Source organism: Methylorubrum podarium (genome assembly GCF_040270385.1).
Classification (GTDB): Bacteria; Pseudomonadota; Alphaproteobacteria; order Rhizobiales; family Beijerinckiaceae; genus Methylobacterium; species Methylobacterium podarium.
The window spans coordinates 1-57,671 of the sequence record NZ_JBELQE010000101.1 but is presented as its reverse complement, the minus strand read 5'-3'; the positions used below and the strand labels follow the sequence as shown (position 1 = coordinate 57,671).

44 protein-coding genes and 4 pseudogenes (1 of these 48 running past the window's edge) are annotated in these 57,671 nt (G+C 67.8%); 27 read left to right on the top strand and 21 right to left on the bottom strand.

Translation table 11 applies throughout. The features are described 5' to 3' along the window. Window positions 1-2,034, bottom strand: the 5' portion of a protein-coding gene (locus ABS772_RS19805; RefSeq protein WP_003596798.1) for a recombinase family protein. It extends 555 nt beyond the left edge of the window; only the first 2,034 of its 2,589 coding nucleotides appear in the window; its start codon is at window positions 2,032-2,034; the stop codon falls past the left edge of the window. Window positions 2,035-3,743: 1,709 nt separating this feature from the next. Here ABS772_RS19805 and ABS772_RS19800 point away from each other — a divergent pair. Then, window positions 3,744-3,875, top strand: coding sequence for a hypothetical protein (locus ABS772_RS19800; RefSeq protein WP_276518062.1), 132 nt, complete (start codon window positions 3,744-3,746; stop codon window positions 3,873-3,875). A gap of 90 nt (window positions 3,876-3,965) precedes the next feature. On the opposite strand, the gene ABS772_RS19795 is transcribed toward ABS772_RS19800, so the two are convergent. From ABS772_RS19795 to ABS772_RS19755, 9 genes and pseudogenes are all read right to left on the bottom strand, one after another. Further along, on the bottom strand, window positions 3,966-4,214 hold the full coding sequence (locus ABS772_RS19795) for a hypothetical protein (RefSeq protein WP_003596801.1): 249 nt from the start codon (window positions 4,212-4,214) through the stop codon (window positions 3,966-3,968). A gap of 66 nt (window positions 4,215-4,280) precedes the next feature. Continuing rightward, window positions 4,281-5,363, bottom strand: a pseudogene (locus ABS772_RS19790) (IS630 family transposase). Window positions 5,364-7,392: 2,029 nt separating this feature from the next. Continuing rightward, window positions 7,393-7,872, bottom strand: a pseudogene (locus ABS772_RS19785) (hypothetical protein); the annotation flags it as partial. Between the two features lie 221 nt (window positions 7,873-8,093). Then, window positions 8,094-8,978 carry a 3'-5' exonuclease gene (locus ABS772_RS19780; RefSeq protein ID WP_350396474.1) on the bottom strand — a complete coding sequence of 295 codons (885 nt, stop codon included), beginning with the start codon at window positions 8,976-8,978 and terminating at the stop codon, window positions 8,094-8,096. 144 nt (window positions 8,979-9,122) lie between these two features. Continuing rightward, the gene (locus ABS772_RS19775; protein WP_003596813.1) at window positions 9,123-11,204 is read right to left on the bottom strand and encodes an AAA family ATPase; all 2,082 of its coding nucleotides are present in this window, start codon (window positions 11,202-11,204) and stop codon (window positions 9,123-9,125) included. Between the two features lie 48 nt (window positions 11,205-11,252). Beyond that, window positions 11,253-11,768, bottom strand: coding sequence for a hypothetical protein (locus ABS772_RS19770; RefSeq protein WP_238257619.1), 516 nt, complete (start codon window positions 11,766-11,768; stop codon window positions 11,253-11,255). A gap of 350 nt (window positions 11,769-12,118) precedes the next feature. Then, window positions 12,119-13,078 carry a metallophosphoesterase family protein gene (locus tag ABS772_RS19765; protein ID WP_003596815.1) on the bottom strand — a complete coding sequence of 320 codons (960 nt, stop codon included), beginning with the start codon at window positions 13,076-13,078 and terminating at the stop codon, window positions 12,119-12,121. Between the two features lie 244 nt (window positions 13,079-13,322). Further along, window positions 13,323-14,597 (bottom strand): metallophosphoesterase, encoded by a 1,275-nt coding sequence (locus tag ABS772_RS19760; protein ID WP_003596816.1) that lies wholly within the window; start codon window positions 14,595-14,597, stop codon window positions 13,323-13,325. Between the two features lie 133 nt (window positions 14,598-14,730). After that, complete coding sequence (locus ABS772_RS19755) at window positions 14,731-15,708, bottom strand: DUF6634 family protein (protein ID WP_003596818.1); 978 nt, start codon at window positions 15,706-15,708, stop codon at window positions 14,731-14,733. Here ABS772_RS19755 and ABS772_RS19750 point away from each other — a divergent pair. Then, entirely contained in the window at window positions 15,701-16,252 is a 552-nt protein-coding gene (locus ABS772_RS19750; protein ID WP_238229976.1) for a helix-turn-helix transcriptional regulator, read from the top strand. The two genes, ABS772_RS19755 and ABS772_RS19750, sit on opposite strands and share 8 nt — an antisense overlap. A 68-nt stretch (window positions 16,253-16,320) precedes the next feature. On the opposite strand, the pseudogene ABS772_RS19745 reads toward ABS772_RS19750, so the two are convergent. From ABS772_RS19745 to ABS772_RS19735, 3 genes and pseudogenes are all read right to left on the bottom strand, one after another. Next, window positions 16,321-16,787, bottom strand: a pseudogene (locus ABS772_RS19745) (VIT1/CCC1 transporter family protein). Between the two features lie 163 nt (window positions 16,788-16,950). Further along, window positions 16,951-17,379: a MerR family transcriptional regulator gene (locus ABS772_RS19740; protein ID WP_026105497.1), complete on the bottom strand. Its 429-nt coding sequence runs from the start codon at window positions 17,377-17,379 to the stop codon at window positions 16,951-16,953. A gap of 225 nt (window positions 17,380-17,604) precedes the next feature. After that, entirely contained in the window at window positions 17,605-19,743 is a 2,139-nt protein-coding gene (locus ABS772_RS19735) for a heavy metal translocating P-type ATPase (protein ID WP_003596824.1), read from the bottom strand. 64 nt (window positions 19,744-19,807) lie between these two features. Here ABS772_RS19735 and ABS772_RS19730 point away from each other — a divergent pair, with 64 nt between their 5' ends. From ABS772_RS19730 to ABS772_RS19720, 3 genes are all read left to right on the top strand, one after another. Then, window positions 19,808-20,230 carry a MerR family transcriptional regulator gene (locus ABS772_RS19730; protein WP_003596825.1) on the top strand — a complete coding sequence of 141 codons (423 nt, stop codon included), beginning with the start codon at window positions 19,808-19,810 and terminating at the stop codon, window positions 20,228-20,230. Window positions 20,231-20,367: 137 nt separating this feature from the next. Further along, a complete protein-coding gene (locus ABS772_RS19725; RefSeq protein ID WP_003596826.1) occupies window positions 20,368-21,324 on the top strand; it encodes a cation diffusion facilitator family transporter in 957 nt (318 codons plus the stop codon). A gap of 7 nt (window positions 21,325-21,331) precedes the next feature. After that, a complete protein-coding gene (locus tag ABS772_RS19720) occupies window positions 21,332-22,018 on the top strand; it encodes a ZIP family metal transporter (protein ID WP_003596827.1) in 687 nt (228 codons plus the stop codon). A gap of 59 nt (window positions 22,019-22,077) precedes the next feature. On the opposite strand, the gene ABS772_RS19715 is transcribed toward ABS772_RS19720, so the two are convergent. Continuing rightward, window positions 22,078-22,482: a flagellar basal body rod C-terminal domain-containing protein gene (locus ABS772_RS19715; protein WP_003596828.1), complete on the bottom strand. Its 405-nt coding sequence runs from the start codon at window positions 22,480-22,482 to the stop codon at window positions 22,078-22,080. A gap of 525 nt (window positions 22,483-23,007) precedes the next feature. Between ABS772_RS19715 and ABS772_RS19710 the strand changes: the two genes are divergently transcribed. Both ABS772_RS19710 and ABS772_RS19705 read left to right on the top strand, forming a co-directional pair. Next, on the top strand, window positions 23,008-23,754 hold the full coding sequence (locus tag ABS772_RS19710) for a response regulator transcription factor (protein ID WP_017484348.1): 747 nt from the start codon (window positions 23,008-23,010) through the stop codon (window positions 23,752-23,754). Further along, on the top strand, window positions 23,751-25,082 hold the full coding sequence (locus ABS772_RS19705; protein ID WP_003596830.1) for an ATP-binding protein: 1,332 nt from the start codon (window positions 23,751-23,753) through the stop codon (window positions 25,080-25,082). Before ABS772_RS19710 ends, ABS772_RS19705 begins: the two co-directional genes overlap by 4 nt. A gap of 8 nt (window positions 25,083-25,090) precedes the next feature. On the opposite strand, the gene ABS772_RS19700 is transcribed toward ABS772_RS19705, so the two are convergent. Then, window positions 25,091-25,786 carry a YoaK family protein gene (locus ABS772_RS19700; RefSeq protein ID WP_012455875.1) on the bottom strand — a complete coding sequence of 232 codons (696 nt, stop codon included), beginning with the start codon at window positions 25,784-25,786 and terminating at the stop codon, window positions 25,091-25,093. 278 nt (window positions 25,787-26,064) lie between these two features. Between ABS772_RS19700 and ABS772_RS19695 the strand changes: the two genes are divergently transcribed. Then, window positions 26,065-26,328, top strand: coding sequence for a hypothetical protein (locus tag ABS772_RS19695; protein WP_003596834.1), 264 nt, complete (start codon window positions 26,065-26,067; stop codon window positions 26,326-26,328). Between the two features lie 223 nt (window positions 26,329-26,551). Here ABS772_RS19695 and ABS772_RS19690 read toward each other — a convergent pair whose 3' ends face one another. Beyond that, a complete protein-coding gene (locus tag ABS772_RS19690) occupies window positions 26,552-27,046 on the bottom strand; it encodes a hypothetical protein (RefSeq protein WP_244471485.1) in 495 nt (164 codons plus the stop codon). 387 nt (window positions 27,047-27,433) lie between these two features. Between ABS772_RS19690 and ABS772_RS19685 the strand changes: the two genes are divergently transcribed. Genes ABS772_RS19685 through ABS772_RS19665 form a run of 5 tightly spaced genes read left to right on the top strand, consistent with a single transcriptional unit; the run spans window position 27,434 to window position 33,980 of the window. Further along, window positions 27,434-28,807, top strand: a complete 1,374-nt coding sequence (locus ABS772_RS19685; protein WP_003596839.1) for an efflux RND transporter periplasmic adaptor subunit — start codon at window positions 27,434-27,436, stop codon at window positions 28,805-28,807. Window positions 28,808-28,818: 11 nt separating this feature from the next. Further along, complete coding sequence (locus tag ABS772_RS19680) at window positions 28,819-32,067, top strand: efflux RND transporter permease subunit (protein WP_003596840.1); 3,249 nt, start codon at window positions 28,819-28,821, stop codon at window positions 32,065-32,067. 5 nt (window positions 32,068-32,072) lie between these two features. Then, the gene (locus ABS772_RS19675; RefSeq protein ID WP_003596841.1) at window positions 32,073-32,426 is read left to right on the top strand and encodes a hypothetical protein; all 354 of its coding nucleotides are present in this window, start codon (window positions 32,073-32,075) and stop codon (window positions 32,424-32,426) included. Window positions 32,427-32,453: 27 nt separating this feature from the next. Then, the gene (locus tag ABS772_RS19670; RefSeq protein WP_003596842.1) at window positions 32,454-32,996 is read left to right on the top strand and encodes a hypothetical protein; all 543 of its coding nucleotides are present in this window, start codon (window positions 32,454-32,456) and stop codon (window positions 32,994-32,996) included. Between the two features lie 42 nt (window positions 32,997-33,038). Then, entirely contained in the window at window positions 33,039-33,980 is a 942-nt protein-coding gene (locus ABS772_RS19665) for a cation diffusion facilitator family transporter (RefSeq protein WP_003596846.1), read from the top strand. A gap of 249 nt (window positions 33,981-34,229) precedes the next feature. Here the strand turns inward: ABS772_RS19665 and ABS772_RS19660 are convergent, their stop codons facing one another. From ABS772_RS19660 to ABS772_RS19650, 3 genes are read right to left on the bottom strand one after another with little or no spacing between them, the layout of a single operon-like run. Next, complete coding sequence (locus ABS772_RS19660) at window positions 34,230-34,595, bottom strand: hypothetical protein (RefSeq protein ID WP_003596849.1); 366 nt, start codon at window positions 34,593-34,595, stop codon at window positions 34,230-34,232. Window positions 34,596-34,627: 32 nt separating this feature from the next. Next, entirely contained in the window at window positions 34,628-37,855 is a 3,228-nt protein-coding gene (locus ABS772_RS19655; RefSeq protein WP_003596851.1) for an efflux RND transporter permease subunit, read from the bottom strand. Window positions 37,856-37,867: 12 nt separating this feature from the next. Beyond that, window positions 37,868-39,595 carry an efflux RND transporter periplasmic adaptor subunit gene (locus ABS772_RS19650; RefSeq protein ID WP_003596852.1) on the bottom strand — a complete coding sequence of 576 codons (1,728 nt, stop codon included), beginning with the start codon at window positions 39,593-39,595 and terminating at the stop codon, window positions 37,868-37,870. An 892-nt stretch (window positions 39,596-40,487) separates the two neighbouring features. On the opposite strand from ABS772_RS19650, the gene ABS772_RS19645 reads away from it, so the two are divergent. From ABS772_RS19645 to ABS772_RS19585, 14 genes and pseudogenes are all read left to right on the top strand, one after another. Beyond that, window positions 40,488-41,984, top strand: coding sequence for a DUF2235 domain-containing protein (locus ABS772_RS19645; protein ID WP_003596853.1), 1,497 nt, complete (start codon window positions 40,488-40,490; stop codon window positions 41,982-41,984). Between the two features lie 66 nt (window positions 41,985-42,050). Further along, window positions 42,051-42,932 (top strand): AAA family ATPase, encoded by an 882-nt coding sequence (locus tag ABS772_RS19640; protein WP_003596854.1) that lies wholly within the window; start codon window positions 42,051-42,053, stop codon window positions 42,930-42,932. 111 nt (window positions 42,933-43,043) lie between these two features. After that, window positions 43,044-44,057, top strand: a complete 1,014-nt coding sequence (locus ABS772_RS19635) for an ATP-dependent nuclease (RefSeq protein ID WP_017484342.1) — start codon at window positions 43,044-43,046, stop codon at window positions 44,055-44,057. Window positions 44,058-44,141: 84 nt separating this feature from the next. Then, window positions 44,142-44,207 (top strand): annotated as a pseudogene (locus ABS772_RS26430) (hypothetical protein); the annotation flags it as partial. Between the two features lie 21 nt (window positions 44,208-44,228). Further along, window positions 44,229-44,510: a hypothetical protein gene (locus ABS772_RS19630; RefSeq protein ID WP_231343942.1), complete on the top strand. Its 282-nt coding sequence runs from the start codon at window positions 44,229-44,231 to the stop codon at window positions 44,508-44,510. A 302-nt stretch (window positions 44,511-44,812) separates the two neighbouring features. Further along, a complete protein-coding gene (locus ABS772_RS19625; protein WP_003596862.1) occupies window positions 44,813-45,034 on the top strand; it encodes a hypothetical protein in 222 nt (73 codons plus the stop codon). Between the two features lie 174 nt (window positions 45,035-45,208). Next, window positions 45,209-46,843 (top strand): Fic family protein, encoded by a 1,635-nt coding sequence (locus tag ABS772_RS19620; protein ID WP_003596864.1) that lies wholly within the window; start codon window positions 45,209-45,211, stop codon window positions 46,841-46,843. A gap of 526 nt (window positions 46,844-47,369) precedes the next feature. After that, window positions 47,370-48,029 (top strand): response regulator transcription factor, encoded by a 660-nt coding sequence (locus ABS772_RS19615; RefSeq protein ID WP_003596865.1) that lies wholly within the window; start codon window positions 47,370-47,372, stop codon window positions 48,027-48,029. Then, window positions 48,026-49,321, top strand: coding sequence for a sensor histidine kinase (locus ABS772_RS19610; RefSeq protein WP_003596867.1), 1,296 nt, complete (start codon window positions 48,026-48,028; stop codon window positions 49,319-49,321). The genes ABS772_RS19615 and ABS772_RS19610 overlap by 4 nt, the downstream gene beginning before the upstream one ends. Before the next feature lie 92 nt (window positions 49,322-49,413). Continuing rightward, window positions 49,414-50,190: a COG4705 family protein gene (locus tag ABS772_RS19605; protein ID WP_003596870.1), complete on the top strand. Its 777-nt coding sequence runs from the start codon at window positions 49,414-49,416 to the stop codon at window positions 50,188-50,190. 68 nt (window positions 50,191-50,258) lie between these two features. Next, a complete protein-coding gene (locus ABS772_RS19600; RefSeq protein ID WP_003596871.1) occupies window positions 50,259-50,666 on the top strand; it encodes a hypothetical protein in 408 nt (135 codons plus the stop codon). Further along, window positions 50,663-51,535, top strand: coding sequence for a COG4705 family protein (locus ABS772_RS19595; RefSeq protein WP_003596874.1), 873 nt, complete (start codon window positions 50,663-50,665; stop codon window positions 51,533-51,535). The genes ABS772_RS19600 and ABS772_RS19595 overlap by 4 nt, the downstream gene beginning before the upstream one ends. After that, window positions 51,508-52,284: a COG4705 family protein gene (locus tag ABS772_RS19590; RefSeq protein WP_003596877.1), complete on the top strand. Its 777-nt coding sequence runs from the start codon at window positions 51,508-51,510 to the stop codon at window positions 52,282-52,284. The genes ABS772_RS19595 and ABS772_RS19590 overlap by 28 nt, the downstream gene beginning before the upstream one ends. Before the next feature lie 298 nt (window positions 52,285-52,582). Beyond that, window positions 52,583-53,356, top strand: a complete 774-nt coding sequence (locus ABS772_RS19585; RefSeq protein WP_003596879.1) for a phosphatase PAP2 family protein — start codon at window positions 52,583-52,585, stop codon at window positions 53,354-53,356. Between the two features lie 16 nt (window positions 53,357-53,372). On the opposite strand, the gene ABS772_RS19580 is transcribed toward ABS772_RS19585, so the two are convergent. Both ABS772_RS19580 and ABS772_RS19575 read right to left on the bottom strand, forming a co-directional pair. Next, on the bottom strand, window positions 53,373-56,039 hold the full coding sequence (locus ABS772_RS19580; RefSeq protein ID WP_003596880.1) for a PAS domain S-box protein: 2,667 nt from the start codon (window positions 56,037-56,039) through the stop codon (window positions 53,373-53,375). A gap of 129 nt (window positions 56,040-56,168) precedes the next feature. Next, the gene (locus tag ABS772_RS19575) at window positions 56,169-57,530 is read right to left on the bottom strand and encodes a sensor histidine kinase (RefSeq protein WP_012455880.1); all 1,362 of its coding nucleotides are present in this window, start codon (window positions 57,528-57,530) and stop codon (window positions 56,169-56,171) included. Window positions 57,531-57,671: the final 141 nt, after the last annotated feature.

Below are 57,671 nucleotides of genomic sequence, written 5' to 3'. Positions count from 1 at the left end.
GGAAGGGTCCGCCTCGCGAAGGAGGTCAATCAGGATCTGGTCCCCTGCGGCATAGACGAACCGCGAGAGTGCACGCCGCATCTCCAGCGCGTCGCCGAACGCCGCCGACAGCAAAGGCAGGCCCGTCCGGAGCCGGAGCAGGAGGGCGTCGACCAGAGCCCGCGTCGGGATGTGGCGCGAGTCATTCCTGTGGCCCGTGACGTCCGGGAGGTGCTTGGCGACGAGGGCCCAACGCGCGTCGTCGATCCGATAACCTCCGGTTGCCATAAGCCGCTGGGCGTCTTCGCGAAGGCGGACATGGCGTCCCATCGGCTGCTCGACATCGACATGGATCACGTCCAAGCTAACACCGGGCGAGCCGCAGCTCCCGTCCTCCTGTAGGAACGCCAAGAAGTCCAGGTGGATGGCCAGGCCCAAGGTCCCCGCCGGCCGGCCATCCCGTATGACCACCACCCGCTGGACGAGGCGGGCAAGGGCGGCGGAGACCTTCGCCTCCGCCTCCGTCAAGGCCCTGAATGGCACCCGCTCGATAAGGTGATCCAACGTGGCGGAAAGTGTTCGAAGCCTCTCACCGGCTTCGTCCACCTCGGGCAGTTCGGCGAGGCCCGCCGAACGGGCCTGAAGGTCTGCGAGCTCCCCCGTCAGCCGGCTCCTCTCCTCGGACAACAGGTCGGATGGATAGGTCGATTCAAGCTCCTTGACGAGCGCCCGGCGAAGCTGTTCGCGGGTGACCGCAATCTTACGCGCAACATCCGCACGGGCGGCGCGGCGGGCGGCGGAGGCCTCACGTAGCGAGCGGTCGACGGCAGCCGCGAAATCCTCCTCGCCGACGAAGGACCGCAGCTTGCCGCAAACGGCGGTGAGGACGGCGCGCTCCACGGTCTCGTGCATAACGGAGTGACGCCTCGCCGGGCAGCAGCCCCCGTCCGACCAGACGTTGCAGGTTAGCTGTCGACCACCCAAGGTGAACCGCTGGCCTTCGACCCCGGCGCAGTCGCACGTCGCCTTTCCGGCCAAGAAGTGGCTGTGCTCGAACTTCTGCTTCCCCCGGGGGCGTCGCTTCTCGTTGACAGCGAAAAACAGATCGTCTGGCACAATTCGAAGGTGATCGAAGTAGTTGCGCGTCATCTCGCTCGGATGCCGACGCTGGACGGTGACCTTCCCCGATTTGCGGTCGAACGTATTCAAGGTAAATGGATAGTACCATCTACCCGTATAGGCCAACTGGCCCAAAACGTTCGCAACGGTCGATTTCGTCCATCTGCAATCCTTCGTCGGTCCTGCAACCCCGCGTTCCTTCATGATCCGGCCGATGCTTCGGTAGGAAATTCCCGCGGCTGCCATTTCAAAGATTGAAAATATGGTCTTCTCTTCCTCGGGGTGACGCACGAGGAAGCCCCTTTCTTCGCCGTACCGATATCCGAAGAACGCACCGGAATGGGCGCCGCCCTGGGCAGCGTGCTGGAACCTGCCCATGCCCATGATCAGGGTGCGACGGTCCCGATCCGCCTCGGCCTTGAGTGCCGCTTCGATGACCTCCTTCTTGTTCAGTGCCTTGAAGTCGCCGGCGCTATGAAATTCCACGCCAAGCTCATTCAATTCCTCGCATACTTCGACCGCATCGTAAGTTTCGCGGGACCACCGGTCAAAGTCCTCAACCATGATGACTTTTATCTTGCCAGACCGACAGTCTTCGAGCAAACGCTGCAGGCTTTCACGATCACGCATTGATCGGGCACTTCGAGCAGGGTCGTCATACAGCACGTAAATCGCGTAACCAAGCTTCCTCATGTAAGCGGTTACAACCTTGACCTGACGCTCGATGCTCATCTCCTTCTGCTTATTAGACGAGTAGCGAGCGTAGAGGCCCACGGGCACAAGCTTGTCCGGTGGGCCGAAGCCGTCACGGCGTTCGACATCCAGGTTCCGTCGAAGGGCCAACCGGTCCAGAGGGCACAATGCCGTCGTATCGACCACCTGCCGCAGATCCACGGCGCCAGGCATCAGGTCGGTCGTCCGTTCACCGTGGGCCATCGCAACGCCGCTCCATGCGAAGAGAAGGGAGAATTGCTTGCCTGAGGACGCGATAGCCGGGACGTGCGCGGGTTCGCTTTACGTCCATCTCGGTGCGCCGGATGGCTTTCCTTTGACTCCGCCCGAGACCGTCACGTTCTCCTCGACGCACCTGGCCGGGTCGCAAGCGGTCATCCTTCCAGGCATCCCGGTAGCGACCGGCGTTCGAATCCATGCCGCGCGACGCCACGTACGCTTCGGCTCGCTCCCGCCGACAAGCGACTTCGGGCGCTTGGCCGTGATTTTCGTCTCTCCCGTCCACGGGGCCGGGTCTCCGCTGCACCATCGCGACGTGAATTTCGCATCCTGGCCGGAGCATTTCGCGTCACGGCGACATCTAATTCCAGGTCGCCCGCGTACAAGTCCCGACCGGCAACTTTCCTATTCTGTCCGCGCGCGACCAGCCTTTGGGCGTCCGACCGTTCGGCGGCCATCCCCACCAAGCCCTCGAACAATGCGTCTAAGACCGTGAGCGGCCGTCCTGAACTGGACGATTCGCCCCGAAACCTCTGGATGCCGAACGACATCGTTCGCTCCCCCTGTTCCATTGAAATTACCCCTGGATCGCGCATGGCGGCTGGCGTACGAGAAACGCGCGTCGGCCGCCCCTTCTGGGACGGCCGCGCCGCATCGACGAAACGTGGGTGAAGTCTCTAATTATACCGCAGGTATATACAACTGCAATACCGGAGGCCGATCCGGAACTCGTCGCCATGTGCGGCGACCGACGGGACGAAAGGGCATCGCGGCCGCACGCGGTGCCGAAGGTAGCCTGTCCAGTTGCAAGAGACCGTTTCCGTTCTCAATGAACCTCAAAGGTCGATGCGGAAGCGGTATGGCGCGTTACGACGCCGCGGAACCGCCACCTGACTTGCGATATCCGCGAGCGCCACCTCCGACCTTGTCGTCCCAGTCCCCGTTGCGAATGCTCCGTCGGTACGGGCAGGTGTCCAGGGCGTCGGCTTCGGTCCGTACCAAGCAGCCCGTGAAGGGCATTCACGACGTTTGCCGGGCGGCTAGGCTCGGAGCAATCGGCCTGCTCCTGAGGAGCAAAAGCACAGCCGCTGACCGAGATGACGTGGGAACCGATGGCCCCCAGGGCCATCCCGGAGAGCACTGACCCTATGCCTGTCGTCGGTGCTGCCGGGCCGTTGCCGAATTCCCCTTACCGAAGTTCCCGCAATCCACAGGTCGACACGACCATCCTGGTCCGGCGCGGCGAGGGTGATGGTCAAGCAGGCGGATCGGCGGTAGAATATACTGGCGATATAAATACGACGCTGGTGCCGCCAAGTGCCGATAGGGTTTGGCTGCCCCTGCGCCAGTGGTCGGACGGTATCGCGACGTCGAAGTCCCCCGGGCGGTAGGCTGCCCCGCCCTGCAGATCAACCGCACCGACCGCGAGCACATGGCCGCGACCGGTGTCAGACGATTTACGACTCCGGTTCCCCAGACACGAAGCGCACTCTAGCAACGGGAGTGAGACGATGAGGCACGCGAGTCCGCGCGACGTTGAGCAGGATAAGGCTCCGTCAAGCTCAACCGGAAGGGCCACACGCCGGCGCCTTCCGCCGACCAGGGAACGGTTGGGCAGGCTGAGGGCGGTATCAGATCGCGTCGTCGAATCCACCGAATACGATGAGGAGACCCAAGGAGCCTTCGTCGAGGTGATGGGTCCCGAACTGCTCGACGTCGCGTTCGACGAACTCGGGGACCTCGCCTTGGTCCGAGGCGAGCTATCGGACAGCTTGCGGCTGCATGTTTCGGCCCTGCAGCGTCTCGACGAGGAGGACCTTTGGTGACGCAGGGCCGAAGCTGCGCCAATCCTTCCTGAGGTCCAGGTGAGTTTAGCCCGCCGGCGCTCTCGGGAGGCGCCGGACACTTCGCCAACCCTACCCGGCGCGCGTCCGCTTGCCCAGCGCGCCGTCCCAGCCTGGGAGGCGCGCATAGGCGTCCTTGCCAACCCTCTGGAAGTATCGCTCGTATTCGACGCTGATCTCGATCTTCTTGCGCGGCATCCCCTCGGATAGCGCTTCCTTGACCAAGCGGCCGCCCTTCAGCGTCGTCATTCGCAGCCGAACCATGATGTCCGCAACCGACATGCTGCCTTGCGCAGGCAGGATCTCGTAGGCTTCGTGCATCACGCGATCCCAGAACTCCTCAGAACGCACGTGGTCCAAGCGCCGGCTAATACCAATCGGCATGGTTCATAACCGATAGGCCCATTCGCGCAGTCCGAGCGACATGATCATCCAAGGCTGTGCGACGAGCTTGTTCCAAGCCTCGCAGCATTGATCGAGGATGTCCTCGTAGGAGTCGAAGATCCGGTCGCCGAGCCAGTTCTCGCGCAGGAACTGCCAGACATTCTCGACCGGGTTGAGTTCGGGCGCATGAGACGGCAGCGTCAGCAAGGTGAAGTTGTCGGGGACGACGAGGTCGGCGGCGACGTGCCAGCCGGCGCCGTCGAGGATTTGGACGGCGTGCGCGCCGGGATCGACGGCGCGGCTGATTTCGGCCAGATGCGCGTTCATGGCCGGTGTGGCGCAGCGGGGCAGGACGAGACCGGCGTCCTTGCCCTTCTCGGGACAGATCGCCCCGAAGATGTAGGCGGACGCCGTGCGCTGATCCTTGGGCGCCGTGGGCCGGCTGCCCTTGCGCGCCCACCGGCGCGGGACCGTGTTCTTCTGACCGACGCGGGCTCTCATCCTGAGGCTCTCGAAGGACGTCCTGCCACCAGAGTTCGAGCGGCGTGTCGACTGGCAGTTGGGCGCGGATCGCGCTCACGCGGGCGGGGAGGTTTTTTTAAACGCCGTCAGCGCCGCCGGGTCCTGCTGATGATGGCGCGGACGGGCCGACAGCTTGGCATAGCCCATCCGCTTCACCTCCCGTCCGACACTGCTCTCGTCGAGGCTGACGCCGAAGCGCGCGAACAGCCAAGCCGCCAAGTCCTTCAGCCGCCAGCGCACCACGCCGTCCCGTTGCAGGTCCGGCCCTTCCTCGATGGCAACCGCGAGCGCCTGCCGCTGGGCCGCGTCGAGCTTGAACCGCGGGCCGGGCTTCTTGCGCTCGATCAGGCCGTCCGGCCCGGCCGCGTTGAAGGCCAGCACCCAGTCGCGCACCGTCTGCAGGCCGACCGCGCCGATCCGCGAGGCCTGCGTCCGGCTCCCACCCTCGTAGATCGCGGCCAGCGCGAGAAGCCGCCGGCTCTGACCGGCATCGCGGCTCTTCCGCGCCAGACGTCGCAGGGTATCCGCATCGAAATCCTCGCGCAGATCCACGGCCTTCGACATGGCAAACCTCCTAGCTTGCCACATCGAATCACATCCGCCGCTTCCGCGTAAACCCGCGAGTCCTCACCCGTACCGATTGGTATTATGGGTACGCTGATTGTGCAGCAGAGATGCGGGACAATTTAAGCGCAGCAATTCCTGGTTGCCTCGCTCGTCGCCGGCTTTGCGCCGAAAACGGCCGTTTGCGGATCATTTTGGAACGAGACTTCGACTTTTCCGTCCCGTCGAGCGTTACGTGCCTGTAGGAAATGCGCACCCGCCGCCGCTCGCTGTTCACATCGTCTTCGGCGGCGGTCGTTGAACCTGCCAAGGTCGCCACACGAAATCGATCCCCGTAATTGCGGAGTTTATTCCATGACACGTACGTCTAAATTCAGAGCCTCACTCATCGCTGGCTTTGCTGCGCTCGCACTAGGCTTTGGCTTGGCAACAATCCCCGAACCGGCAGCCGCCCAAGGCCATGGCTACGGTCATTCCCGCGGTCATGGTGGCGGCTACGGCGGTCACGGTGGCGGCGGTCGGCACGGCTATGGCGGCGGACATCGCAGATCGTACAGTGGGCACGGCGGCGGTCGGCGACATGGCTATTCCGGTGGGCACGGACGCTCGGGTGGCGGCGGTCATCACAGGGGTGGTGGCCACTAGGGACACAAACTAGAAGCTTGATCCCGCAAAGATTGTCTTGAGCCCAAGCATTAGGCGAGGTTGGCGGGACTCAGTCATCGGATGACGGCAAATAGTTCGTTACTCAGAATAATTCTCCGACGTAACGAAATCCGATCCGGAAGCAAAGCACAGCCATGTTTTTTCTTCCAAATCCGAGCACAGGAGAATGATGTCGTGATGAAAAAGTCAGCAAGAGCAATGATCGCTGCGGCCTTTGCCGTATCTCCAACAGCAGTCTTCGCTCAGCATATCGATGTCAATCCGGGCGGGGTTCGGGTGGAAGGCGATAGCCACGGACGACGCGTTGTCGAAGAGCGTAGCGAGGGCGGCCATCATGAACCTCGCAGAGAGCACCACGAAGAGCGTCGAGAGGGACACCATGGCGATGCCCCGCGGGAACGTCACTGACGCCTTGAGATAAAAAGAGCTGTGAATAAGCGACGGGTGGCCATTACAGGTCGCCCCTCGTCTACATTTCAACGATATTGTCTAGGCCGACTAGCACAGATCAATTCAGTTGCTTCTGAAGCTGACGTACAAACAAGGGGAATTTACAGCTTAGCTGTGGCTATAAAATATATTTTTATTACTGTATAACTCTTCACCTTATTTGCTTTCTTCGAAGTCATGTGATGGAACGCTCCTGCCAAGCGCGCGGGCGAGGTGGGATGAAAACACCATTCAGCAGAGCCTGCCGGATCGCACCCGTGCGTTCAGGCGTTGGGCAAGGCAGAGGGCCTTGACCCGCTCAAACGAGTCTTCGGGAAGGGACGCGCAACGCAAAGGAGAAATAGTTATGGCTCGTCTTGGTAGGGTGAAGACGGCACTGAGTGTCGGCCTTCTGACGGTCACGCTCGTCATCAGCCTCGTGGCCATTCCGAGTGCGGCCCAGGCTGAAGGCCATCATGGCGGCTATGGCGGAGGACATGGGTTTTATGGCGGCCATGGCGGAGGCCACAGGTACTATGGCGGCCACGGTCGCACTTATGGGTATGGTGGTTTTGGCTATGGGCGCCGCTACTATAGCGGTCGCGGCTACCGCAGAGGACACGGACATTACGGCCATAGGCGGGGTTACTACGGGGTCCCCGTTGCAGCTGGATTGATCGGTGGCTTGGCGCTCGATGGGCTCGTGGCGCACAGCCCATACTACGGCCACTACGGTTGTGGTTACGCTCCGAGCTTTGATTACCACTACGGTTACTGAGCACGGTCGAGTGTGCCTGCTATACTATTATTTGTCGTCGGGGCCGGATGCTCAACGGTAGATCCGGTTTCGGCTCAGTCTGATATCGATTTTGCGATCTAGTTGCGTCATCATCTGCGAGGCGACTTCTCATAGTCTTCATTTGTTCGTCGTCAGTGTCGCCCGGCTGAGCTCGACCGCAATGCTCAAGGCTTCGGTTGTCTGAAGCTGGGTTTGCGCGGTGATCACGTCTGAGCGAGCAGCGACACAGGCAGCGTACTGGTTCTGAGTGATCACGAGGCTGCTGTCGCCGTTCCCGTCCAGGACCAGCATCACGCCGAGGTCCCTGGCGCTCGCGGCACGGTCGAACAGGATCATCTGCCGTGCCTTCGGGCTCGCTTCCGCGGTCTCGGGCGCGCGCAGGTTGTCGACGACGGCCCGCAGCGAAAGGTCGATGATCTCGACGTTGCGGGCGATGTCGCGTTCGATGACCTGCATGAGGTTCCTGGAGGTCTGCTCGGCCTTGTCCCAGGCATCGCGACGAAGATCGAGGAGCATCGACGCCGACACGATCAGCACGCCGATAGGTGCCAGGACCCCGAGCGCCACCCAAGCGCGGCTATATTCAAGTGGTCGCGAAAGGCGCGGCAGGGTCATCGGCTGTTCCCCCCTGGGCTTGCTGGCCGTTGCCCGATCCTTCGCACGCCAGCCATTACGGTCGATTTACCCCGATGGCTTTCGACGCCTTCGACTCACTCGTGGCTAACGCCCGGTTTTATCGCGGTCTCACGCCGGACCGGCGGATCCGGGCGCGGGACCTGCGTCCCGCCGCCCGCTCATGGGGCATCCCGAGGATTGGCTACTCCGCGACCCGGCCCTCAGGCCCCAAGCGAGCTCCGTCGAGCTCCGTGACAGGTGTCCGGACCAGCCACCACCGCACCCGACCCGGTCGTTCGACCCACATGCATCGGCGCGCGCGATCCAGTCCGTCGCCATTCCTGCGCGAAGGCCGCCAAGTGCGGGCGGGCCGGCCCCTCCGCATCGAGGTAGCGCAGGAATCCCTCCACGGCTGCATCGTGGCCCGCGGCATCCGTCCTGCCCGTCAGATGCGCCCAGCGCATGAAGATGACGTAGAGGTTCGCCACGTCGGTCTCGCAGTAGTCCCGCACCCGACCGAGTTCGTCGCGCGCGACCAATTCGGCGACGCAGGACCCGTGCTCGCCCATCTTGCCCGGTGCGCCGACCGCCGCCGCAGCCTCCTCCAGGGTGAGACGCGAGGCCGCCCCGAAGGCTGAGATCGCATCCATGAGGTCGAGGTGCCAGTCCTGGGCGTAGCGCTGCCCGTAATTGGCCCAGCGCGTTCCGCGAAGAAACCATGCGGGGGCCGCGAGACCGTGCATCAACGAGCGGGCGAGGACCACCGGCATGTCGAACGCCCTGCCGTTCCAGGTGACGAGCCTGTAGCGTCCCCCCTCGAAAAGCCGCCAGAAGGCGCGCAGCAGACGTGCCTCGTCCCATCCCGGTTCGCCGCCGCTGCGGCAGGACCGCAACTCGTAGGTCTCGACCCCCGTGCCCGGCTCCCGACCGACCCCCGCCTCGATCACCGAGATGGCGACGACCTGATGCCACATGGCCTTTGGAAACCGGTCGGCCGGCCAATCCGCGGGCGTTAGGATCGGGTCCGGAACGGTCTCGATGTCGAGCATCATCAACGTGTCCGGGCTGCCCTTGTCGAAGTCGCGGCGGCGCAAGGGATGTCGCATGGTGTCAGGGCGCGGCTCCGCCCCGGGTGAGGCGGCGTCGAACAACGTCCGTTCCGCGAGCGGGCGACGGGCGGGTGAGCGCGACGCGGACGGGTCCCGGCATGCAATCGGTCGGCGTACGAAGGACGTCATGGCCTCTCCACTTCAGATGTCGTGCGTGCGGTGGGCACCGCGGCCCGGACCGGCGCGGCGTCGGGGGGAGGCGGCCTTTCCCGAGAACAACGCCCGAATGGCCGCGTCGTCGAGGTAGGCCGTGCGGAACAGGGCCTCCGCGATCCGTTCGAGGGCGAGGCGCTCGGTCCGCATGAGGTCGCACGCGCGCTCGTAGGCCAGCCGGAGCCGCTCAAGGACCGGGCGCATCAGCCAGGGCATCCGGGCCAGGTCGATGTCCTGGGCGGGGGCCAGGGACAGCAGCGGGAAATCGGCCGAGAACCCCCACGACGCCTCCATCGCCGCGGCGCATCGGGTCGCCTCGGCGAGATCCGAGACCGCGCCGGCGGAGACGTCGCCCAGGAGCACCTCCTCGGCCGCGCGGCCCGACAGGATCATCACCAGGGACCGTTCGAAGTCGCCCTCGGTCAGGGCTCCGTAGGCATCGACGAGCGCATGCTCGGTCAGGCCGCCGGTCGGGGCGATGGTTAGCGTCACCGGTCCGCTCGCGCCGCTGGCCAGGAGCGCGACCGCATGCCCGGCCTCGTGGACGGCGCAGCGCATCCGGAGCCCATCCCCGAGCGCCGGCGTCCCATCCGAGGAGCCTGCCAGGATGTCGTCCACCGTGAGGGTGCGGCCGGCCCGTCGCGCGCTGCCACGCGCCCGCCGCACCAGCGCCTCGACGTCGGCACCCGTCATGCCCCGCAGCAGCGGGACCACCGGCGCAAGGTCGAGGTCATCGGCGTCGGTCCCGAGATACTGGACCAGCATGCCGGTCAGCGCGTCGAGACCGGGAAGCTCGATCCGAAAGTGCCGTTCAAGCCGCCCCGAGCGCAAGATCGCAGGATCGATCCTCGAAGGATGGTTGGTCGTGCCGACGACGACGACCCCTTCGCGGCCGACGGCGCCGTCGAGGTGTTCCAGGAGGGCGTTGACGACCTGGCTGGAGTAATCGCGATGATGTTCTGAGAAAGTATTCCTATCTCCAAAGGAATCGAGCTCGTCGATCAGGACCACGCAAGGCGACCGCCGCGCTTCCTCGAAGAACTGCCGCATGGCGCCCAGGGTATGGCCAAGATGTCCGTCACGGGAGCCCTGCCACTGCGCGAGGGAGCCCGGATGAAGCGGTAGGTTCGCGCTTCGGGCCAGGGCCGCCGCGAACCGTGTTTTGCCCGTGCCGGGCGGCCCGCTGACGAGGGCGGCCGATTCACAGGCGGCGAACGGGATGATCCCCTCGTGCCACGACCGTAGGTCCGCCACCAGGCCGAGCCCCCAATCCCGGGCGGCTCCGAGACCGAGCGAGTCCTCAAGGCGGGGCGCGTTCGCGGTGCGCTGCCTCTCTCGCAGGCGCGAACGCCCGAGGCGCTCCAGGGCCTCGGATGCCCCGCGACCCGGGCGGATACCGAGCCGAAGGTCGGCGGCGGCCCGGACCGCCACGCAGTCCCCGAGCGCGGCGAGGGGCGGAACCTCGCCGGTCACCGCCTCGATCACCAGGCTCAGCACCTCGGCGTCGAGCGGAGCGACGAGAACCTCCCGGTCGACGGCGCGCAGGAAGTCGCGCGGCAGCGTCCTGGCGGGATCCGACGCGACGCCGATGAGCGGGACGCCGGCGACCACGGCCGCGCCGACGGTTTCGTTGCCGCGGTCGGGCCTATGCTCGCGCGAGGCCCCGTCACGCGCGAACACGACGACCTCCCGCCGGCTGCGGTCGTTCCAGGCCCCGCGCCCGCCCTCGCCATCCCGAACCCTCCATCCCAGTCCGAGGAGGCAGGGTCCCACGACGCACCGCATCGGCTCCACCCAATCCGGAGAGGATACGCGCACCAGTAGGACGGGGAAGCCGTCATCGGCCGCGGGAGGTCCTGCCGGAGCGAACGCGCGCCCCAGCATGACCGCGGCGGCCACGACGTCGGCGGCCAGCCGGGGCATGAGTGATGCCTCCCGCCGGCCGAGCGCGAGCGCGTCGAGCTCGGCTTCGTCCAGGCACCATGATGGATCCGGGCTCGCGGCTTCCTTCCGCAACGCCTCGACGAAGGCGCGCGCCATCGCGCAGGCCGCCTCGTTCGGTTCGGGCATGGCATCCTCCGGCTTCGCACGGGACTTCGATGGTGGGGGGCCGATGGTTCAGCGGCGGCGAGACTTGCGCATCCTCGGTCGCGCCCATCGCGCCGCGAGCCGCATGAGCCGGCGCTCGTCGGCGCTGCGCCGTGCCAGCGCGCGCAGGGCGTAGGCGATGACCGCCGGCGCGGTCGCGTCGCCGCGCTCGGCCATCAGCAGGAGATTGCCCATCACGAGATCCGACGCGACCGAAGCCGCGCCGCACGTGCGGACGTGACGGATGGCGAGCGCCGTGGCCGCGGCCGCGTCCCCGTCCCTTGCCGCGGACCAGCGCGTTTCGCCGAGTATCGACGTCGTCGCCAGCAGCCGCGCGAGGGCCGTTGCTTCCGCCCGGTCGAGGCGTCCAGGCGGGTACGTCCGCCAAGCCGCCACCACGCCGGCTTCGACCCTGGGCGGCACGCCGCGCCGCGGGGTTCGGATCGCACGCCGCAAAACCGAACACGAAACCACCCGGCCAGGCTCCGATGCCATATCCACCTCCAGCAGCCCCGCCCGTTCCAAGGCGGTCAACGAATCCGTCACGCTTTCGAAAAACTCGGCCGGTGCCCCCGCGGGGAGCCGGAACGACCCGATAGGCGAATAGGCGGTCGCCGCGCGGCGGACGGGCTCGGCTTCACAGCCCCCAAACCGATTGGCCCGGCTGTCGAATTGGCCACGACTTTTGAGAATACCTATATTATACCTGTGATATATAATACGATCAAGCCACTGCTGTCTTTGGCGGCTGGGAAAAGTCGTGGCGGCGGCAGCCCGAGGCGGGAAGCCAGCGAAGGGCGCCGTCCCCGCCCAACCTTTCCCGGCTCCCGATGCCCGTCGGCCTGTCCGAGGAGCTTGGTGCGGGCGGCCCTGGGCCGTAGGTCGACGTTCCCATCTCAGGCCTCGACCACCAAGGCTGAGTCGAAGGCATCGGCCGCATCCCAACGCCGCAAGGGGTTGGCGACCACCCTGGTCCGGCCAATGCGGTAATCCGCCGGGGCGACGGCCCGGCCGTGGACCCAGAGCGTCGGCGCCCCCCAGGCGTGCATGACATCCTCCAGGTCCGAGGCATGCGAGGCTGCCAGCCAGGCGTCCCCGAGCCATCCCGTCCAGGCGTCGGGCAGCGAACGGCGTGAAGGCGCGAAGTGGGTGAGCACGACGGCGCGGTCCCCGGGGCGAACACCGGGCACGAGCGTCCCGGGTCCCCTCGCGACGTTCAGCGATTGACACACGATGCTGGTGAGGGCGTCCTCGATGTATCCCCGCGATCTTGCATGGGCCCCGAGGGCGTCGAGCGGCGACCACGGGCGCCCCCGCCGAAGCAGGACGCGCCGGCAATCCGCCCAGCTGTGGCGGGCCGCGACCCTGGCCAGGCGGCCCTCGAAGCTCCCTTCGAGGCACCAGTCGGTCCACAGGGTCGCCCCGACCACCACGGTCCCGCCGCCGGCCTCGGGACCGATGCGTACCGCGTCGTCGGCGAGCAGGTGGATGCCGAGGTCCCGGGCGAGCTCCCGGCCGCGGGCGACCGCCTCCACCATGGGCGTCTCGGACCACAACTCCGCGCTGCCCGCCACCATCAGGACGGGCCTGTTCCCCTGTCTGCCGTCCAGGGCCCGCGCCAACCAGTTCAACGCGACGTCCAGCCCGATGGCCACTCCGCCCGCGACCAGCAGGACGTCGAACTCAGGAAGCGGATCGGGGAGCCGGAACTCGGGATTGCGGTCGACGAGCAGGTCGGACAGGATCCAGAACCTCGCGTTCTCCCTTCGGCTCCCGACGGAGGCCGGTCCGGGACAGGCCGTCCGCACCTCGGGCGTCGGGTCGATCCGCGCTCGGGGCCGAAACGGAAGCGGCAACGGCTCCGGGACCTCGGCGCCCGGAACACGACGAGGGGGGCGAACATGCCGCGTCATCGTAGCCCCCCGGCGGCCGCCGATCCCGTTCCGGTCGAGCCCGGGGAGCGGAACGGGATGGGATGCGGCGGAGGTGCTCCCCGGCATCCTAGCGCACGAGGCTCACGGGCGAAGTCCGGCAAGGGCGTCTCCATCGGCTCTCGGCTTGCGGGAGGCAGTCAGGGCGGGGCGGCCGCCCCGGGCGGTCTCAGACCTCGACGACCAGCCCGGGCTGGAAGCGCGGGTTCTCGCCGGGATATCCTCGCGGGTTGCAGAGCACGCGGGTCCCGCCGAGGCGGTAGTCGAACGGCGTATGGGTGTGCCCGTGGACCCAGAGCGAAGGCCGACCGGCCTCGATCAGGTCGTCCAACCGCGACGCGTAGGCGGCATTGAGCGGCTTGCCGAGGAACCGCGGCGCGACGCTCCCCGCCGCGGGAGCGTGATGCGTGACCACGACGTGCGCCCGCGTCGTCGCGTCCGCGGCGGACCGGAGCGCGGTTTCGAGGAAGCGGCGTGACGCGAGGTGCAGCGCGAGCGCCTCCTCCGGCCGGAACCGCCGCCACTCCGGCTTGCGGCTCCAGGCGATGAGGCGGTGATCGTTGAGGCCCACGCGTGCGTCCCGCATGGCGGGGACCCGCGTCGCCGGTCCGTCGAGCTCGTAATCCGTCCACAGGGTGCATCCCGAGACCACGACGTCGCCGAAGCGGACGGTGTCGTTCTCCAGGAGGTGAATTCCGGCCTCCATCGCGGCCGCGCGCCCCGCCTGCAACTCGTCCGGCAGGCATCGACGGTAGAATTCATGGTTTCCGGCCACGAACGCGACCGGCATATGCGGCCGGACCGTCGCGGCGAGCCACGCGATTGACTTGACGAGGCCCTCGCCGACGTCGCCGGCGACCACCGCGAGATCGGCCCCGGGGATCGAGGCTGGGGTCCATGGACTCCCGATGTCGATGTGCAGGTCCGAAAAGATCCATAGGCGCATCGGTTCTCCCTCGGTGTCGTCACCCGGAAGCCGCAGCCGGTCCGGCGCCCCGTCGTCGCTCCCGGCGGAGACGCCCGCCGGCTTAAGTTCCACCCGGGACCGCCACGCATAGGCGAACCGGGCATGGTGCGGTCCGCCCGTCCCGTCGGCGGCGAGACGGTCGAGCGCATCGGCGAGGAACGTCGCGGCAGCCTTTTCGCCGCGAAGCGCCAGCGCGAGCGCCGCGGTGGCGACCACGTCGACGTCGGGATGCGCCGGACCGCATCGTCCGAGGACCGCCCGGGCGTCGCGGAGCGCCGCCGGGGCGTCTTCCCATTCCGAGGCGGCCACGGAGGGACCGGACCCTTGGAGGGCAGCCGTCGCCGCAGCCAGCAACGGCTTGGCCAGATCGGGCGCGAGGGCGCCCGGCCCGACCGTCCGCCACAACCTGGTGAGGGACGTCGAACCGCCCGCCGCCGGCAGCGCCCAGCGACGTTCGCCTTGGGGGTGCACGGGCATCTCCTGACATCCTCGCATGGCCGCCCGGACAGGCGGCGAGGGCTCCCCCGCCCACATCTCGACGGGCGGGACCGGCTTCCGCCTTTCGAGCGAGGGAGGGGCGACCCGCCTCGACGGAAAGGGAGACGGTGCGCTACTGCAGGGAGGGACGCGGACCGGCGGGCCGTCCCAGGCGGTAGAGCCTGGAATAGGTGCGCGCCCAGGTACGACGGTCGGAAACGTAGACTTCCGAGGTTCGGACCCGGCGACCTGGGGGAAAGTCCGGATGGTGCGTGACGCGACCGACGAGCGCCGCGACCGGCCGCATCCCGAACTCCCATTCCTCAAGGACGGGGGCGGCGGCGAGCTCCTCCGCGGACGGGTATTCGCCGTCCTCCGCGGCGTCCAAGGCATCGGCAAGGTCCCGGAGCCGGTCCTGCGCGTCGCGGCGGTCCGCCTCGCCCATCCCGGCCAGGACGGGAGCGATGACGTCGCCGGGATGCCCCGGCATCGGGACCGCACCGGGTACGACCGCGTTCAGCACGCGAAGCGCAGCGCGAACGGACAGGGACGCGAGCAGGGATCCATGGGCCGGGGCGGCGGCGTCCCGCAGCGGAGCCGGCAGGCCGCGAGGGATCACGCGGATCGAGGTGTCGTCCAGGCCCGCGGCCGCCGCCGTGTCGCGCACGGTTCGGTCGGACGCTCCGAGTGAGGGGAAACCGCACCCCAGCAGCCAAGGGACGGCGGCATGCGCGGTCGCGCGCAGCATGGACACGGCCATGGCGCGTTCGAGGACGGACGGTCCGACGGCGATCACCCTGGGACATTCCCCGAGATCAACCGGGCAGTCCGCCGCCCACCCTGGCGGCAGGTCGAGCACCACGAGGCGTCGCGCGGGATCGGCGGCCGCTTCCCGCGGGAAGTCCTCTGCGAAGGAGGGACCGTCCCTGCAAAGCTCGACAACGCGCAGCGTGTCCGGCACGCTGTCGAGTCGAGGCAGCCGGGATTCGTGCGCGCCTACGACGCGCAGGAGCGTCGTGGCGGTGCCGACCGAGGCTGCGGCACGGGCAATCAGGAAGGCGGCGTGCGTGCCAACGGCACGGCCATCGCCGCCGAACAGCGCGATGATCATGGCGAAACCCCAAAGGCGGAAAGCGGCCCTCCCGCTCGACGATCAGTCGGGCGGGGGCGGGCAGTCGGCGGTGCTTGTTGAAGTTCCCAATTATACCTGTGCTATAAAAATCTTTCAAGCCTCGCCCGACGCGCCTCGGGGAGTGGACTTCGCCTCGGCTGCGGATTTCCCTCCGGACCGGACCGTGCCAGGATACCTATGCCAAGCCGCCCGCCTGCTGGTCGGTCTCACCCAGCAGGAGCTTCACCTGCTGGCGCGCGTTTCGAAGAAGTCGATCAACGACTACGAGAACGGCTTCATCGCGATCCGAGTCGCGCTTGCGAAGCGCTTGGTCGCGGCCCTTCGCGGCGCGGGCGCCCGTTTCATCGCGGGCGAGGGATACGTCGGCGTGATCGTGAGCGGGCGGAGAACGGAGGCGGGCGTCCCGGCGGCTCCCTTCGGACAGGGAGTCCAGGAAGCCGGGATCGTCTCCGACCCGGGTCCCTCGGGCGGTTCCGCCAAGCCGCGCCCCGCCCGCGGCAGGCGTGCGTCGCAGGGGGATTGAGGCTCGAAATCCCCCGGTGGCGGTTCTCGGCGCGTTCCAGGCTCACCCCGTCCTGCCTTCGAGCCTCGTCACACGACCTTGCCGACGAGGCTCCCGATGCCTGCGGTGACGCCCACGGCGAGTGATCCCCGGAACGTCACCTGTACTGTACCGTCGCCCGCGGCACTGCGGCACCACCCGCCTTCGCCCCGAGGGCGCCGAGAATGGCGAGGAACACCAGCGAGGCCGCTACCTCCGTGTATTCGGGCCCGCGCTCGACGTAGATGCGAGCGAGATTTTGGCGCTTCGCCAGGGGTCGTCGGTGAGTTCGAGCCGCTCGCGGTCGGCCCGCTCGGTCTCGGACCGGGAATTGACCGAAGGGCACTTCCCGACCGCCATCGACATCGCGCTAGCCATCAGGATCTCCCCGTTTGTGCGTGGCGGACACCGCGACGCCGACGCTGAGGCTCGCGGTCGATACGGGTCCATCGTTGGTGCTAAACGCCGCGACGCGAAGCCAGCCGGCACGGTCGATAAGGTGCTGTGCGGGTCCTATTTACGGCTACGGCGAGAACAGCGAGGGTCGGCAGGCCCAACGTGTTCATCCGAAAGACCTTTGACCGCAGCACGAGCTGAAACTTTCGTGGCGGATAAACCAGCGCTGCGTCATGGCCGACACGGCGCAAGCTTGCCCGGCTTTTCCTGAGCAGGTCCCGGATTCAGGAGATGCGGCCGTGCTCATGCGCGCACTGTCGATGGTCGGCCAGCGTCTCGATCACCCGACACTCCCCCACCCGACCGTGGCCACATGCCTCGACCATGCGCCGCAACTCTCCGCGCAAAGCCACGAGTTGCCCGATTCGACGCTCGACCTCGGCCATGTGTCGACGGGCGATGCCGTCCACCTCCGCGCAGGACCGGTCCGGCTCGGTGGACAGAGCCAGCAACTCGCGAATCGCCTGGATCTCGAATCCGAGTTCGCGCGCATGACGGATGAAATTGAGCCGGGATATCTCTGTCTCCAAATAGCGACGCTGCTTGCCCTCGGTGCGGGTCGGGGCCGGCATCAAGCCTGCTCCCTCGTAGTAGCGGATGGTTGGCACCTTCACGCCCGTGCGGCGCGACAGCTCTCCGATTGAAATGTTCATATCCCGGCCAAACCTCCAGTCCTTAGAGGTTGCACTCTCCTTCCTCCTCGATGGGAAGGGGGCACGAAAGCGGATGGCTCCGACGAACTGTCCGAACGCCATCCGTCACTCGACCGTTTTAAGCCGCCGCAGCCCATCCTTTTGACCTTGAAGCTTTGCGTGACGCTCTCCCGTTGATGACGTCGCACACGGATGGGACCTCCCATGGTGGGAACGTGAAGGGCCTCAGGCGCTCGATCTTCCCTCTCCAAGGAGCCGCAGCGCGTTTGCCGTCACCAGCACGGTTGCCCCGGTATCCGCCAGGATGGCAGGCCATAGGCCGGTGACCCCTAGAACCGTCGTGACCAGGAACACTGCCTTCAAGCCGAGCGCCAGGGCGATGTTCGTCCTGATGTTGAACAGCGTCCGGCGCGAAAGCTCGATCATCCGGGCGATGTCTGCGACGCGTCCGTGCAGGGCCGCCGCATCCGCCGTCTCAAGCGCCACGTCGGCGCCCCCACCCATCGCGATACCGACGTCCGCGGCCGCGAGCGCCGGCGCGTCGTTGATGCCGTCGCCGACCTTGGCCACCACGGCGCCAGTGGCTTGGCGCTCCCGCACGATCCGCTGCTTGTCCTCAGGCAGGAGCTCGGCCCACACCTCGATGCCGAGCGCGGCCGCCACGGCCCAGGCCGTCCGCGCGGTGTCGCCGGTCAGCATGATCGCGCCGACGCCGAGCGACGCAAGGCGGTCGACCCCCTCCCTCGCGTCGGACCTGGGCTCGTCTCGCATCGCGAGCAGCCCGGCTACCGCCCCGTTCGCGAGGAGCACGGACACGGTCTTACCCTCGCCCTGGAGCCCGGAGACCCGCTCCTCCTGATCGGGCGTGAACGGCACGCGCGCGCCGGCTTCCCTCGGCGAGCCAAGGAACAAGTCGAGCCCCCCGACCTTGCTGGCGATGCCCTTGCCGCCGAATGCCTGGGCCCCGAATGCCGGGGGCACCGGCGCTCCGGCCTCGGCGGCCTTGGCCAGCACGGCCCGGGCGAGCGGGTGCGAGGAGCCACCCTCAAGGGCGCCCGACAGCGACAGCACGTCCCGCTCGGACCTCCCGAATGCCACCACGTTCGTCACGACGGGCTTGCCCTCCGTCAGGGTTCCCGTCTTGTCGAAGGCGACCGTCGTCACCGAGGCCAGCCGCTCCAGGACGGCGCCGCCCTTGATGAGAAGCCCGCGCCGGGCCCCGGCCGAGAGGCCGGCCGCGATGGCCGCCGGCGTCGAGATGACGAGCGCGCAGGGGCAGCCGATCAGCAGGATCGCCAACCCCTTGTAGACCCAATCCCCCCACGCGCCGCCCGTGAGAAGCGGCGGGACCACCGCCACCAAGGTGGCCACCGCGACGACGGCGGGGGTGTAGACCCTGGAGAACCGGTCGATCAGGCGCTCGGTCGGCGCCTTCGCCTCCTGCGCTTCCTCCACCAGCTGCACCACCCGGGCGATGGTGTTGTCCTTGGCAGCCGCGGTCACCCGGACGCGGAGCGCCCCGTCGCCGTTGACCGTCCCGGCGAAGACTGCGTCGCCAGGCTCCTTGCGCCTCGGCACGCTCTCACCGGTGACCGACGCCTCGTCGACGTCGCTCCCGCCGTCGAGGATGGTCCCGTCCGCCGGGACGCGGTCACCCGGCCGCACCAGCACGGTGGCGCCGACCTTGAGGCTCGCGGCGGGCACAGATTCAGTCGTGCCGTCGCGTTCCAGCAGCGCCGTCTCCGGGACGAGACCGGTCAACCCACGGATGCTCGCCCGGGCTCGACCGGCAGCGACGCCCTCCAGAACTTCGCCGATCAGGAACAGGAAGACGACGGTCGCCGCCTCCTCGGTCGCCCCGATGACGGTCGCGCCGACGGCGGCGATCGTCATGAGCATCTCGATGGAGAAAGGCGTCCCATGCCGGGCGGCCAAGATAGCTCGTCGGGCAACCGGCACCAGCCCAACCGCCATGGCCGCGAGGAAAGCCCAGCGCTCGGTAATCGGCGCGACGTGCCCGAGCGCGTAGGCTGTCACCAGGGCCGCGCCGCAGGAAGCCGCCAGCAGGGCTTTCGGCGCCCTCCACCAAGGTGTCTCAGCGGTATCCCCCAACGCCACGGCGTCCGGGTCCTCGGCCCCGTAGCCGAGGCCGCGGACGGTGTCAGCGATCATTCTCGCATCGGTCCCGGGTCCGTGACGCACCGCGAGCGTCTCGGCGGCCACCGAGACCTGCACCTGCGCGATGTCGGGCAGGCGGCGCACGGCGGCCTCGACCTTCGCCGCGCAGGACGCGCAGTCCATGCCGGTCACCCGCAGGCGGGTCGTCGGGACGTCGGTCCTGTCCAGGGTCGCTGCTTCGGTCACGGCGGGTGCCTTCCTTGTGGTTAAGGCGACCCTACTTCCTCTAGCGACTAGAGGAGCAAATATCTTGAAGCCCATCGCAATCGGGGAATTGTCGCGGCAGGCAGCCGTGAAGGTGCCGACCATCCGATTCTACGAGGAGCGCGGACTCCTGCCGCGCGCGTCCCGAACGGAAGGCAACCGGCGGACCTACGGCGCGGCCGACGTCCGCAGGCTTCGGTTCATTCGGCACGCGCGTGAACTCGGATTTGAGATCGAGGACATCCGCGCGCTGCTCGATCTCGCCGAGCAGCCGGAACGCCCGTGCGGGGAGGTAGACGCAATCGCCCGCCGGCATCTCGCTGACATCGACGACCGGATTGCGCGGCTCACCGGGTTGAGGGTGGAGGTCCAGGCGATGCTGGATCAATGCTCGCGGGGCAGTGTCCGGGAATGCCGCATCGTCGAGGTGCTGGCCGATCACGGTGAATGCCTGCACGAGGTTCACTGATGCCTACGGCCACGCGGAATTGGATTTTATGCGCTCACCACGTTCGAAACCCCTTGCTCCTCCAGTCGCTAGAGGAATTAGGCGTGCCGCATATGTCGGACGCCCCGCCGAGGGCATGAAGCCGAGCGGATTTCCCAATGACCGGACACGCAGATCGCTCCGTCCGTGCCCTCCGTGACGGAGGTGGACACGAACACGGCCATTCCGGCAATGCTCAGGCATCCTTCGGTTTCGGAAGGGCCTTCGCCGTCGGCATCGGTCTGAACGTCGCCTTCGTGATCGTCGAGGCGGTCTACGGGTTCTTGAGCAATTCCCTCGCCCTCGTCGCCGACGCAGGCCACAACCTCTCGGACGTACTCGGGCTCGCCGTCGCCTGGGCCGCGGCCATTCTCGGGAAACGGGCGCCTAAGCCGCGCTACACCTACGGCATGAAGAGCTCCTCGATCCTGGCCGCCTTGTTCAACGCGGTCATCCTCCTCGTCGCCATGGGCGCCATCGCCTGGGAGGCCGTCCGGCGCTTCGGTGAGCCCGCACCGGTGGCCGGGACCACCGTGATGGTGGTCGCGGGCATCGGCATCCTGATCAACGGCATCAGCGCTTGGCTGTTCGCATCGGGGCGCGAAGGCGACCTCAACGTGAAGGGGGCCTTTCTGCACATGGCCGCCGATGCCGCCGTCTCGGCGGGCGTCGTCGTCGCCGGCCTGCTTATCGCCCTGACGGGTTGGCGTTGGCTCGATCCGGTGACCAGCCTACTCATCGCCGCGGCGGTCGTATGGAGCACTTGGGGACTCCTGCGCGACAGCGTGCGGATGTCGCTCGCCGCCGTGCCCCCCGGCATCGACCCTGACGCCGTGCGCGCGCATCTGCGGGGCTTGGAGGACGTCACGGCCGTCCACGACTATCACGTCTGGCCGATGAGCACGACCGAGGTCGCCCTGACGAGCCATCTCGTAAGGCCGGACGGCACGGACGACGCTTTCCTTATACGAGCCGCACGCGAATTGAGGGGCCGCTTCGGGATCGTCCACGTCACGTTGCAGGTCGAGACGAGCGAGACGACCGCCTGCGCCCTGGCCCCGGACGGCGTGGTCTGAACCTGCGATGCAAGCCTGGCTCTATACCCTCATCCCGGCAGCCGCCGCCGTCCTCGGCGCCGCGGTCGCCGTCAACATGCGGCCGGGACCCGTCTTGGTCAGCGCCATCCAGCACTTCGCCGCAGGCGTCGTATTCGCCGCGGCGGCGGGCGAGATCCTGCCTGACCTCAAGCATGCCGGATCGCCTTGGGCCACCCTGGTCGGCGGCGGCGTCGGTGTTGCCGCCATGCTCGCGGTCCGCACTCTGGAGCGTCGGGTGAAAGGACCAGTCGGTCTACTGACCGTCACCGGAATTGATATCTTGGTGGACGGGCTCGTCCTCGGCATCGCCTTCGCAGCGGGCGCCAAGGCCGGTTTCCTGCTTACGGTCGCCCTGACCATCGAGGTGCTGTTCCTCGGCCTGACCGTCGCGAACGAACTCGGCGAGGGCGGAACCTCGAAAGCCAGGGTGGTCGGCTTGACCGCCGCCCTCGTCGTCCTGCTGCCGCTCGGTGCGCTGCTCGGCGGCCCGGTCGCCACGCTGCCCGCGGCCATCCGCGGCGGCTTTCTCGCCTTCGGCCTGATTGCGCTCCTCTACCTCGTGACGGAGGAACTTTTGGTCGAGGCACACGAAACGGAGGACCGTCCATGGGTGACCGCGATGTTCTTCGCAGGCTTCCTGCTATTGCTCTTGCTCGATGAGCTTGTCGGTTGATGGCGCACGTGCCGGCCGCGTTTGATGCGTCATCACGAAAGGCTTTCGGGTCGATGACATCAGCTCTTCAGTAGCGCGAGCGTCTTTCCTTTCAGGTCGTCAAAGGTCGCGATAGTGCGCAGATTGGCCTCGTACGCTCGCATCGCAGAGCGAAGTTCGGACATCTCGACCGTAGGGCGGACATTGGGAAGCTTGAGGTTGCCGCCAGCATCGGCGGCGGGGTGTCCAGGACTATGAACCGTCGGGAATTCGGTCTTGTCGCGTACGATACGGATGGCCGGTGCCTCTTCGGTGTTGCCCGTGATCGGCTCGAACACTGCAATCTTGCGCCTATAGGGTTCGCCGTCTGGGGCGGACGCCGTGGAACGCGCGTTGGCAATATTCTCGACCGACACGCGCATGCGACCCTGATGTATGCGTAGGGCGGCAGACGCCAAGCTTGGCCCGGAAATGTCGTCCTTCATCGCCGCCAGCCTCCCTCTTGCCGGCATCCTGTCCCGGCGTGCACAAATTTGTTAATCAAATCTAATGAGTTAGAGTTAAAAAAAGGTTAATTCACGCCTCATGGTGTTAGAGTAATCCGAGCGCCGGCCCGTCCGAATTCAGGAGTATTCGGCGATGTCTTCGAACCACCGTTCAGCTCTTTTCCGGGAAATCGGGCGAACGAGCATCGGATCGCTCCATTCGCACCTCCGCGACAGCCGGATCCATAGGCCGATTTGTACTCACCCGGCATCGACCGCTTCTGACTTCAAAATTTTGATATCCTCGTAAATTACATTTAATTATGTATAGAGCATACTATCAAATCAAATTGGTCGTATTTTTGGTCGAGCAGTCGTATCGACAATATAAAATATGCAAAATTTATACAAGTGACTTCATTGACGTTCGTGGCCCACTCGATGAGAGTCCCCTGATGCGTTATCTGAATCTGACGGAGACTTTGTTCGCAATGGACCCCGCGGCGATGGATGAAACGGTGGCTGATGGAACGCGATGACAGGCCGGGAGCGGGCTGCGCACAGGAGCACATCCTCCTGATCGAAGACGACGACGGCATGCGGGTGTTGGTCACGCGACTCCTGAGGGAGAGCGGCTACCGCGTCACCGGTTGCCGCAGCGGCGCCGAGATGTGGTCGCTTCTGCCCGGGAAGTCGGTCGATCTCGTCTTGCTCGACGTGATGCTGCCCGGCGCCTCCGGCTTCGATCTGCTGCGGGCGCTGCGCAGCAAGGGCACCGTGCCGGTCATCATGCTCTCCGCCCGCAACGAGGAGGCGGACCGGGTACTCGGACTCGAACTCGGAGCCGACGACTACGTCGCCAAGCCGTTCGGCCGGCCGGAACTCCTTGCCCGCATCCGCGCGGTGCTGCGTCGGACCACCATCGCGCCGGCCGCCACCGCGGCGGAGAGGGCACAGGTTCTGACCTTCGCCGGCTGGCGGCTCGATTTGCGCAGCCGGCAGCTGACCGATCCCGGGGGGGCTGCCGTAGACCTCTCGGGGGCCGAGCACGACCTACTCATGGTGTTCCTAGAGCATCCCGGGCGCGTGCTCGGCCGCGAGCAGATCCTGGAGATGAGCCGCGGACGGCTCGCCGCCCCGTCCGACCGTAGCGTGGACACCCTGGTCAGCCGCCTGAGGCGCAAGCTCGAACCGCCCGAGGGCACGCTCCCCGTGATCAAGACGGTTCGCGGCTCCGGCTACATGATGGCCGCCAAGGTCGAGCGGGCGTGAAACAACTGGTCGATCTTGCCCGCAGCCTGGAGGGGCGCACCGTCGCCGTGCTGTTGCTGGCGGTACTCGTGGTCCACGGGGGCGCGTTGTTGCTGTACCGTCAGTCGGCGTCGGCCGCGGCCGACGAGGCGTTCGCGAACGAAGTGGCGCGACAGCTCGTCTTGGCGCGGGAAGCGGTACTGCGGCGACCGCCGGGGGAGCGCGGCATCGAGGCAAAAGCCCTCTCGTCGGGTCATTTCGAGATAGGCTGGGAGCGGGGGGAATCCGCCGAGACGGGCAAGACAGACCCCGCCTTGCGCGATCTGCGCGAACGCGTCCTGGAGATCGAGCCCGTGCTCGGCCCAGGTCTGGCGCTCGCCCTGGCGGCGCCGGACGAGCCGCTGCACCAACAGGACCTGCGCGGCGCCTTCCCGCTGCCGGACGGCAGTTTCCTGACCTTCCGGTCCGCCCATTCGCCTCACCTGGTCCACCTTGCACCCTGGGCGTACCTCGCCACCGCGATGGCGATCCTGGTCGGCGTCGCCGCCGTCGTGCTGGTGCACCGGATCGCCGGCCCGCTCAGGGAACTTACGCACGCCACCGTCCGGATCGGGCACGGTACGGTCGTGTCCGTGCCTGAGGTCGGACCGGACGAGACGCGCGGGATCGGTCGGGCGCTGAACGCGATGCAAGGGCGCATCCACCGCCTCGTCGCGGAACGGACGCAGGCTTTGGCGGCGGTCTCGCACGATCTGCGCACGCCGATCGCCCGGCTCCGTCTTCGCCTGGACAAGGTCGATGACCTTGCGGACCGCCGTGCCATGGCTGCCGACCTCGACGACATGCAGGCCATGATCGACGCGACGCTGTCGTACCTGCGTGGCGAAGCCGACCCGGAAGCACGGCAGGTCGTCAACGTGGCGAGCGTGCTGATGAGCGTCGCCGACGCCTCCGCGGACGTGGGCCGCGAGGTGGGCTACGACGGCCCCGGCCGGGCGCTGGCGTCGGTACGTCCCGTTGCCTTCCGCCGCGCGGTCGAGAACCTTGTCGACAACGGTGTGCGCTACGGGATCCGGGTCCGGGTCGGCATCGAGATCGAAGAGGCGACCCTGGTGGTGCGCATCGACGACGACGGCCCCGGCATCGCGCCGGAGGACGTCGCCCGGGCCTTCCAGCCCTTCACCAGGCTGGAGGGGTCGCGTAACCGCAACACGGGCGGGACGGGGCTCGGACTGACCATCGCCCGGCGCGCGGTCGAGGCGGACGGCGGCACGCTCGTCCTGTCGAACCGGCCAGAGGGCAGCCTGCGGGCCGAGATCCGCCTGCCGAGGGCGAAGGGACGCGATTGAGACGCGGCCTACCGGGCGGTCGCCGGTGCGTCGGGGTGCGCGTCCGGCTGCGCCGACCGCTCGTTCGAGACATAGCCGCTCCCAGGCAGTGCCACCGTGAGGATGATGCCTGCGACAGCCAGCGACGCGGACAGGGCCGCCGGAACGAGGAAGGCATCGGGACCAAGGGCCTTCTGGATGAAGCCGCCGGCGACCGCGCCAAGCGTCAGGCCCGCCCAAAGCGGTGCCTGGAGCCAGAACGACGGCGCGGGCTTGTGCAGGACCATGTTCGCCAAACCGGTCCCGAAACGTACGACGGTTCCGGTGACGTAGGTCAGGGCGAGGCTCCGCCCGGCCTCATCCTGCAGCGTCGCATTCAGCATGCCGAGGGCAAGGACGACGGGATAGGCATGAAGAGGAAACGCATCGGAAGCTTCCGGCAGGAGGTTGCCGATGGACAGCAGGACGGCCTGCGCGCCGAGCAGGACCGAAAGACGCCACCGCCCAGCCCAAGCCGCAACAAGGGTGCCGGCGAACGCACCGAAGCAGAACAGCGCGATGGTGCTGCCGAACCTGGTGACGCCCGACCAATCGAAGGAACTGGCCGCGACGCCGAACCGGGTCGTGTTCCCACTCATGAACGACATGAACAGTTGAGAGTGTTCCAGGAAGCCTATCGAGTCGGCCGAACCCGCCAGGAATGCCAGCGCGACGGCCAGGGGCACGCGGGTCTCGGGTCTCGACGGGAAAGATCTGTCCACTTGGCCACCTGTCGCTGCCGCGTCGGATCTCGCCGGGGTCGCGTTCGACCCGGCGTCCGGTCCTGCGGGGAGCCGGTAGGGATACGTCGACCCCATGGCCGAGGCTTTGCTCGACCTTGACGAAGTGTGTCGGCACGCGCGCCTGACACACTTCGTCACGAACGCGGCGAACGGCAGTCAAACGGGTCGGCTATCTCCACTCCTCAAGCGGCCGATGTGGCCGATGGAAGGGATACAGATCGATGAAGCGTACGCTTGCCGCCGTTCTCACCGCCGCGATGCTGGCCGGAGCGGCCACGCCCGCCCTCGCGGTCGACGGGCACGGCAACGCCTCCAATCCGGAGCGCAGCGTCCCGAACTCGGGCGACGTCTCCGGCGGACCCGCCCACCGTGACGATCCGCGGGTGCGGGAGGCGCAGGAGAAAGGCCCGGACGGCAAGCCCGCGCACCGCGAAGGCGACGGCCACGCGCACGGGCACAGCCAGGATAAGCCCGGCAAGAAGTAAGCTTCCCACGAGGTGACACGATGAGCGGGAGACGCGCGATGCGATTGCTGCCCCTGCTCGTCGTCTTCGCGCTCCTGGCAACGGGCCTCGGCTACGCGCTCGCGGCGTCCCCTTGCCCGGACGACTTTTCACGGTGCGATACAGCCCCCTCACGCATCGTGGAAACGCCCGCCTCGACGCAAGTCGGGGCGGGCGTCCGCCTTGGTTCGGTCGACCGAAACGTTCAGTCGTCGAACTCGCGGTGATCGTGGCGCTCAAAGCCGTGGCGGTTCTCGTCCCGGTCGTCGTGATGATGGCGACGAACCTCCACGTGGTCGTGGTCGCCGTGATGGTGGCGGCGCACCTCCTCATGATGGTGGGGAGGTGGTCCGTAGCCGTAATGTTGGGCCGACGCGGTCATGGGGACCGATGCGAGGGCAGCGGTCGTCAGGGTGATCAAGCGACGTTTCATGGACGAAAATTCCTTGCTGGTCGCACAAGGCTCTGCCGACGGCTTTGAACGGGGCGTGAAGCGACCATTCAGTATCCTCCGACCAGGGAAGCCTTCACCACAACGGGCGACCGCAGCTTGCGACACAGCCTCGGAATCGCAGATAAGGACGGTGATGACTTCGGCGCGGCGCCATATGAGCTTCGGAGCGATGACGGGGTGGTGGGCAACCGCCGCCCTCGCGCTCGTCCTGGCGCTGGCCATCGCGATGCCCGGCGCCGGTCTCATGGACGACCTTGTCTCTCACCAGGGCCGTCAAGGCCATGACAGGAGCGAACTCTCGCTCGTCCCGCATACGGTGTCTGGCCTGGATCATGCCTCCGACCCCGGGTCAGCCGACCACGTCCATTGCGGTTGCCACGTCGCCTTGAGCACGACCGTCGCCGGCGATGCCCCGCTCCCCGACGGAACGCGCCCCTCCTACGCCAGATTGTCCGAGAGGATGCCCTCGGTCTCTCCCGACCGCCTGCCAAGGCCGCCGCGCGCCTGAGGTGACGCCGCGAAGGCGGCGCGTCACGAACCCGGGTCCGACCGACCCGAGCCGTCTCCTCACGTCACCGACCGCGATTGTCCGGCATGTCCGTCATCGGCTTCCGGCACGCCCGAGCAGGCATCATGCGCATCATCCTGACCGCCCTCATCCTGGCCGTCGGCGTCCTCGTGGGCGCTGCGGTTCCCGCCGTCTCCGGCTTCGTCCAGGGGCTGTTGATATCGGCTGGCCTGCCGCCGACCGTCTTCAACCTCGCCAGCGGCCCCACCGCCGCGAATTCCGCCGAGGCTTCCCCCGGCGAGGCGGGCCACGCCGCGGGCGACGGACACGGTCACGGTCACGGCAAGCCGGCCAGTAAGCCCGGGGCCGAGCAGACCCAAGGCGAGCATGACCACTCCGAGGCCGAAGGCGAGGAAGGTCATGTCAAAATGACCGCCGAGCAGATCGAGAACCAGGACATCAAGGTGGCCAAAGCCGAGGGCGCCATGCTGTCTCGCCATATCCTGGTGCCCGGTACGATCACGCCCGACACCGACCGGATCGCGCGGGTCCCTGCCCGGGTCGTCGGCACCGTCGCCGAGATGCGCAAGCGCCTGGGCGACGCCGTCAAGAAGGACGAGGTCGTTGCCGTCCTGGATAGCCGCGAGGTCGCGGACTCCAAGAGCGAGTACCTCACCGCCTCGGTGAAGGCCGACCTGGAGAAGACCAATTTCGAACGGCAGCAGGCGCTCTGGGACAAGCGGATCTCGGCCGAGAGCGCCTTCTTGAATGCCAAGGCGGTCTATTCCGAGGCGACGCTGCGCCAGGATCTGGCGCGGCAGAAGCTGTCGGCGCTGGGGCTCGACGCGACGGCGGTGGCCAAGCTGGCCAAGCGCGACGAGACCACCCCGAACCTGTCGAGCCTGCGCCAGTACGAACTGCGCTCGCCGATGTCGGGGCGCATCGTCGAGCGAAAGGTCGACGTCGGCACCGCGGTGGGCAAGGAAGGCGACCCTTCCGACCTCTACACCGTCGCCGACCTCTCAACGGTGTGGATCGAACTTGCCGTTCCGACCTCGGAACTCGCCAAGGTCAAGGAAGGCGCGTCCGTCACGGTCGCGCCGGGCCAGGAGGGCGGCGTGCAGCACGAGAAGGGCAAGGTCGTCTTCGTCAGTCCTTTCCTCACCGCCGACACGCGTGCCGCCAAGGTCATCGTCGCCCTGCCGAACAAGGACATGGCCTGGCGTCCGGGCACCTACGTCACCGCCGAGGTCGAGATCTCGCGGGATGCCGTTCCGGTGAGCGTGCCCAAGGCGGCCCTCCAGACCGTCGAGGGCAAGCGCGTCGTCTTCGTCCGCACAGACGAGGGCTTCGAGAAGCGCGAGGTCGAACTCGGGCGCTCCGACGACGACGCCTACGAGGTCGCCTCGGGTCTCAAGCCCGGCGAGGCCATCGCCGTCGGCAACACCTTCCTCCTCAAGGCCGAGCTCGGAAAGAGCGAAGCCGACCACGCGCATTGAGGGGACGGGCCATGATTTCGAAGATCCTCGACTTCTCCGTCCACCAGCGCTGGCTCGTGCTGCTGCTGTCGCTGCTGGCGGCCGGATTCGGTGGCTATGCCGTGACCAAGCTGCCCATCGACGCCGTCCCGGACATCACCAACAACCAGGTCCAGATCAACACGACCGCGCCCTCGCTCTCGCCCGTCGACATCGAGAAGCAGGTCACCTACCCGGTCGAGACCGCGCTCGCGGGCATCAAGGGGCTGGAATACACCCGCTCGCTCTCGCGCAACGGCTTCTCGCAGGTCACCGCCGTCTTCGCGGAGAAGCTCGACATCTACTTCGCGCGCCAGCAGGTCGCCGAACGCCTCTCGCAGGTGAAGCAGGACCTGCCGCCCGGCGCCGAGCCCGCCATGGGCCCGATCTCGACCGGCCTGGGCGAGATCTACATGTGGTCGATCCACTACGCCAAGCCGGGCGAGCGCCAGGTCTCGGCCGCGGGTAAGCCCGGTTGGCAGCCGGACGGCAGCTACCTGACGCCGGAAGGTCAGAGCCTCAGGACGGAACTGGAGCAGACCGCCTACCTGCGCACGGTCCAGGACTGGATCATCCGCCCACAGATCAAGACGGTCCCGGGGGTCGCCGGCATCGACGGCATCGGCGGCTTCGAGAAGCAGTACCACGTCCAGCCGGACCCAACGAAGCTCGCCGCCCGCGACCTGTCCTTCGGTGACGTCGCCCGCGCCCTGGAGACGAACAACGCCAACCAGGGCGCCCGCTACCTGGAGGACAACGGCGAGGGCTACGTCGTTCGCGCCGCCGGGCGCCTGGAGAGCATGGACGAGATCGGCGACGTGGTCGTCGCCACCCGTGCCGGCGTCCCGGTGCGCATCCGGGACATCGCCGAGGTCCGCATCGGAAAGGACTTGCGCACCGGCTCCGGCAGCGAGAACGGCCAGGAGGTCGTGATCGGCACGGCCCTGATGTTGATCGGAGACAACAGCCGTAAGGTCGCCGCCGCGGTCGACGCACGCATGGAGCAGATCCGCAAGTCGCTGCCGCCGGGGGTCGAGGTGCAGACCGTCCTCGACCGTACCCGCCTCGTCGAAGCCACCATCAAGACCGTGGCCAAGAACCTGTCCGAGGGCGCCGCCCTCGTCATCGTCATCCTGTTCCTGCTGCTCGGCAACATCCGCGCGGCCATCATCACGGCGCTCGTCATCCCGGTCGCCATGCTGATGACCATGACCGGGATGGTCGAGGCGAAGATCTCGGCCAACCTGATGAGCCTCGGCGCGCTCGACTTCGGCCTGATCGTCGACGGGGCGGTCATCATCACCGAGAACGCCCTGCGGCACCTCGCCGAGAAGCAGCACGAACTCGGGCGGAGCCTCGACACCGAGGAGCGCCTGCAGACGGTGCGGGCCTCGGCCGAGGAGATGATCAAGCCCTCCCTCTACGGGCAGGCCATCATCATCCTGGTCTACGTCCCGCTCCTGACCTTCACCGGGGTGGAGGGCAAGATGTTCGAGCCGATGGCGCTGACAGTCATCATCGCGCTCGTGGCCGCCTTCGTCCTCTCGCTGACTTTCGTGCCCGCCCTGATTTCCATCGTCATCACCGGCAAGGTCACCGAGGAAGACAACTTCATCATCCGTGCGTTCAAGGCAGCCTACCGCCCGGTGCTGGCCGCTGCGGTCCGCGCGCCCGTCGCCTTCGTCGTCGGAGCGCTCCTGCTCCTCGTCGGTGCGGGAATCCTCTCCACACGCCTGGGCACCGAGTTCATCCCGCAGCTCGACGAGAAAAGCATCGCGCTCAACGCCACACGCATCCCCTCGACCTCGCTGACCCAGTCCCAAGCGATGCAGCTGAAGGTCGAGCAGGCCGTGTCAAAATTCCCGCAGGTTGCCTACGTCTTCTCGAAAACCGGCACGGCGGAGGTCGCATCGGACCCGATGCCGCCGAACTCGTCGGACACTTTCGTCATCCTGAAGCCTCAGGAGGAATGGCCCGACCCGAGCCTGTCCAAGGCGGACCTGCAGGAGCAGATCGAGAAGGCGGTCGGCGAACTCGCCGGCAACGTCTACGAGTTCTCCCAGCCGATCCAGCTGCGTTTCAACGAGCTCTTGGCCGGCACCCGCGGCGACCTCGCCGTGAAGGTGTTCGGCGAGGAGTTCGAGCCGATGCTCAAGGCGGCCAATCAGGTCGCCCAGGTGCTGCGCGGCATCACCGGGGCCGAGGACGTCAAGGTCGAGCAGACCGCCGGCCTGCCGTTCCTGGAAATCAAGATCAACAAGGCCGAGGCCGCCCGCTACGGGCTCAGCGTCGGCGCCATCCAGGAGGTCATCGGCGCGGCCATCGGCGGCAAGGATGCCGGCGTGGTGTTCGAGGGCGACCGGCGCTTCCCCATCGTCGTGCGCCTGAACGACAAGGTGCGCGAGGACCGCGAGGCATTGGAGAACATCCCGGTGCCGCTTCCTCCGGGGCTGAACGGACGGGCGAGTTCGGTCCTGCTCAAGCAGGTGGCGTCGTTCTCGGTGACCGAGGGGCCGAACCAGATCTCGCGCGAGAACGGCAAGCGTCGGGTCGTGGTGACGGCCAACGTGCGCGGCCGCGACATCGGCTCGCTGGTGGCGGAGGCGCAAGGAAAGGTCGCCGCACAGGTCCAGCTTCCGTCCGGTTACTACGTCACCTGGGGTGGCCAGTTCGAGAACCTCGCCTCCGCCAAGCAACGTCTCATGATCGTGGTGCCGGTCTGCTTCTTCCTCATCTTCCTGCTGCTCTACTCGGCGCTGGGCTCGCCCCGGGACGCCCTGCTGGTGTTCAGCGCGGTGCCCCTGGCCCTGACCGGCGGCATCGCGGCGCTGTGGCTGCGGGGCATGCCCATCTCGGTGCCGGCGGCGGTCGGGTTCATCGCGCTCTCGGGCGTGGCGGTGCTGAACGGCCTCGTGATGCTGACCTTCATCAAGCAACTCGTCGCCGAGGGACGGCCCAAGCGCGAGGCCATCCTCGAAGGCGCCATGATCCGGCTGCGGCCGGTGGCGATGACGGCGCTCGTCGCCTCGCTCGGCTTCGTGCCGATGGCCATCGCCACGGAAACCGGCGCCGAGATCCAGCGGCCGCTCGCGACCGTGGTCATCGGTGGCCTGATCAGCGCCACCTTGCTGACCTTGGTCGTCCTGCCGGCCCTGTACGCGCGCTTCGGCAGGGTCGAGACCACGGCAGCGGCTGAGCGCCCGGCGCCGTCGGTTCCTCGCCAACTCAAGGCGGCGGAGTAGCCCCGATGGGAAGGGTCCGGTCGGGCATGCTCGTGTGGTTCGGCTTGACCATGGCCGTTCAGGCCGAGCCGACCAAGATCGTCGGCATCGGTGCCGCCTCCTGTGCCCGGTTCGGCGCGGATGCCGCGGCGCAGCCAGCCATGGAGCGCGACTACTTCGCCTGGGCGCAGGGGTTCATGAGCGGCGCGCTGATCCGGGCGCCGGACGGGGTCGACGAGGGCTTGGACCTCGCGCCGCCCTCCATGCCCTTGGCCGCCCAGGCGGACTTCCTACGCACGTTCTGCGCGGCCAATCCGGCCACCGATTACTCGGACGCGGTTCGTGCCCTCTACCACCGACTGCGTGGACCCGCGTCCTAGGAACCGGGTCCGACGGGAGACCGAGCGATGAGGTGGCACCTGCGCGTCCTTCACGCGGCCGCATTCGCGGTCGTCCCGGCCCTCGCCGCCGATGCGGGCGAGGCGCCGTTCGGCCTTGCGTGGGGACCGCTCTCCGAAGTGCCCCGTCCGCTGAAGGTCGACCGCGAGGCGAACTTGACGGCCCTGTACTACCCGCAGGGTTGGCGGCCGGCCACGGGACCCGGGACGGCCGAGGTCATCCTGGTGATCTGCCGGACCGAGGGGCTGCAGCAGGTGGTCTGGGTCGGCGTGCCACTCTCCGGCGACGACCTCGCGAAAGCGCGTCGGGCCATCCACGACGAAGGCGTTCGCCGTTACGGCGAACCCGAGCCGGGACCGACGGCGGATGCGGAACTCTGGCCCGGTGGGCAGGCGCTGCTGGCCAGCCGCGAAACCGCGGACGGACGGCGCGAACTCGTCATGACGACGTTCGGCCCCGGATACCAGGCCTGTTCCGGGACGCACCACGTCGAGGCCGGGCATCCGGCTGGCGCACACGTGGCCGACCTGATCGGCGGAATCGCGCCCTGAAACCCGCGGTCGGACACATCATCGCAAACCTGGGATCGGCATATGGGACACGGACACGCACACGGCGGCGGCCATGGGCATTCGCACGGCGGCGGCATTCCCTCGGGCTCGGCTGCGGCCCGCAACAAGGGACGCCTCGCCTGGGCGCTCGGGCTGACCTTGACCTACATGTTCGCCGAGGTCGTCGGCGGCCTGCTCACCGGCAGCCTCGCGCTCCTGGCGGATGCCGCGCACATGGTCACGGACGCCGGCGGCCTCGCCCTGGCGTTGCTCGCCATTCACTACGCGGCCAAGGCGCCGACGGCGGGCAAGAGCTTCGGGTATATGCGCTTCGAGATCCTCGCGGCGCTCGCCAACGCCGTCGTGCTGCTCGGGGTCACCGCCTACATCCTCTACGAGGCCTATCGGCGCTTCGTGGAGCCGACCGAGATCCTCGGCTGGCCGATGATGCTGGTGGCGCTGGTTGGGCTGGGCGTGAACCTCGCCAGCATGAAGCTGCTGTCGGGCGGCTCGTCCGAGAGCCTCAACGTGAAGGGCGCCTACTTCGAAGTCTTTTCGGACATGCTGGGCTCGGTCGGCGTCATCCTCGCGGCCCTCGTGGTGATGGGCACGGGCTGGACCTGGGTCGATCCTCTCATCGGCGCCGGCATAGGCCTGTTCATCGTACCCCGGACCTGGCGACTGCTGAGCGAAGCCCTTCACATCCTGTTGGAGGGCACGCCTCCCGGCGTGGACCTCGCCGCCCTGAAGACCGAGATCGAGGCGATGCCGGGGGTGCGCCGCGCCTACGACCTGCATGCCTGGACGTTGACGTCGGGCTTCGACGCGATGAGCGGGCACGTGGTGGTCGACGACGTCGCCGGCGGGCCGGCGGTGATCCGTGCCGTGCGGGGCCTAATGAAGGAGCGGCACGGCATCGAGCACGTCACCGTCCAGGTCGAGGACGAGGCACTCTCCGCGGAGTTCCCGCACCTTCCCGTCTGAGGCGGCGCGGCCATGGTAGGCAAGAAGCTGGCCCGGGAAATCGAGAGATGGGAGTCCAAGCCGCGCGGCAGGCGTCGTGCCCGTCCGCACGTCAGAAGGCGGGCGGGACGCGACCTCGTCAAGGTGCTGGCGGTGTGCTTCCTGCTCCTGGGCTTCCTGGTGCTCCTGGGCCATTTGTCCTGACCCGGAGGTAGCCGGGCCGAGGCGGCCTGCGCGGAAGGAACCGCACGGGCCGCCCCACCGACGGCCCTACTGCTTCTCGAACCGCGCCTGGATGTTGTGCCCGTGCATCTTCGCGGACAGCACGACCTTCGCTCCCGCCGCCAGCGGGGCCTTAAGGTCGGCCATGAGCTTGTTCGGCGCCCCCGGCTTCAGGGTCAGCGTCTCCGTCTTGCCTCCGACCTGCACGAATGCCTTGGCCGAGAGGCCGGCGGTCTCGACCGGCTTGCCGTCCTCACCGGTCACGAAGAAGGTGATGCCGGTCTCGGTCGCGACGAACTCGACGGGATGTCCATCGGCGACCGTCGTCTGGCCGCCGTTCGGGCCGGCGGCGAGGCAGGGCGACGCGAGGGCGATGGCGACGGCAACGACGGCGAGGCGGAAGGGGGAGCGCATGACGATGTCCTTTCTCGGGGGTCGGGAAGGTCTCAGAACGCCTCGACGGGCGAACTTCTCGGTGCCTCGGGTGAAGCCTCGGGGCGGTGACGGGCCTCGTCCCGCAGCCGCTCCAGGGGCTTGCGGCCGAAGGTCAGGAACAGCACCGGGGTCAGCACGGTGTCGAGCAGCGTCGCACTGATCAGGCCGCCGAAGATCGTCACCGCCACGGGGTGCAGGATCTCCTTGCCCGGCGCGTCGGCGCCGATCATCAGCGGCACCAGGGCGACGCCCGCCGAGAGCGCCGTCATCAGGACCGGCGCCAGCCGCTCCAAGCTGCCGCGGATGACGAGGTCGCGCCCGAACGGCATGCCCTCGTGGATCGCCAGGTTCAGGTAGTGGCTGATCTTGAGGATGCCGTTGCGGGTGGCGATGCCGGTCAGCGTGATGAAGCCGATCATCGAGGCGACCGAGAGTGGCTGCCCGGCTATCCAAAGGGCGGCCACCGAGCCGATCAGGGCGAGCGGGATGCTGCCTAGGATGATCAGCGTGAAGACGACCGAGCGGTAACGGGAGTAGAGCAGCGCGAAGACCAGGGCGAGGGAGAGCAGCGACAGCAGGCCGATGGTCCGGCTCGCCTCTGCCTGGGCCTGGAAAGAGCCCTCCAGGCTCGTGGCGTACCCGTTGGGCAAGTTCGCCGCGGCGACCTTCTCCTGGATGGCCTGGACGATCTTTCCCATGTCGGAGCCGGGTTGGGTGTTGGCCTGCACGACGATGCGGCGCCGGGCGTTCTCGCGCAGGATCTGGTTCGGCCCGTCGGTCTCGCGGATGTCGGCGATCTGGCGGGCCGGCACCCAGCCGGACGGGGTCTCGATGAGGAGGTCGCCGAGGCGCTGGGTCGTGCGCATCGTGTCGGAGAGGCGCATCACCACGTCGAAGCGGCGGTAGCCGTCCACCACCCGCGAGACCACCTGCCCGTTCGACAGGCGGCTCAACTGCTCGACCAGGGCCGCGGGTTGGACGCCGTAGAGGGCCGCGCGGGCATAGTCGACGCGAATTTCCAACTGGGGGATGAGCACCTGCTTCTCGACCTGGAGGTCGGCGAGGCCGGGGATGTCCGAGAGCCGCGCCCTCGTGTCCTCGGCGAGCGCGCGCAGGGTGTCGAGATCCTCGCCGAAGATCTTGAGCGCGATCTCGGCGCGCACGCCCGAGAGCATGTGGTCGAGCCGGTGCGAGATCGGCTGGCCGACGTTGACGCTGACGGGCAGCACCGCGAGGCGCCCGCGGATGTCGGTGACGAGTTCGGGCTTGGGTCGCGACCCCGGCTTCAGGTCGATCTCAAGGTCGGAGGAGTGGACGCCTTCCGCGTGCTCGTCGAGCTCGGCCCGGCCGGTGCGGCGACCGATGGACTTCACGTCCTGCATCTCCAGGAGCAGCCGTTCCGCCACCAGTCCGATCCGGTTGCTCTCGGCCAGCGAGATGCCGGGGTTGAAGGTCATGTTGACCGTGAACGAGCCCTCGTTGAACGGCGGCAGGAAGGTGCGTGGCAGGAAGGTCGCCGCGAGCCCGGCCGCCGCCACCGCCAGACCGGCGACCGCCATGACCGGCCGGCCATGCCCGAGCAGGCCGCGCAGCAGGGCGGCGTTCCCGCGCTTAAGCCACTTGAGGAATTGGCTGTCATGCTCCTCCAGTCGCTTGAGGCCCGGCAGCAGGTAGTAGGCCAGCACCGGCGTCAGGGTGATGGAGACGAGGAGGCTCGCCAGGATCGAGACGATGTAGGCCTGACCCAGCGGGGCGAAGAGCCGGCCCTCGATGCCCGACAGGGCGAAGAGCGGCACGAACACCAGCACGATCACCATAGTGGCGTAGACGATGCCGGAGCGCACCTCGTTCGAGGCCTCTACCACGACTGTGAAGACGCTTTTGGGGTTACCCGCTTTACGGTTCTCGCCGAGTCTCCGAAAAATGTTTTCGACGTCGACCACCGCGTCGTCGACGAGTTCGCCGATGGCGATGGCGAGGCCGCCAAGGGTCATCGTATTGATCGACAGCCCGGCGAGGTGGAACACGACCGCGGTCGCCAGGATCGAGACCGGGATCGCCGTGAGCGAGATCGCGGTGGTGCGCACGTTCAAGAGGAAGGCGAACAGCACCACCGCGACGACGACGACGGCCTCCATCAGCACCGTCTCGACGTTGCGTATCGAGGTCTCGATGAAGTTCGCCTGCCGGAAGATGAGCTGGTCGGCGCGCACGCCCTTGAAGGCGCATGCCTCGCCGACGGGTTCGGCCACGGACGGACCCGTCCGATCCGAGCTGCCCTTGCCCGCGTCGGGGCCGCAGGCGTTCAGGCTGGCGGTGATCTCCGCGAGGGCCGTCTCGACCTCGCGGGTGAGCCGCACCGTGTCGACGGCCGGCTGCTTCTCGACCGAGACCACGACCGCGGGCGCGCCCATGTAACCGGCATCACCCCGCTTCACCCGGGCCGCGAAGGAGACCTCGGCCACCTGCCGCAGGTAGATCGGTCGGCCGTTGACGGTGGCGACGACCATGTTGCGCAGGTCGTCGAGGCTCATGCTCCGGCCGAGGTTCCGGATCAGGTACTCGCGGGCGTACTGGTCGGTGAAGCCGCCGCCGGTGTTGGTGCCGAACTGAGCCAGCGCCGTCTCCAGTTGGCCATGGGTGACGCCGAGCGCCCGCAGGGCCGTGGGCTGGGGCGCGACGCGGAACTGGCGCACCTCGCCGCCCATCGGGATCACCTGGGCGACGCCGGGGATCGAGAGCAGGCGTGGTCGGATGGTGAAGTCGGCGAGTTCCCGCAATTGCATCGGCGAGACCGTGCCGCCGTTGAGGGCGACCATCACGATCTGGCCCATGATCGAGGAGACCGGACCCATCATCGGGTTGACGTTTGGGGGTAGTTGCGGGCGCACCATCGCGAGGCGCTCGGCGACCTGCTGGCGGTTGCGGTAGATGTCGGTGCCCCAGTCGAACTCGACGTAGATCACCGAGAGGCCGACGCCGGACACGGAACGCACCCGGGTCACGCCCGGCAGGCCGTTCATCTGCGTCTCGACCGGGAACGTGACGAGCTGCTCGACCTCCTGGGGGGCGAGTCCCTCGGCCTCGGTCATGATCGTCACCGTCGGCCGATTGAGGTCCGGGAATACGTCGACCGGAAGCTTGGTCGCGGTGAAGGCACCGTAGATGACGAGCACCGCGGCAAGCGCCAGTACGAGGAGGCGGTTGCGCAGGGATTGCGTGACGAGGAGCGTGAACACGGGTTGGCCTCCTCAGCGGACCTGGTTGAGGAGTTCGGCGCCTTGGGTCACGATCCGCTTGCCCGCGGCGAGCCCGGAGACGACCAGCACCTGCCCCGCATCGAGCGGCTCGACCCGCACCTCGCGGGGCTCGAAGCGCTCCGGCGCGGTGTGCTCGTAGACGATGCTTTGGCCGTTGCCGCCACGCACCACGCTCATGCGCGGAAGCGCCAACCCCTTCTGCTGTGCGTCGGTTGCGGCCAGCACGGTGACGAACTGCCCGGTCCGCAGTTCCGACGGCGCGCCTTCGACGGCGAAGTGCATCGGCACGGCTTGGCTGCGGTCGGCGAGCCCTGCGCCCATGTAGGCGAGGCGCAGCATGCGACCGTCGGCAAGGCGGGCGGTGGCGTGCTGGCCGCCGGTGAGGGCGTCGAAGCTCAGCGCCTCGATCCAGAGGCGGGTCGGGTCGACGATCTGGAACACCTGCACGCCGGGGCTCGCCATCTGCCCGGCCACGGCGGTCGCCTCGGCGATCACGCCGTCGACCGGCGCCTTGAGTGCTTCGGGCTGCTGGCGGATTGTGTCGAGGGCGGCGCGGCGGTCGAGCAGACCCTTCAGCTCGGCCTGGGCGTCCTCCAGTTGCACCTGCGATACGGCGCCGCCCGGTGCGAGCTTGCGGTAACGTTCGACCCGTCGCTCCGTGACTGCGATCTGCTGGTCGAGTTCGCCCTGGCGTTGGCGCATGTCGGAGGCGTCGACCGCCTGCACCGGCGGCGTGACATAGGCCAGCACCTCGCCCTTGCGCACCCGCGTGCCGAGCCGCGGGAAGATCCCGGATTCCGGCGGCGAGAGCCGGCCGCCGACCGAGGACTGCACGACCCCGCTGGCACTCGGATCGGGCACGATGCGCCCCGGCAGCTCGACGGTGCGGCGCATGATGTCGGAGGATGTCACCACCGTGCGCACGGCCAGTACCCTCTGGGTGGGCTTGGGCACGAAGATCGACCCGTCCGGTTGACGTCGCGCCAAGTCCTGTCCCGCCGGCGCCGGGGCGGCCATGAGGGTGGTTTGCGATCCGGGGGCACTCCCGTGACCGTGCCCCTCGCCCGCGAAGGCGCGCGGCGCGAACGCGAGGGCGACGATGAGGGCGACGAGGGCAGTGGCCGGCAAGTAACGGCGCCCCTTCATCAGGAGCGTGACCGCGATGCCGAGAAGGAAGCCGGTGCTGCCGATGGCCAGCGGCAGCGGGTCGGCCTCCTTCAGGTGGCGCTGAAAGTCGTGGGCCGCGGCGAGGCCGGATGCCCACGCGGAGACACCCGCCTCAGACTTCGGCGGCGGTGCCTCCCGCACCGTCAACGTGACCGGAAACATGTCGGTTGAGCCTGCCGCGGTCACGGTGAAGAGCACCTCGTGCTCGCCGGGGTGCAGGCTCCAATGTGCATCGACCGCGTAGCTGCCGTCCGGCATGGGCGAGGCGGTGAGGGAGCCGTCCGGCGTCTCGGCTCGGACGACGGCGTCCGTCACAGGCTCGTTGGTGCCCACACGGTCGAGGAACACGGCCAAGCGGCCGCTTCGGACGATGGCGACCAATTCGAGCGCGTCGGTGCTCGACGTACTGCGCGGCGCTGTAGCCGCCGCCGGAGCCTGCGCCTCGTTGCCGTGGTCGTGCCCCTCATGGGCGACGGCGAGCGTCGGCGCACCGGCCCAGAGGCCAAACGCCAGGAGAGCCGTCCGCAGGGCGGAGGCGGAGAGAACACGCATGGGATGATCGAGCCTTCGCGTAAAGGAGGCTGGCGGCTGTCGTTCACGGACAGCCGCTCAGGGCGCGCGTTGGAGCGCGGACCTCAGGCGAAGGTTCGAGGGGGTTCGGGAAGCGTCTCAGGAACCACGCTGTCGAACGTGACTTTGCGGACGCCAGCCAACGTTCGCTCGGGCTTCCAGGCAACCACGACGGTCAAGCAGTCCCAGCGCGCGAACGACACTGGGCAGCAAAGGCCGCAAGGACCAGCCACCGACTCTTCGGCGCTTCGGTCGGCATGGCCCACCATGTCGTCAACCTGACCTGGCCCTCCGGTCACTTGGTACCCGACCGAGACGGACGTGTCGTGTCCGACGTGAAGCTCCCCCGCGTGCGAGTGTCCCGCACCCGCCACCGAAAAGGCGGCAAGCGACACGATCTGGAAGACCGTGAGCAACGAACGCCAAAAGGACCGGGTGGCCGACATGATGCGGGGTGCATAGCACATCCACGCGGGCAGACCATGAGCTATTTGGCGCTCAACGAGTGGCGCCCCGACGAAAGTCCTTGGATGTATCCGCCCCAACCGTTCGGTCCGGTGAGCGAGGTTCAAATCCGGGCACCGGCGGGGCCGGCCGCCGGTAGGGGGTTAGGTCCCGGCCGCCATTCCGGCCGCCTTGGTGTCAGGGGTGAGGTTGTTCGCGTGCAGGGCGCGACTTCGCCCGCCGGGCTTCGTGCTCGGAGGCCATGGCCTCCGTCAGCGCGTACACTCTGGTCGCAGATTGGGAACAAACAAGGAACCTGGCGGTTGCGACTCCCGAAGCTGGGCTTAACCGGTCTGACTGGGCGTCGGACGCGATCCAGCCTCGCAAGATGGGCTCCATTCCAGGACCATCCCGGCTGCAGGAGGGGGGCGTGGCTAAGAACATCGTGGTCTTCTCGGATGGCACCGGCCAGGAAGGTGGCCTCCGCGAGGAACAGCGCCTCAGCAACGTCTACAAGCTCTACCGCGTCTGCCGGGTCGGGCCGGACAGCGGCATCGACCCGCGCGAGCAGGTCGCCTTCTACGACGCCGGCCTCGGCACGGACGGCTCGGCCCCGGGTTTCGTCGGTGCCTACCGCCGACTGCAGAAGCTGCTGTCCTCGGTGACCGGCCTGGGCATCACGAAGAACATCGCCGACTGCTACGAGTTCGCCATCAACCACTACGAGCCCGGCGACCGCATCTACCTGATCGGCTTCAGCCGAGGGGCCTACACGGCCCGTTGCGTGGCCAACGTTCTGTTCCTGTGCGGCGTCCCGACGAAAGTGCCGGGCGGAGACCTTCCACGCTTCCGCAAGGCGACGCGGGACATCGCGGATGAGGCGGTGATCAAGGTCTATGAGTACGGCGCGGGTTCACCCCGGGGCGGCGACTACGAGAAGGACCGGTTCGAGTTGGCGAGGCGATTCCGGCGCAAGTACGGGTCGGGTGACGACCTTTCCTCGAACGTGGCACCGCACTTCATCGGCGTGTTCGACACCGTCGCCTCGCTCGGCGCGACCGGACCCAAGTGGTGGGGCATTGCGGCCGGCCTGACGATCCTGGCCGTGCTGGTTGCAGCCGTGCCCGCCGTCTTGTCCGACCTAGCGTTCGGCACCGGCTACTGGCGCCCGTTCCTGGCCACCCTCTCGCTCACTGCGGCGTTCGTCCTCTGGCGTTGGCTGCCGACAGCGGTCAAGACCATCACCGACTCACCGGTGAACGGGAAGGCGCGCTGGCACATCGCGCAATGGCGCTCCGGGAACTACGACCAACTGCTGAGCGGCCATGTCGGCTATGCCCGGCATGCCCTCTCCATCGACGAGACCCGCGCCGACTTCCCGCGGGTCAGGTGGGGCAGCCGGGACGGGGTGCGGAAAAAGGTCCAGGGCGAGCCCGATCCGCTCATCCAGATGTGGTTCGCCGGCAACCACTCCGACATCGGCGGCAGCTACCCCGAAGCCGAGAGCCGGCTGTCCGACGTCGCGTTGCAGTGGATGGTGGAGCAGGCCACCAAGATCCCGGATCCGCTTCGGGTCGACGGGATGGTGTCCGAAGAGCCCGGTACCGGCCGGCTGCACCTGCATCCGGCGTCCGATGGCATGCAGCACTGCGAGGTCGCAGGCATGCACGACTCCATCGCCGGCATCCTTCCCCGCTGGCTGTCCCGTCGGATGGGATGGCTGGGATGGCCGGTGAAGGTCCGGGAGATCCCGGAGGATGCCCTGGTCCACCCGAGCGTCAGGGAAAGATTCGATCTGGCCGAGGTGACCCAATGTGATGGGAAAGGTCCTTATAGGCCGTTGGCGTTGGCGAACCACCGGGACTTCAGGACCGCTTATGCGCCGGGCTCGCCAAACCCAGGGGCAGCGAAATCCGGCATCGTCTAGCAGACCAATCTGCGATTGCAGTTGCTTGGCCATCCGCGAAGCTGCGGACCGACTACGAGGGATGGAATGAGGCTCGACAGTTTCAGGGTCACCAATTTTCGCAGCGTCGAGGATTCGGAAGAGGTCACGCTCGGCGACATGGTCTGTCTTGTCGGCAAGAACGAGGCTGGCAAGACCGCCCTCCTTCAAGCCTTGGCCGGCCTGAATCCCCACCCGGCGACACCAACGGTATTCGATAGGGAACGGGACTACCCCAGGCGGCACCTGAACGAGTACGACGCACGGCATCCGAAGGAGGAGGGCGAGGCAATCGTCATCACGTCCAAATGGTCCCTATCGCCCGAGGATGTGGCGACGCTGGCCGAAGCGTTGGGCCCCGACTGTCTCCGGTCGCGTCAGATCACCCTCTCGCGCCGCTACGACGACGAAACCTTCCGCATCGACGTTCCGCTGAACTACCCGGCCATCGCCGAGTACCTGATGGCCAGCCACGGCCTCGGCGAAACCGTCAGGGAACCGCTTGCGGAAGCCACAACCACGGACATGCTCCGAAAGGCGTTGGAGGCGTTGGCGGAGCCGACGCCGGACCAAGTCGCGCTCCTGGAAACGATCAGGTCGTTCCCCGGCCAGAACGCGGTGGGTTTCGTTGGGAGCTACATCCGCTCCGTGACGCCCCAGTTCATGTACTTTTCGTATTACGACCGCATGGCCGGGCAAATCCGGGTCGACGACATCGTACGCAACGGGGACGCACCGTACCACCATCCCGGACATCCGCATGGAAACACGCATTTGGACGTCGGCGAGAGGGTTTTCCTCGACTTCCTCGAATTCGCCGGGACCTCGGTGGAGGAGATCAAGGCGTCGACGACCTACGAGTCGCTGAACGCCAAGTGTGAATCCGCATCGAACGCCATCACCGACCAATTGCAGGAATACTGGACGTAGAACGCGTTCCTGGAGCTTGAGGTCAGGGTCACGAAGGCGGAAGCGGGCGACCCCGCCCCGTTCAACGCCGGCGCGATCGCCCGCGCCCGTGTCAGGAACACCCTTCACAGGGTGACGGTGCCGTTCTCGGAGCGTAGCGCCGGGTTCATCTGGTTCTTCTCGTTCCTGGTGAAGTTCGCGCAGGTAAGCAAGCGTGGGGGCAACCAGATACTCCTGCTGGACGAGCCGGGGCTGACCCTCCACGGCAAGGCCCAGGCCGATCTGCTGCGGTACTTCGCCGACCGACTCCTGCCGAAGCACCAAGTGGTCTTCTCCACGCATTCGCCCTTCATGGTGCCGCCCGACGACCTGACGCTCTCCCGGATCATCGAGGACCAGGTCGAGCAGAAGCGTCCAGGCTTCTGGACGACGAAGGGTACCAAGGTCAGGGGCGACGTGCTCGCCACGGACCCGGACACCCTCTTCCCCCTCCAGGCCGCCTTGGGCTACGACGTCACCCAGGCGCTGTTCATCGGCAAGCACACCCTGCTGGTCGAGGGACCGGGCGACATCCTGTTCCTCAAGGCCCTGTCGGCTCAGCTGAAGCGACGGCGACGGACCGCGCTCGACCCCCGCTGGACGATCTGTCCGGCCGGTGGGCTCGACAAGATCCAGTCGTTCGTCTCCCTGTTCAAGGGCGCGAACCTACACCTGGCGGTGATGTCCGACAGAGCCCAGGGCGACAAGCGCAAGCTTGAGCAGCTCAAGGCCGCCGGTGCCATACCAGAGAGCCGCATCATGAATTATCCCGACGTGCTCGGCATCGCCGAGGGCGACGTCGAGGACATATTCGAGCCCGAGACCTATGTCGGCATTGTCAACGGCGCCTTCGAGCTCAAGGGGCGTTCCGCACTGACCCTAGCCAAGCTTGACAAGGATGCACCGGGCCCCGGCCGGCTGGTGAAGCGCATGGAGACGGTGTTCAGGATCCTCCCGGCATCCACGCCGGAATTCGACCACTTCAGCCCGGCTGATTGGCTCATCCGCAATCCCAGTTTCCTGGACGGAAACGGCCCTGGCGTCGTGACGACCCTCGACAACGGTGAGAAGGTCATCGAGGCCATCAACGCTGCTTTGCCACGGTAACCGGTCAACCCGACGCTTTTCACCGCGACAGGCGACCCGAGCGCCTCGCCCGCACGAAGGGCCGGCAACAGTCGTCAGTGGACGCTCTATTGCACCGTATATCCCTGCCATAACTGTGCCCGGCACCTCGTCACCGCCGGGGTGAAGCGGGTCTATTACGTCGAGCCTTACGTGAAGAGCCTCGCGGTCGAGCTTCACTCCGACACCATCGTTACGGAACTTCCGCAACGGCCCAAGGACGGAAAGGCGCCGACCCAGGCCCAGATGGTCATCGTTCCATTCACCGGCGTCGGCGAGCGAATGCATGAGGATTTCTTCATCAAGAAAGGTGATCTGAAGGACGAGCACGGCACGTTCGTGCCTCCCGGCGGGGGCCTGCCCGAACATGCCGTCCGGCTGCGTGACTTGGCCTCCGTCGAGAGGCGTGCCGCCTCCTTGGTCCCGGAAGCCTGACGATGGCCGAACGCAAGATCCTCAGCTTCCCGACCCGGGCGCTGGCGCCGCATGCCGTCCCGTCCATGCCGGACCTGCAATACACCCTCTTCCCCGGCCAGGACGACTGAGAGGGCGCCGTCGCCTTCGTCGACATCGAGGGGCTGACGGAGGAGCCTCTGCTGCGCCTGATTGCGACCAACGCCGCGCGGGCACTCGTCGATCTGAGGCCGCGACCCGTCTTCCAGCGTCCCCGCTTCCGGCACAAGAACGTCGTCTTCTACCTGCACGACCGGGACATCCGGTACGTCGAGTTCGCGCTGATGGCGCGCTGGCCATCCCGGGACAAGGCCGTTGCCGCGATGCATTCCTCCGAGGCATACGCCAAGATCGAGCCGGTCCTCGAACACGGGCTGGCCATCTGCCTCTACGACCAGTCCGCCGAGGACCTCGGCTGGCTCGATGAGATGCGGCGCCTGCTCAGGCATTCGAAGGGATATCGGGCCGAGGTGAACCCGCGCTCCTTGACCGGCATGCCGGTCTGAGGGGGTCTTCGACTTCCAACCGCTCGGAGACATGGTTGCCTTGTCCGGGAATCGAGTAGTAGACGGGTATATCAGCCTGCCTTAGGGCAATTGCGAGCTTATGTTGTTTTAAACGACACAAGAGGTTATTATGTCGATATAAGCGACGGGGCTTCCGCCGCCCGGGGGCGTTAAGTGGCTACGACGCACGGTGATCTGATCCTCACGCGAGGCGACCCGCAACGCGACCGGTCCCTTCAGCGGCAGGCCGCCGCCGGCAAGCTCCGGCGGGTCGGCGACGGCATCTATGCGGTGTGCAACGGTCGTCCCGTCGAAGAGATTGTCTGCGGCGGATGGGCTCCCATCCTCGCTCGATACGCGCCTGGTGCCGTGCTCAGGGGCCGGACTGCCCTGCAGAGGAATCCCTGGCGTGAGCGCGGGCCGGACGGGCGCGTCGTCTTCCCGGGCTGGGTGTTCGCGACCGATCCGCACGGGAAGGCCCGCAGGCGGTTGTCACTGCCCGGCTTGGAAATCAGAACCTTCCCCGGTCCAGGGCCGTTGGAGGGGGACATGTCCTTCCTCGGGGTCTACCTTCCGAGCGACGCGCGCGCCCTGCTGGAGAACCTGCAGGCATCACGCGCACGGAGTGGGCCTAGCCGCACCGTCGGAAGGGAAGGCGTCGAACGAGAGGTCGAGCGGTTGCTGAAGACCGCCCATGAGGACGGTCTCCGGGAGATCCGGCAGCGGGCCGAGTGCATCGCAGGCTCGCTTGGGGCGGAACAGGAACTGCAGGTCCTCCTCGATATCATCGGGACCATCCTCGGAACGCGCAAAGCCGGTTTGGTCGCAAGGGACGTGGCCGCGCGGCGCCGGCCGGACGACCCCTACGACCCCGAGTGCATGGAGCGCCTCAAGGTCTTGGCGATGACCCTCGGGCGCGTCGCGCCCGACTTGGCCGACCCGCACGTCGGTCCCGGCGAGCGGGACTGCACGTCATTCGTCGAGGCGTACTTCACCAACTACATCGAGGGCACGCGCTTCCTCGTCGACAAGGCGCGGCGCATCGTGTTCGAGCACGAACCGGCCGATGGGCGGCCGCAGGACGGTCGCGACGTGACGCAAACCTTTGCCCAGGTCGCGAGCATCGTGCCGGGCGAGGCGCGCGCATCGTCCGTCGATGAGTTCATGGCCGAGATCCGCGAGCGGAACGCGCGGTTGCTCGACGCGCGCCCCGACAAGAAGCCGGGCGAGTTCAAGGAGGATGCCAACAGCGCCGGCAACACCGTCTTCGTGTTGCCTGACCTCGTCAAGGGGACTCTGCGCGAGGGTTTCGCCATGCTGCGCGACCTGCAGGCCCCGTTCGCCCGCGGCGTGTTCGCCCACACCCTCATCGTCCTCGTCCATCCCTTCAACGACGGCAACGGTCGGACCGCCCGCATCATGATGACGAAGGAATTGGTCGGCGGGGGGAAGTCGCGAATCGTGGTGCCGACCATCTACCGGTCGGACTACATCGGGGGGTTGCGGGCGCTTACCGCACCCGGCGCCGCTCAAGCCGCGCCCCTCGTGCGCGCGATGCTGCGGTGCCAGTCCGTCACGGCCCGCATCGCTTCGCCGGACCTCGACGAAACGTTGCGCCTTTGGGCCTCGACACACGCTTTTCTGGAAGACGAGAAGAACGCGAGGTTCACCGACCCGAACGTCAACGTGGACATCGTATGGCGGCGAGGCATCCCGGCCCCCGCCTCCTACTGGCAGGAACTCGACTTGACGGCCCAACTCCAGGACGATGTCACCGGCCTGATACCCCTTGAACATCAAGTCGTATAGAACGACGATGACGCACTTCCAACGACCAAAAACTACAAAGGCCGCGTGATGACGTTCATGATGGTAGGTCGTTGCGTCACTCGCCTGCAAGGCCAACTAGGGGCGAGGTGCCGGAACGGGCAGTATGTGGTTTTGGGTCCGGCCACCACCGGCGATTCGGCAACGCGCCATCCGCATTCATCCCGAGCCATTTGGTGTATCGCAAGCCCGACGGTGATCCGTGCTGTCCGCTCGGCGCCGTCATGACGGCTCGCCATATGCCCAGTGGCGGCAGGTCGGACGCAGACGTCGGCACGTGGCCGGAAATCTCCCGAAACCCGACACCGCCTCCGAGGCGCCGATCCAGGGCTGCTTTCCTCAAGTCCAAAGGAATGCTTACGCCTTTAGGGTAAGCGACTTCTCACGTCGCTGTTGTCTCGGCTGCAGGCTAGGACCGGTCCGTGGCGCGGCTCAGTTCCGGCTCCGGCTTGCGAGCGGTCACGGCCAGCACCGCGCCATGAATGCTCCGACCCGAACAAGGCGACCCATGCGCGTGCTGCTGATCGAGGACGACCGCATGATCGGCGAAGGGTTGTCGCACGGCCTTGCCGCCGAAGGCTACTCCGTCGATTGGGTACGCGACGGCCCCATGGCCGAAACGGCGCTGCGGGTCGGCGGCCACGCATTGGTCCTGCTGGACCTCGGCCTGCCGGGCGCCGACGGCCTGCAGGTTCTCAGGTCCGCGCGGACGGCGGGCAACGACATGTCGGTGCTCATCATCACGGCGCGGGACGGACTCGACAGCCGCGTCGCCGGCCTCGACCTCGGGGCCGACGACTACCTGGTCAAGCCGTTCGAGATGCGCGAGCTGCTCGCCCGGATGCGGGCGATCCTGCGGCGCCGGGCCGGGCGGGCGACCGCGCGGCTCGTGGCCGCCGAGACCGAACTCGACACGGAGAGCCATGTGCTATCCCACGCCGGAACCGTCGCGGTCCTGTCGGCGCGCGAATACGCCCTCATGCACGCGCTCATGGAGCGACCGGGGCGCATCCTCTCTCGGGCGCAGATCGAGGAACGCATCTACGGGTGGGGCGAGGAGGTCGAGAGCAACGCGGTGGACGCCCTGATCCTCACGGTCCGCCGCAAGGTCGGCAAGGGCGTGATCCTCAACGTCCGCGGCGCAGGCTGGATGGTGCCCAAGCCATGAGGGCCGCCTCCTTGCGCCGCACGACGCTCGGCTGGATGACCGCCCTGCTCGCCGGAATCGGCTTGGCCGCGATGGTCGCGGCCTATGCCCTCGCGCGGATCGAGGCGGCCGATTTCCTCGACGGGCAGTTGCGGCAGGTCGCCCTCAACGCCGGTCCCGGGCTCCCGGACGCGGACGCGCCGCCCGCCGCCGACCAGGACCCGGAGGACCAACTCGCCGTCACCATCTGGAAGGACGGGCAGGTCCTGCGCGACGACCGCGGCGTCGACGTCCGCCACCCCGGCCGCACGGGATACGCGAACGTCGTCATGGGCGGCGAGCTCTGGCGCACCTACACGACCGCCAACGGCACCACGACGGTCCGGGTCGCCCAGCGCGACGTCGTGAGGGCGGAGTTCGCACGCAATGCGGCGCTCGGCGCCGTGGCCCCGCTGCTGCTCCTCGTCCCGCTGTCGTGGATCGTCGTCGGCTGGGCGATGAACCGGGCGCTCGGGCGGCTCGACGGCTTGGTGCATGACCTCGCCGGGCGCGGCGCCGCCGCCCAAGGCCCCTTGCCGACGCGCGGCGTGCCGACGGAGGTGGCGCCCCTCGTCGAGGCCATGAACGGGCTCATCCTTCGCCTGCAGGCCGCTCTGGCCGCCCAGAAGCGGTTCGTGGCCGACGCGGCGCACGAACTGCGTACGCCGCTTGCCGCGATGCAGATCCAACTCGACTCCCTCGGCGGGCCTGCCGGTGGCGGGGGCGACGCGCGGCGTATGGCGCTGGCGGACGGCCTCCGGAGGGCGAACCGGCTGGTGGATCAACTGCTCCGTCTCGCCCGGCTCGACGACGGTGCCGAGGCCCGTCCTGCATCCGTCGACCTCGGCCAGCTCCTGCTCGACTGCGTCGCCGACCACGTCGTGCTCGCCGAGCGCAAGGACATCGACCTGGGCGTGCATATCGAGACACCCGCGACGCTTCACGCGTCGGAGGACGAGGTCCGCGTCCTGTTCGCCAACCTGGTCGACAACGCCCTGCGCTACACGCCGTCGGGAGGCCAGGTCGACGTCCGTCTGCTGAACCGGAACGGTGCGTGCGTCGTCACGGTTCGGGACACCGGCTGCGGGCTGCCGCCGGGAAGCGAGGGCCGCCTGTTCGACCGCTTCTTCCGGGCCGCGCCACCGGAAGTCGAAGGCACAGGGCTCGGGCTCGCCATCGCCCGCCGCATCGCGGAGCGCAACGACCTCGGCCTGACGGTCGAAAACCGACGTGACGGGCAGGGGACCCTCGCAACCGTCAGACTGCCGGCCTGAGGCCGAGCCTGCGGCTCCTCCGGACGAAGCTCATTCTGCCCTCATTCTGGCTCGCTATCACCGTGCCCGACCATGACGGACGGGAGACGGGGATGAGCGAGATCCAGCGCCAGGTCTTGAACAAGGTACCGGAGGTCACCGCGGCCTTCTGGGTCATCAAGATCCTGTCCACGACCGTCGGCGAGACCGGCGCGGACTACCTCGCGGTGAACGTCGGCCTGGGTGCCGCCGTCACCGCCACCCTCACGGCCGGCCTCCTCGCGGCCGTCCTCGCCCTGCAGGTGCGCGAGCGGCGCTACGTGCCCTGGACCTATTGGTCGACCGTCGTCCTCGTCAGCGTGGTCGGCACGCAGGTCACCGACATCCTGACCGACAAGCTCGGCGTGAGCCTCTTCGTCAGCACCGGCGTGTTCGCGGCCGCCCTCGCCGCCGTGTTCGCCCTCTGGTACGCGACCGAGCGGACGCTCTCGATCCACGCCATCGTGACCCGGCGCCGCGAGGCGTTCTACTGGCTCGCCATCCTCCTGACCTTCGCGCTCGGCACGGCCGCGGGCGACCTGGCTACCGAGGCGCTGGGGCTCGGCTTCAATCTCGGCGTCGTCATCTTCGGCACGATCCTGGCCGCCCTCGCCCTCGCCTGGCGCCTCGGCGCGAACCCGGTGACGACCTTCTGGCTCGCCTACATCGTCACGCGCCCCCTCGGCGCATCGCTGGGCGATCTGCTGTCGCAGGCACGGGAATACGGCGGCCTCGGCTTCGGCACGGCCTCCACCAGCCTCGCCTTCTTCTCCGTCATCGTCGCCCTGGTGACGTCCCTGAGCCTCGTCTCCGGACGCCCTGGCGAGCCGGCCGGACAGCGGCGGGCCTGACCGTCCGCCGCCTCCCGCATCCCCATCCTCCAGTCCTTCCAACGCCGCACGACACGGAGCGAACGACCATGCGAAACATCCTCCTCGCCGCCATCGCCGCGACGGTCATCGGTGCCACGGCCGCCCCCCTGGGCCTGCTGGCGATGCAGGACGCCGCCGTCGGAGCGACGCCCAAGGCGATGGCGGCCTCGAAGCTTGGCGACCTCTCCAAGTTCCGGACCATCGTCGTCGACGTGAAGGCGATGACCGACCGGGGCGACCTCGCCGCCGCCAAGACGCGCATCAAGGACCTGGAATTGTCCTGGGACGCGTCCGAGGCCGGCCTGAAGCCGCGAGCCGCCGCCGACTGGCACGTCGTGGACAAGGCCATCGACCGCGCCCTCGACGCGCTGCGGGCGTCGAACCCCGATCCGGCCGCCTGCCGTCGCGCGGTCGACGACCTGCTCGCCATCATCGACCAGACCCACACCGCGTGAGCCAGCCCTCGCTTTCCCACGGCAGCCCGATGCAACCGACCGAGCGACCCGGACACGTCGAACCCGCCAAGGTGCCTGAAGCCACCGCCGGGTTCTGGGCCATCAAGATCGTGGCCACGACCCTGGGCGAGGTCGGCGGGAACGCCGTCACGTTGACGCTCGGCCTCGGCTATCTCGCCGGCACGGCGATCTTCGGGGCCGCCCTGGCGGTGCTGCTGGCCGCACAGGTCCGGGCGGACCGCTTCCATCCGATCCTGTACTGGGCCGTGGTCACCGCGACGACGCTCGCAGGCACGACCCTCGCCGACTTCTGCGACAGGTCCCTCGGCATCGGCTACGCGGGCGGGTCCCTGGTGCTGCTCGGATCGGTCGTCGCGACCCTGATCCTGTGGAAGCGCACGCTCGGCACGGTCGCCGTGGAGACGGTGCGGTCCCCGCGGGCCGAAGGTTTCTACTGGGCCACGGTCATGTTCTCCCAGACGCTCGGCACCGCGTTGGGCGACTGGATGGCTGACAGCAGCGGGCTCGGGTACAACGGGAGCGCGCTCCTCATCCTCGTCGCGCTGGCCGTGGTCACGGCCCTCCATCTGCGAACGCGTGTTTCCAGGCCCATGCTGTTCTGGACGGCGTTCGTCCTGACGCGGCCGCTCGGCGCCACCCTCGCCAACTCGCTCGACAAGCCGGTCGCTTCCGGCGGCCTGGGCATCGACGACATCACGATCTCCGGCGTGCTCGCGCTCGTCATGGCCGGGGCTCGTCCTCCTCATCCCGCAGCGTGCCGGTCGCCGGGCGGCCTGCGCCGACGCGCCGTGAGGTTTTTCTCGAAGAAGGAGCAGGTCCGATGGACGACCGTTACGAACGCGCCCTGAGCAAGGTACCCGAGGTCACGCTGGGCTTCTGGATCATCAAGATCCTGGCCACGACGCTCGGGGAGACCGGCGGCGACACCGTCACCATGACCCTCAACTGGGGCTACCTCGCCGGCACCGCCCTGTTCGCCGTGCTGCTGGTCGCGCTCGTGGTCGCCCAGATCATATCGAAGCGGTTCCACCCGGTCCTGTACTGGTCCACGATCGTCGCCTCGACCACCTTCGGTACGACGATGGCGGACTTCGCCGACCGCTCGCTCGGCATCGGATACACCGGCGGGTCGACCCTGCTACTCGCCTGCCTCGCGGCCGTGCTCGGGCTTTGGTACGCGACCGAGGGCACCGTGTCGGTGGACACGGTTTCGACCCCGCGGGTCGAGGCGTTCTATTGGGGGGCGATCACCTTCTCGCAGACGTTGGGCACCGCGCTCGGCGACTGGCTCGCGGACACCGGCGGCCTCGGCTACGAGGGTGGCGCCCTCGTCTTCGCGGCGGCGCTCGCGGTCGTCATCGCCCTGTACTACCGGACCTCCGTTTCACGGGTCACGCTCTTCTGGGCGGCGTTCATCCTGACCCGCCCGCTCGGGGCCACGGTGGGCGATTTCCTCGACAAGCCGGTCGCCAACGGCGGGCTGAACCTGAGCCGGCCGCTCGCTTCCGCCGTGATCGCGGCCTTCATCGTGGCGCTCATCGTCCTGCTACCGCAGCGGGCCGGCCGTCATCCGGGCGCGGACGCGACGGCGTCATGAACCTGCGGTCGACACCGCATGGCGACGCGCCGGGGCCCCGCCCTTGTCCGGCGCCGCGGCGACTTCGTCCACGGGGCCGTGCGCGCGACCTGCCCCCGATCCGTGGAGTTCGCACGGATGCCGGCGGCCCGGGGACGGCGGCCGCGCGCATCCCGAGGCCGGGCCAGAAGCAGTCGCCGTGGGTCAGGGCCGCGGTCCATCGACGATCCTTGCATCCCCGGTCTGGCCGCCTCGCCCCACGGGCGACGCGCGTCAGACCTGGGGCGGCGTACCGAGGTCCGGCCGGGAGGCGAGGCGGATGAACGAATTGGGTGCCTGGGCAGCAGCCGTGACGCGCCTCGGGAAACGGGAGCTCGGCCTCGTGGCGACGCTGTTCTGCGTCGCCGCACTCCTCCTCGCGTTCGGCCTCCTCGCCGGCGAGGTGATGGAGGGTGATACCATGGCGTTCGACACCCGGGTCGCGCGCTTCTTCCGTCCACTCGGCGCCGCCGGCCCAATCGGGCCGGCCTGGGTGCATGAGATGGCGCGCGACGTGACCTCCCTTGGGAGCATGGTCGTCCTGTGCTTCCTGCTGGCTGCGACCGTGGGGTACCTGCTCCTGGTCCGCAGGCGTGGGACTGCCCTCCTGGTGGTGGGCTCGATGCTGGGCGGCACGGTCATCAGCTTCGGCCTGAAGCTGCTCTTCAACCGCCCTCGTCCCGACATTCCCGGCGGCATCCAAGTGTTCACAGCCAGCTTTCCCAGCAGCCACGCCATGCTCTCTGCGGTGACCTTCCTGACGCTGGGGGCGATCATGACGAGGGTCGCAGCGGGCGCACGGCTGAAGGCGTACTTCATGGGGCTCGCCGTCTTCCTCACCGTCGTCGTGGGGCTGAGCCGCGTCTACATCGGCGTCCACTACGCGACCGACGTGTTGGCGGGCTGGTGCGTCGGGTCGGCCTGGGCGGTGCTGTGCTGGATCGTGGCGCTGCGCCTCCAGCGGCGCGGCCAGGTCGAAGCGTCGGGGGCGGCCGGTGAGCCCGACCGTACGGCTCATGCGGATTCGAAGCTGTCCGTTCGGACCTTGCGTTAGCGTCGCCTTACGGCGCTCAAATGGCTCGGCCGTGCTGCCGGATCACCCGGTTCAGGGTGCGCCCGAGTTGGTCGGCGGCGTAGGGCTTGTGCAGCAGCTCGAAGCCGTCACCACCTCCCTGGGCCAGCGCATCGCTGTAGCCGGACGCCAGGACGACCGGCAGGCCGGGGAGCCGCCCGCGCAACAGCTTGGCCATGGCGAGGCCGCCCATGCCGGGCATGACCACGTCCGAGAACACGACGTGGAAGCCGGCGCCATCCGGGCCGAGCCGGTCGAGGGCCTCCTCGGCGTTCGCCGCCCAGTCCGTCGCGAAGCCCAAGTCCTGGAGGATCTGCGTGGCGAATCGCCCGACCTCGACGTTGTCCTCCACGACCAGCACGCGCCGCCCGGCTCCGGACGAGGTGGCCTCGTCTCCCGTTTCATGTCTGCCCGGCTCCGGGGCGGCCTCGATCTCGGGCAGGTACAGCGTGAACGTGGTCCCACGCCCCGGAGCGCTCTCCACGTTCACGTCGCCGCCCGATTGCTTGGCGAAGCCGAACACCTGGCTCAGGCCCAACCCCGTTCCCTTGCCGACTTCCTTCGTGGTGTAGAACGGCTCGAAGATGCGTCCGAGGAGCTCCGGGGCGATGCCCGTGCCCGTGTCCGACAGCGAGACCGCCGCGAACGGCGCCGGGCTGCCGCCGTGACCGCGGATCGAAGGCATCCCCTGCGAGCAGGACAGCCGCAGCGTCAGCGTGCCCTCGCCGTCCATAGCGTCGCGGGCATTCACCGCCATGTTGATGACGGCCGTCTCGAACTGGCTCACGTCGGCCAGGACGTGACAGGGACGCTCGGGCAACTCGGTCAGCACGCGGATGCGCGAACCGGTCACCGTGTCGAGCATGTCGGCCACGCTTTTCAGACGGGCGCCGGCCTCGAACACCTCGGGCTTGAGCGCCTGCCTTCGGGCGAAGGCCAGGAGTTGCCCGGTCAGCTTGGTGGCGCGCTCCACCGTGTCCGAGACCGCGTCCATGTAGCGCCTTCGCCTGTCGTCCGGCAGGTCGGGTCGCCGCAGGAAGTCGACAGAGGACCGGATGATGGTCAGGAGGTTGTTGAAGTCGTGGGCCACGCCCCCGGTCAGCTGGCCGACCGCCTCCAGCTTCTGCGACTGCCGGAGCGCCGCCTCCGCCTCGCCCAGGCGGGCGGTGCGCTCCTCGACCCGCTGCTCAAGCGTCGCGTTCAGGGCCGCGAGCTGCCCCGCCGCCTCGCGCAGGGCGGCGTCGGCGCGCACGCGCTCGATATGCGCCCAGCAGCGCTCCGTCACCTCGCGGAGAACCGCAAGGTCGTCGCCCGACCAAGCCCGCGCCACCCGGTCGTGGATGGCCATCATGGCCGTCAGGCGCCCGTCCTTGACCAGGGGCATGCAGGCTACCGCCGCGACACCAACGGCCTGGAAGGAGGCAGCGTCCGCAGCCGGCAGTTCAGACCGGACGTCGCCGACGACGAGCAACTCGCCCGAACGAAGGCAGGTCGCGGCCAGCGTGCCGAAATCGGTGAGGCGGTAGCGCCCGACGATGCTCGGCGAGCCCTCCGCCGACCAATCCCCGCGGATGGTCAGGCCTTCCCCGTCCGGGTCCATGTCGGCGTAGGCGCAGTTCGAGAGACGCAGATGGCCCGCCACCATGCGCGTCGTCACCGACAGGATGCCCTCGGCATCTGTGTTCCCGGCGGTCTCCGTGCCGAGTGCGTCGAGGAAGCGCAGCCTTGCCTCGTTGGCTTGCCGGACCTCCTCGGCTCGCCGCCGCGCCGTGATGTCGATGGCCGTGCCGAGCGCCCGGACGCACGCTCCTCTCGCGTCGAACAGGCCCTTGCCCTTGGCCGCGACCCAGCGGACGACGCCATCCTCCTTTCCGACCGTGCGGTACTCGACGTCGTAGGTCGCGCGCCGCGCCGGGTCGAGCGCCGAGGCGAAGGCCGCGCTCGTCACCTCCAGGTCGTCCGGATGCAGCCCGGCATAGAAGTCGGCCATGCTGCAGGGCACGCCCGGCGAGATGCCGAACATCGCCTTGGTACGATCCGACCAGGTCAGCACGTCGGTGGTCAGGTCGAGGTCCCAGGTCCCCACCTCGGCGGCCTCGGTCGCGAGCCGCAGGGATTCCTCGCTGAAGGCCAGCCGCTCCAGGTTGGCCCGCCGCTCGGCCGTCAACGCCGCGTTCTCGTCCTCCAGCACGACGAGGCGCTCACGCTCGACCGTCACGTCCAACTGGCTGGCGAAGAAGTATGCGAGATCGCCGCCCGCGTCGTTGACCGGCGCCAGCAGCAGCCGGTTCCAGAACGGTGTTCCGTCCTTCTTGTGGTTGCGGATGTCGATCTCGATGGACCGGGGCGCGACGATGGCCTCGCGGATCAGGCGGACTGTCTCCGGGTCGGTCTCAGGGCCCTGCAGGAAGCGGCAATTGCGCCCGAGGATCTCCTCCCGCGCATAACCGGTCAGGCGGCAGAAGGCATCGTTGACGAAGACGATGGGATTGTCCGGCCGGCGCGGATTGGTGATGACCATCGGCATGCGCGTTGCCCGCACGGCAGCGGGGAACGGGTCGGTCCCGCCATCAATTCCGGCGAGTTCGGCCTCGATCCTGGCTTGGTCGCGTCGGAGCCGCTCAGGCGTCGCGCGGTATGGGGGTGGCTTGACCGTGTCGTCCATCAGGCTTCGGTTCTAGCAGCCGTTGCCACAATTCGCAGCGGGGTCGGGCGCGGCGGTCACCGGACCCGCCAAGTCGCCCGGTGAAATTTTCACAACCGAGCGACCCCGAAGGCGAGGCGCCCGACCGGACTACGCCAGGACGGAGGCCGGCAGCCTTACCGTCACGGTCGTCCCGCCCGCGCCGCTTGCCATCGCGAGCGTTCCGTTGAGCTGGCGGACGAACGCCTCGACGAACCGGGATCCAAGGCCGGAACCCGGGCCGCTGGTCGCGTCCAGCCCGATGCCGTCGTCGGCGACCGTGAGCACCGCCTCACCGTCCCGGCGCCTGAACCCGAGGAGGATGCGGCCCCCTCCGGACGGAAACGCGTACTTCACCGCGTTGGTGGCGAGTTCGTTGACGATCAACCCGACCGTGACCGCCTGGTCGGCGACGATGGACAGCGGTTCCGCCTCGACGTCGACGGCGATGCGGGCCTCGGCGCCGAGCAGGCTGGAACGCAGGCTTCCGGCGATGCCCTCCAGATATGGCCCCATCGCCACCGGGCCGAGCGTCGAGGAGCGGGAGATCACGTCGTAGAGCTCGGCCACGGCGCCGATGCGGCCCTGCATCGCGCGGTAGCCCTCGACGCAGGGTTCGGCCGCCCGGCGGATTTCGTACGAGACGAACGAGGTGATGATCTGCAGGCTGTTCTTGATGCGATGGGCGAGCTCGGCGGCGAGAAGGTCGCGGTGCCTCTCCAGCATTCGCGCCTCGGTCACGTCCTCGAAGACCAGGAGCAGCCGAGTGATATGGTTGCCGGGACGGTGGACCTTGCGGGCGTTGAGCTTGAAGATGCGCCGACCGAGTCCCGGGAACTCGTCCTCGACCTCGAAGCCGTCGATGGCCATGTCGTCGGGCACGATCCGCCCGAGCAGATCCTGGAGCCGCCCGACCCGCCACTGGCCTTGCGACAGGTCGTAGAGCGACGTGCCGACCACAGTCCCAACGTCGAGGCCGAACATGCGCAGGAAGGAGCGGCTGGCACTGACCACTGTCATGTCGGCTTCGAGGACCACCAGCGGGTCTCGAACCGTGTCGACGATGCCCTGGGCGAGAAGTCGCTGTCGCTCGGCCTCGGCCCGGGCCTCGTGCTCGCCCGTGACGTCGTCGATGGCGAGGAGCAGGTATGGAACGTGGCCGTCCTCCCTGAACACCTTGCGGGCGTTGAGGCGCATGCACTTCACGCCGATGCCGGGAAAGTCGTGCCCGACCTCGTAGCCCTCGACGGTCCCGTCGCGCGGCACGATCTCGCCGAGCAGCGTGCGCAGTTCGGGGATCCCCCACTGGCCGTTGCCGAGCTCGAACAGCGGCCGTCCGACCGTCGCCTCGGGCTCGACCTTGAAGGTGTTGTAGAAGGCGCGGTTCGCCGACTTGACCCTAAGGTCCATGTCGAGAACCAGCAGGCTGGTCCGGACGGTGTCGACGATGTCTTGCGAGCTTACCGTGTCCATGCGTCCACCGTCGGGTTCGAAGCTACCCGTCCGCACGGTCCACGAACCCTAGCCGACCGGTGGGACGCGAGTCCGCGTAGTGGATGCGGGCGGGTTCACACGGCCGTCTCATTTCCCAGCCGTCCGCCACCGGAGCCGGGG

Bases quoted from the DNA above. Each gene is read 5' to 3' on its own strand.
- ABS772_RS19800 (WP_276518062.1), top strand. From the start codon at position 3,744: ATGGGTCCCGAACTGCTCGACGTCGCGTTCGACGAACTCGGGGACCTC.
- ABS772_RS19795 (WP_003596801.1), bottom strand. From the start codon at position 4,214: ATGCACGAAGCCTACGAGATCCTGCCTGCGCAAGGCAGCATGTCGGTT.
- ABS772_RS19780 (WP_350396474.1), bottom strand. From the start codon at position 8,978: ATGCGACATCCCTTGCGCCGCCGCGACTTCGACAAGGGCAGCCCGGAC.
- ABS772_RS19775 (WP_003596813.1), bottom strand. From the start codon at position 11,204: ATGCCCGAACCGAACGAGGCGGCCTGCGCGATGGCGCGCGCCTTCGTC.
- ABS772_RS19760 (WP_003596816.1), bottom strand. From the start codon at position 14,597: ATGCCCGTGCACCCCCAAGGCGAACGTCGCTGGGCGCTGCCGGCGGCG.
- ABS772_RS19750 (WP_238229976.1), top strand. From the start codon at position 15,701: ATGATCATGGCGAAACCCCAAAGGCGGAAAGCGGCCCTCCCGCTCGAC.
- ABS772_RS19755 (WP_003596818.1), bottom strand. From the start codon at position 15,708: ATGATCATCGCGCTGTTCGGCGGCGATGGCCGTGCCGTTGGCACGCAC.
- ABS772_RS19740 (WP_026105497.1), bottom strand. From the start codon at position 17,379: ATGAACATTTCAATCGGAGAGCTGTCGCGCCGCACGGGCGTGAAGGTG.
- ABS772_RS19725 (WP_003596826.1), top strand. From the start codon at position 20,368: ATGACCGGACACGCAGATCGCTCCGTCCGTGCCCTCCGTGACGGAGGT.
- ABS772_RS19720 (WP_003596827.1), top strand. From the start codon at position 21,332: ATGCAAGCCTGGCTCTATACCCTCATCCCGGCAGCCGCCGCCGTCCTC.
- ABS772_RS19715 (WP_003596828.1), bottom strand. From the start codon at position 22,482: ATGAAGGACGACATTTCCGGGCCAAGCTTGGCGTCTGCCGCCCTACGC.
- ABS772_RS19710 (WP_017484348.1), top strand. From the start codon at position 23,008: ATGGAACGCGATGACAGGCCGGGAGCGGGCTGCGCACAGGAGCACATC.
- ABS772_RS19695 (WP_003596834.1), top strand. From the start codon at position 26,065: ATGAAGCGTACGCTTGCCGCCGTTCTCACCGCCGCGATGCTGGCCGGA.
- ABS772_RS19690 (WP_244471485.1), bottom strand. From the start codon at position 27,046: ATGAGACCGGCGCCGGGCATCGCGATGGCCAGCGCCAGGACGAGCGCG.
- ABS772_RS19685 (WP_003596839.1), top strand. From the start codon at position 27,434: ATGCGCATCATCCTGACCGCCCTCATCCTGGCCGTCGGCGTCCTCGTG.
- ABS772_RS19680 (WP_003596840.1), top strand. From the start codon at position 28,819: ATGATTTCGAAGATCCTCGACTTCTCCGTCCACCAGCGCTGGCTCGTG.
- ABS772_RS19675 (WP_003596841.1), top strand. From the start codon at position 32,073: ATGGGAAGGGTCCGGTCGGGCATGCTCGTGTGGTTCGGCTTGACCATG.
- ABS772_RS19670 (WP_003596842.1), top strand. From the start codon at position 32,454: ATGAGGTGGCACCTGCGCGTCCTTCACGCGGCCGCATTCGCGGTCGTC.
- ABS772_RS19665 (WP_003596846.1), top strand. From the start codon at position 33,039: ATGGGACACGGACACGCACACGGCGGCGGCCATGGGCATTCGCACGGC.
- ABS772_RS19660 (WP_003596849.1), bottom strand. From the start codon at position 34,595: ATGCGCTCCCCCTTCCGCCTCGCCGTCGTTGCCGTCGCCATCGCCCTC.
- ABS772_RS19650 (WP_003596852.1), bottom strand. From the start codon at position 39,595: ATGCGTGTTCTCTCCGCCTCCGCCCTGCGGACGGCTCTCCTGGCGTTT.
- ABS772_RS19640 (WP_003596854.1), top strand. From the start codon at position 42,051: ATGAGGCTCGACAGTTTCAGGGTCACCAATTTTCGCAGCGTCGAGGAT.
- ABS772_RS19625 (WP_003596862.1), top strand. From the start codon at position 44,813: ATGGCGCGCTGGCCATCCCGGGACAAGGCCGTTGCCGCGATGCATTCC.
- ABS772_RS19615 (WP_003596865.1), top strand. From the start codon at position 47,370: ATGCGCGTGCTGCTGATCGAGGACGACCGCATGATCGGCGAAGGGTTG.
- ABS772_RS19610 (WP_003596867.1), top strand. From the start codon at position 48,026: ATGAGGGCCGCCTCCTTGCGCCGCACGACGCTCGGCTGGATGACCGCC.
- ABS772_RS19605 (WP_003596870.1), top strand. From the start codon at position 49,414: ATGAGCGAGATCCAGCGCCAGGTCTTGAACAAGGTACCGGAGGTCACC.
- ABS772_RS19600 (WP_003596871.1), top strand. From the start codon at position 50,259: ATGCGAAACATCCTCCTCGCCGCCATCGCCGCGACGGTCATCGGTGCC.
- ABS772_RS19590 (WP_003596877.1), top strand. From the start codon at position 51,508: ATGGACGACCGTTACGAACGCGCCCTGAGCAAGGTACCCGAGGTCACG.
- ABS772_RS19585 (WP_003596879.1), top strand. From the start codon at position 52,583: ATGAACGAATTGGGTGCCTGGGCAGCAGCCGTGACGCGCCTCGGGAAA.
- ABS772_RS19580 (WP_003596880.1), bottom strand. From the start codon at position 56,039: ATGGACGACACGGTCAAGCCACCCCCATACCGCGCGACGCCTGAGCGG.
- ABS772_RS19575 (WP_012455880.1), bottom strand. From the start codon at position 57,530: ATGGACACGGTAAGCTCGCAAGACATCGTCGACACCGTCCGGACCAGC.